Origin of the sequence: Methylobacterium sp. Leaf93, from assembly GCF_001422345.1 — a bacterium.
Classification (GTDB): Bacteria; Pseudomonadota; Alphaproteobacteria; order Rhizobiales; family Beijerinckiaceae; genus Methylobacterium; species Methylobacterium bullatum.
This window is the reverse complement of record NZ_LMMS01000011.1, coordinates 1-49644: the sequence shown is the minus strand read 5'-3', so window position 1 is coordinate 49644 and position 49644 is coordinate 1. Positions and strand designations below refer to the sequence as shown.

The following is a 49644-nucleotide window of genomic DNA, read 5'->3' as shown; positions in this document are numbered from 1 at the left end:
CCACCAACGACCCGCGTGTCCTGCAAAACCTCAGGGCAACCTTCCGCGATGTCAGGCCGGCCTAATCACCAGACGCTCTTTTCACACAGCCTCCACCCATCCCGGATGCTCAAGGCGGTTGCCGTCCGTCAGATTTCCACCACGAGCTTAGGCTTTTGAAGTGTCATGCGTTTTCTGACGTAAAATCAGTGCCCGCTTTTGCTGAACCCGCTGAGCCGGGAAAGGACAGCCAGTGACCGAGGAAGCGCCTTTGACTCAGCGCCTGACGAGGGCGCCCGTCCTGATGGATCCCGAGCGTGCGGCGGCACGGCTCAGAGAGGTCGAGGCCTTCTTCCCCCATCTCGACGAGGCGGGACGAGCGCTGCTACTCGGCCTCGCCGACCATTCTCCCTTTCTCTGGCAGCGTGTGGTGCGGGACCCCGTGCGCGTTGCCGCGATGCTGGAGAGACCGCCCGAACGCGTGGTTGCCGACCTCATCGCCCGGCAGCGCTCCGCCGCACGCGAGGAATCCGGCGAGGTCCGCGACCTCGACGCCGTCGCCGCCGAGCTTCGACGCAACCGCGGTGACCATGCCCTTCTCGTGGCCCTGGCCGATATCGGCGGGCTCTGGCCCCTGGCAACGGTGACCAGGGCGCTCTCCGATTTCGCGGATGCCTCCGTCCATGCGGCAGCCGAAGCTCTTTTGTTGCAGGCAGCCGCGGCCGGGCGGTTTCACCCCCATGACGTCGCGAGCCCGCAGCTCAAATCCGGCCTCGTCATCCTCGGCCTCGGCAAGCTCGGGGCCGGCGAGCTCAACTATTCCAGCGATATCGACCTCGTCGTGTTCTTCGATCCCGATATCGCGCGGTTGAAGGAAGGCTTGGCTCCGACGCCGTTCTTCTCCAAACTCGCGCAGGGGATCGCCAAGCTGCTGCAGGAGCGCACCGCCGAGGGTTACGCTCACCGCGTCGATTATCGCCTGCGCCCCGATCCCGGATCGACGCCGACGGCCATCTCGCTGAATTCGGCTTATCTCTATTATGAGAATCTCGGCCAGAACTGGGAGCGCGCCGCCTACATCAAGGCGCGCGCGATCGCCGGCGACATCGAAGCGGGCGAACTCTTCCTGACGGGCTTGCGGCCCTTCGTCTGGCGCAAGTATTTCGACTTCGCCTCCATCGCCGACGTGCATGCGATGAAGCGCCAGATCCATGCCGTGCGCGGGCACGACACGATCGCGGTGGCCGGGCACGACATCAAGCTCGGGCGCGGCGGCATCCGCGAGATCGAGTTCTTCGTCCAGACCCAGCAACTGGTCTTCGGCGGGAGACGGCCGGACCTGCGCGGCCGCCGCACCATCGCGATGCTGGCGGCGCTCACCGAGGAAGGCTGGATCGACGGCACCGCGCGCGACGAGCTGGGCCGAGCCTACGATTTCCTGCGTACCGTCGAGCACCGCCTGCAGATGGTGAATGACGAGCAGACGCAACGATTGCCGACCGAAGAGGCGGGGCTCGAGAGCTTCGCCCGTTTCGCCGGCTTCGCCGACGCCAAGGCCTTCGAGACGGAACTACTGCACCACGCCCGCCGGGTGCAGGCGCATTACGCGCTGTTGTTCGAGGCAGAACCGGACCTGTCGGCTTCCGTCGGGAACCTCGTCTTCAGCGGGACGGACGACGATCCCGCGACCCTCGCCACCCTCCGGACCCTGGGTTTCGCCGATCCCGAGCGCGTGGCCGAGACGGTGCGCGGCTGGCATTTCGGCCGTCGCCCCGCCGTCCGCACGGCGCGTGCCCGCGAGGTTCTCACCGAACTCGTTCCGGCCCTGATGCAGGCGCTCGGCGGTACGCCAAACCCCGATGTGGCCCTGGATACCCTGGACCGGGCCTTCGCGCGGATGCCGGCGGCGGTGGAACTCCTCACCATCCTGCGCTCGAACGATCGTCTGCGCCTGCTCTTCGCCGACCTGTTGGGAAGCGCTCCGCGCCTGGCCGAGACCGTCGCCTTCAGCCCCCATGTCCTCGACACCGTGATCGACCCGGCCTTCGTCGTGCCGAAGGTGGATGCCGAGGACATCGCCGCGCAATATCACGGGCTGGTCGGCAAGCCGGCGGCCTACGAGGATTTCCTCGACCGAAGCCGGGACGCCGCGCGGCAATTACGCTTCGTCACCGGGGCGCGGCTGCTCACGGGCATCCTCTCACCGCAGGCGGCGGGGCGGGCCTATGCGGGCATCGCCGATGCCGTGGTGGAGGCCAGCCTCGACGCGGTCTCGCGCCAGTTCTTCGCCGAGCATGGGGAGGTGCCCGGCGGGCGCTGCGTCGTCCTCGGCCTCGGGCGGCTCGGGGCCAACCAGATGACGGCGGAATCCGACATCGACCTCGTCGTGCTCTACGATTTCGATGCGGAGAACCGGACGAGTCTCGGGCCGAAGGCGATCGATGCGGTCATGGCCTATAACCGGCTGACGCAACGTCTCGTCGCGGCGCTGACCGCGCTGACCCGGCGCGGCGGTCTCTACGAGGTCGATCTTCGCCTGCGCCCCGGCGGCGGACAGGGGCCCGTGGCGGTGCAGGTGCGAAGTTTCCTCCCCTATCAGCAGGGGGAGGCCGATCTGTGGGAGCATATGGCGCTCACCCGCGCCCGGGTCGTCGCTGGGGACCGAAGCCTCGGCGACGAGGTGATGGGGCAGATCCGGACCATCGTCGGCGTGACGCGCGAGACGGCGGAGGTCTACCGCGCGGTGCGCGACATGCGCCAGGTCGTGGCCGGCGAGAAAGGATTTGCGGGACCGCTCGATCTAAAGCTGGCGCCCGGAGGATTGCTCGATCTCGACTTCATGGCCCAGGCCTTGACCCTTGCCCATGCCGAGCGTCATCCCGGTCTCATCGGCCTCGATGCATCCTCCGTCTTCGCCGAGGCCGGCAATGGGGGGCTTCTGCCGGTGAACGAGGCGCGTCGGCTCGGCGAGGCCTATCGCCTCTTCGACGACGTGCTCCATTGGCAGCGTCTGATGGGCGAGGCGGAATCGAAGGCGGGCGCGTCGGTGGCGCTGACGCGGCTCGCCCTCGCCATGGGCCTGCCCGACGCCGCGACCCTGGCGGCGGAACTCGATGAACGCCGCGCCGAGGTCAGATCGCTGTTCGAGCGGCTGCTCGGCTGAGCCTCGCAGGCCCGCTCTTGCGGGCCTTCTGCACCGGAATCGGACCCATCCGCCGCTTCGTCGGAAATCGCGTCCGATGGCGGTCGAAAGGGGGGTGCTATGGCGGTGATTTCAGAGAAGATTACGCGCCTTGGCCAGGGCCACGAGGTCGTGCTGCGGCCGGGCGCCGATATGCTGGATCACCTCCGCCGCCGCCAGCGCTCCGAGCCGGGCGCTCGATACATAATCGAGTCCGCGGGCGTGGCCGGCGAGGAAGCCTGCCGCGAACAGGTCCCCGGCGCCGGTCGTATCCACCACCTCATGCACCGGTGCGGCCTCGATGGAGCGGATCTCGCCGCCCTTCACCACCATCGCGCCCTCGGCGGAGCGGGTGACGAGGCCGAGAAGATGCATGCCGCGCTGGTTGCGCTCGTCACGCAAAGCTTTGACGGCCGCTTCTTCGTTGTCCGTCTCGTAGAGGCTCTTCAACTCGCCAATATTGGCGAACAGGATATCGATGCTGCCGTCACGGATGAGGCCCAGGAACTCGTCGCGGTAGCGGCCGACGCAGAACGCATCGGACAATGTCAATGCGACGGCGTTGCCGGCATTGTGGGCGATCTTGGCGGCCTTGCGGAAAGCCTCCTTGGCCGCCGCCGGGTCCCAGAGATAACCTTCGAGATAGACGGTGCGGGCACTCGCCACGGTGGCCTCGTCCACATCGGCCGGCGACAGGCCCTGGCAGGCACCGAGATAGGTGTTCATGGTGCGCTCGCCGTCCGGCGTCACCAGGATGAAGCAGCGGGCGGTGGCGGGGCCTTCGGACGCGGCCGGCACCGCGAAGGAGACGCCCGTCGCCTTGAGATCATGGGCGAAAAGACCGCCGAGCTCGTCGTCGCGGACCTTGCCGATGAAGCCGGTCTTCGCGCCGAGGAGAGCCGCGCCCACCGCGGTGTTCGCGCCAGAGCCGCCGGAAACGATGGTGGCCGGTCCCATCACCGAGAACAGGCTCTCCGCCCGGTCCTCGTCGATGAGCTGCATGGCGCCCTTGGGGACGCCCTGCTGTTCGAGAAATTTCTCATCCGTCCGCGCGATCAGGTCGACGATGGCATTGCCGAGGACGAGAAGGTCGAGGGGAGCGGACATCGGACATCCTGTCTGGCGCTGGCGATGCCGCAGGCTGTGGCATCGCACCCGGAGAGGGTCAAGCGAGGGAGGTCGTCACGGGTCCGCGAAGACGCCCCCTATTGCAGCGCCTTCACCTCGCACTGCGCGTAGTCGCTACTCGCCTTCACATAGGCGTTCAGCGCCTTCACATAGGCCTCGGCGAGGGGACGATAGGCCGCGATTTGCAGGTTGTAGGCTTTTACCGTGTCGTTGAACGTGTAGGCCTCCCAGCCAGGGCATCCGCCTTTGGCGTCGAGGCAGGCGGGCTTCGCGGGCGCGGTCGGCTTCGTCGGGCGTGTCGCCGGGTCCGGCGGCACGGCCTTCACGCATTCCGCCATGGCGAAGGACGGCAGAAGGGCTGTCAGGACGAGAGCCGCTCCAAGAAGCCTGACACGCATCGCTGGAATTCCCTCACGTTCGAAACGCCCACTCACCGAGACGGTGCTGAGCTTGTGCGCGAGGGATTCGCCTGTCGCAAGCACTCAGCGCGCCTGGACCGCTTCCCGCCCGGACTGGTGGGAGACAGGCCTGCCCTTGCCGCCCCCACTCATGGCGGGCCGCATGAGGTTGAGCAGCGGCAGAGCGATGCCGCTGATGAGCACCCACCAGGCCGGGCGCAGGCCATCGTAGAATTCGAGGTTGGCTCCGAGCACCGCGCCGGCAGGCACGCCGCTCTTGAACCCATACCACGCCGCCTCCACCAGGGCGGTGACGAGGGAGGCCGCGATGGCGAGGCCGAGCAGGGTGATCGCGTTCATCGGCAGGCGGAAGCGCTGCATTTCCCGCCACCCCATGAGCAGAAGAAACAGGCCCGTCCAGTAGACCGGCGCCGACACGTCGATCTTGGCCTGAAGGAAATAGTGGAACAGGCCGAGCACCGCGATGACGTAGACGGATTTATGCAAGCGCGGCCAAGCCTTACCGAGACGGCGGATCATCCCGTCCGTGGAGGTGATCCCCAAGACGGCAAGGCCCAGCAGAGCCACGAAGCCGATGGTGAGGTAGAACCGCGAGACGATCTCGCTCACGACCTTCGACAGGATGAAATTCTGGTCGACGATGTAGAGGCCGAGATGGACGATGCCATAGGCAAGGACGGTGAGGCCGAGCATGCGCCGGACCAGGATGAGCTTGGGATAGTTCGCGATCCGCCGCAGCGGCGTCACCGCCAGCGACAGCAGCAGGAAGCGCACCGCCCACTCTCCTGTGCTGTGGATGAGGGCCGTGATCGGCTTCGGCCCAAGGGCGTCGAACCCATAGGCGGCGGAGAGCCAGATCCCCGGCGCCAGCGCGAACAGGAATGTCGCGAGTTTCAGGCCCGAGACGCGGCCGGCGCGGTCATGCCAGGGAGCGGAGAAAGCGGGTTTGGCAGGCATCAGGGTCCGTCAGCGAGTAAGTCTTCGCCCTCAGGTAGGCGAGCGAGGGGACGAAATGGGGTGGCCCGGCCACACGTTCGCGCGAGACCGCCTTTTCCATTCGTATGACTACCGCTGAAGGTTACCTATCCGCCGTACCGTCGCGGCGCATCTCCGGGGCCTCCCGTCGCCCCGCCCGGATGTGGTAAAGCCCGCGGCGCCCCAGCCAAAGCCGTGAAACGCGTTCATGCCAGCTTCCGCCTTGCCCGCCCCGATCGATGCCATGAGTGCCGAGGAGGCTCGCGCCGAGCACGCTGCCCTGTCGGAGCAGATCGCGGAGGCCGACCGGCTTTATCATGGAGAGGATGCGCCCGAGATCACGGATGCGGAATACGACGCCCTCCGGCGCCGTTTCGAGACGATCGAGACCCGCTTCCCCGATCTCGCCGGCACCGGACAGGCAAGCGCCTCCGTCGGCGCAAAGGCCTCGGAAAAATTCGCCAAGGTCCGGCACGCGGTGCCGATGTTGTCGCTGGGCAATGCCTTTGCGGACGAGGAAGTCCACGATTTCGTGGGCCGCGTCCGTCGCTTCCTCAACCTGCCCGATGAGCCGCTCGCCTTCACCGCCGAGCCGAAGATCGACGGCTTGTCCCTTTCTCTGCGCTACGTCGAAGGCAGGCTTGTCACGGCGGCCACGCGCGGCGACGGCGAGGTCGGAGAGGATGTGACCGCCAATGCGCGAACCGTCTCCGGTATTCCCGAGACGCTGGAGGGGATGGGCTGGCCGGAGATCTGCGAGGTGCGCGGCGAGGTCTATCTCTCGCACGCGGATTTCGCCGCCATCAACGCTCGCCAGGAAGCGGCAGGAAAGGCGCTTTTCGCCAATCCGCGCAATGCGGCGGCCGGGTCCCTTCGCCAACTCGATTCCCGGATCACCGCCTCGCGGCCGTTGAAATTCTTCGCCTACGCTTGGGGCGAGATGTCGGAGATGCCGGAGACGACGCAGCATGGGATGATCGCCGCCTTCGCCTCATGGGGATTCGCGGTGAACGACCGTACGGTGCTCTGTGCCGACGCGGATGCCATGCTGGCGCATTACCGCGCCATTGAGGAGGATCGCGCCGGTCTCGGCTACGACATCGACGGCATCGTCTACAAGGTCGACGATCTCGCGTTGCAGCGCCGGCTCGGCTTCGTCTCGCGCAGCCCGCGTTGGGCGCTGGCGCATAAGTTCGCGGCGCAGAAGGCCTTCACGATCCTGGAGGCCATCGAGATCAATGTCGGCCGGACCGGGTCGTTGAATCCGCTCGCGCGGTTGAAACCGGTGACGGTTGGCGGCGTCGTTGTCTCGAATGCGACCCTCCATAACGAAGGGTACGTTCAGGGCGTCGGCGGCGACGGTGAGCCGATCCGTGACGGGCGAGACATCCGCGTCGGCGATACAGTTGTCGTCCAGCGCGCCGGCGACGTGATCCCGAAGGTGATGGATGTCGATCTTGCGCGGAGGCCGCCGGAATCGAAGCCCTATGTCTTTCCGGAGACCTGCCCCGCCTGCGGCAGCCGCGCCGTCCGCGAGGTCAATCCACGCACCGGACAGCGCGACGCGGTACGCCGCTGCGCTGGCGGGCTCATCTGCCCAGCGCAGGGACTGGAGCGCTTGAAGCATTTCGTCTCGCGCAACGCCTTCGATCTCGAAGGCTTCGGCCAGACCTATATCGAGGTGCTGTTCGAGGCCGGACTCATCAAGCAACCCGCTGACCTGTTCCGCCTGGAATTCGCGCCGTTGAAGGAGGCCATCGTCGCCCGTCGAGAAGCGCTTTCGGCCGAGCGTCGCGCCGAAGGTGAGCCGCCACCGAAAAAGGCGAAGAAGAAGGGGGACGACGAGGACAAGGCGATCAAGAACCTGCTCGCCTCCATCGACGAGCGCCGCAGCCTGGCCCTCAACCGGTTCCTGTTCGCCCTTGGCATTCGCCATATTGGCGAGTCCACCGCCAAAGCCCTGGCCAAACGCTTTCCGGATATGTCGAGCCTGATGCAGGCCCTTGCCGCCGCTGCCGCCGCTCAAGCTGGACCGGACTGGCTCGAACTCTCGGCGGTACCGAGGGTTGGACCGACGACGCGGGACCGCTTGCTCGAATTCGGTTTCGTGGCCGAGGCGGAGGGCAGCGAGGTCGTGACGGGCCGGCGCCCGACCACGGCGCAGCGTGCGAACCTGATCGCCCATTACGGCGACGAGGCCGCCGTGGAAGCGGCCGTCGCCCGCGCCCGTGACCAGCGTCCCGGGGATCCCTATCGGGTCTTCGCCGACGATGGCGAGATCGGCCCCGTGGCCACCGATTCCCTCATCGCGTTCTTTGCCGAACCGCACAATGCCGATGCGGTCAACGCCCTGCTCGAAGAAGTGAAGACCGAGCCGATGGCGGTGGCCGCCACTGCGACCGCTTTCGCCGGCAAGACCTTGGTCTTCACCGGCACCCTGGAGCGCATGACACGAGGCGAGGCCAAGGCCACTGCGGAGCGTCTCGGCGCCAAAGTCTCGGGCTCCGTTTCGGCCAAGACCGACCTCGTTGTCGCCGGGCCCGGCGCGGGCTCAAAGCTGAAGGATGCCGAGAAGCACGGGGTGAAAGTAATGAGCGAGGAAGATTGGCTCGCCATGGTGGAGACGGCGTGACCACGCTCGCCATCGACTTCGAGACGGCCAACGAGCGGCGCGACAGCGCCTGCGCGGTTGGCCTCGCCTGGATCGAGGGCGGCGCGGTGGTGCGACGTGAATCACGCTTGATCCGCCCGCGCGAGATGCGGTTTTCTCCGGGCAACATCCGGGTCCACGGTATTCTGCCAGCGGATGTCCGCCAGAAACTGGAATTCCCAGACGTGATGGCGGAGTTCCTACCCGACATCTCGTCCGGGCTGGTCCTCGCCCATAACGCCGGCTTCGACATGGGCGTGCTACGCGCCTCTCTTCACACCTATGGCATGGCAGTTCCGGCCTTCACTTCGCTCTGCACCCTTCAGATCGCGCGAAAAGTGTTTCCCGCACCGGAGGGATGCGGCCTCGGCAAGGTCGCCGCCCGGCTCGGCATCCGCTTCGAGCACCACGATGCGGGCGAGGACGCCTATGCCTGCGCGGAGATCGCCCTGGCGGCGGCAAGGGAGCATGGCGCGCCCGATATCACCGCCCTGGCGAGGGCGATCCATCTCCCGATCACGCAACTGCCGGCCGGCTATGTCGAGCGGGAAACGCGATCGTTCGGCGCGCCCGGCCCGCAGATCGCGGCGATGCGGTTTTCCGTGCGGGGAAGTCGTGGCGCACTCTACGCGGTGACACTGGAGGACCGCCCAAGCGGCCCGCGTCTGCGCTGCACTTGCATGGCTGGACGCTACGGCGTCGCCTGCCGCCATACCAAAGCGCTACTCGTCGGCGACATCACCGATCTCGTATCTGGCAACCACGCGGACGTGGTCGCTCTCAGCCGGATGTTCGACGAGACTGCAATGCCGCGGCCCCGCGACATGTGACCGTTCAGATGACCTTTAACAGGGCGTCGACGCCGGAAATCTCGGTCTTGGCCGGGGATTCCTCGACGTTCAGGACGCGCACCACGCCATCATCGACCAGCATGGAATAGCGCTTCGAGCGCGGGCCGAGCCCGAACCCCGCACCGTCCATGTCGAGGCCAATGGCCTTGGCGAACTCGGCATTGCCGTCGGCGAGGAACTCGATTCCCTCGGCGTTGCTGGCTTTCTGCCAGGCTTCGAGCACGAACACGTCGTTGACCGAAGTGACGGCGACGGCATCGACGCCGCGTGCCTTGATCTCTTCCTGCTTCTCGACGAAGCCGGGCAGATGATTGCGGTGGCAGCTCGGCGTGAATGCGCCGGGCACGCCGATCAGGACGATGCGGCGCCCCTTGAAGATGTCGTCGGTGGTCTTCGCCTCAGGGCCCCCGGCGCCGCTCACGCGAAAGGTCACCTGGGGAAGGTGGTCGCCAACCTGGATCGTCATCCGTCGTCGTCTCCTCAGATCGCCTGGAGCCCATGCCCGGTCTTGAGGACCGGTTCTCGTTACCGCGCGTGGCCCCATGGACCAACGGCGCCATGATGGCCCCCGGTGGGCGAGAAGGGTCTACCCCGAGCCCATGGGTGTGTCGAGGAGGGCCTCGTAGAAGCGGGCGCCGTCCACATTCCTTCTGCGGGTCGCGACCCGATCAAAGCAGAATGGAGAGGTGGCCACCCTCAGCCTCAGCGAGTCCGCGCTGGACAAGCCAGCCCACCCAGGTAGCATGATGCAATGCGACAAGATCCGGATTCCGCCTATCTCGACGGCCAGTTCCTGGTGGCGATGCCCGGCCTTACGGACGAGCGCTTCGCAAGATCGGTGATCTATCTCTGTGCTCATTCGGCGGACGGCGCGATGGGAATCATCCTCAACAAGCCGGCCAACGATCTGAACATGCCGGATCTCCTAATTCAGCTCGATATCGCCAGCGAGGACGATGCGATCCGCTTGCGCGAGAGGGTCGGCCATATTCCCGTGCTTATGGGCGGTCCGGTGGATGCCAAGCGCGGTTTCGTGCTCCACACCGACGATTTTCACATAGACCAATCGACACTCATCATCGACGACGGGATCTGCCTCACCGCCACGGTGGAAATCCTGCGTGCCATCGCAAACGGTGCCGGACCCGCGAGCGCGGTGCTCGCCCTCGGCTATGCCGGATGGCAAGCCGGGCAGCTCGAGAACGAGATCCTCGCAAATGGCTGGCTCAACTGTCCGGCCGATCCGGCCATGATCTTCAATTCTGCGCTCGACACCAAGTACGAGCGTACCTTGCGAAGCAATGGCATCGATCCAGCGATGTTATCCTTCAGCGCAGGCCGGGCCTGACGGACCGGCTTGAGGGGGTCATTCCCCGATTGGCGAGCCGTCGCTGTCTGGGTTCATCCCTTCGACCGCCGGCTTCGGCTTGCGCGGCCGAGGCGTCGTGCTCGCGGTCGGTGTTGCCGTGCTGGCACCGAGACGCGCGGCAAGGGAAAGGGCGCGGGCTTCGGTGAAACGCACGTTGCAGAAACCATGGGCGCCCTCGCGGGCATAGGTCCGGCAGGTCTGCTCCCGGTCTGAGGAGAAAGCCGCCTGTTCGGTGACGATGGTGCGGACGTCCTGCCCGCGGGCGCGCTGGGTCATGACCTTGTAATTGTCCCGAACCGCCTTGTCGGCGACGCCTCGTCCGGAATCGAATTCCGCGGAGCGGGGGATCAGCGTCGCGGCAGCAGGCCCCCACAGGCCGATCGGCGTGGTGGCACAATCGGCGGCCGTGAAACTGCAGACTCGGTTGCTGCCCAGCGGCGTAACCAGCACGCTGCCTTCCAGGATCTCGAACCGGAGCGGGCATTCACCGCCCGCGATCTCGTAGCGCGCCACGCCCTGAGGACGACCCTCTGAGGAAAGGGAGATCGGCGATCCGCCCGAGAGCGGAACCTTGCAGGTCTCGTTCGGCTGCGAAACCTTGGTGCCGGGCAGCGTGATCCGTGCCGTTGCCGCGCCGCCGGCTCTGTCGATCTTGAGGCTGCCGGTCAGGCCGTTCAGCATGAGTTCCTGGCCGAGAATGTTGTCATCGCTCGGCGTCTTTAGAACGACGGGTCGCAGGGGAGCCGGAGCAGCCTTCGGAGTCTCCGGCGCAGGTTCTCCCGAAGCGCCCGGCGGCAGCAGCGTCCCAGGCTGAGGCGATCCGGTCGGAGGCACACCGCGAGGTGGCACCGGAGGCTTGGCCGCCTTGCCGATGCCGAACAACTCCTCGAAAAAATTCTGCGCGTCTGCTTCGTGCGCCGGGAGGGCGACGAGGGGCAGGACGAGAAGGGCGGGGAGCAGGCGTAGGCCTCGGGACGGACGCATCAGGTCTTTCATGCCTCTGGAACTCGCAGCACCGGACCGGTGAACAGTGAACGTGCAGCGGGCTCTCGTTCCCGCATCAGCTTCTTCGAAAGCGGGTATCATATCTGGGGCCGAGGCTTCGTACGGCGAGCCTGCCTTCGATCCGCGTTGACGGTCCGAAAGCTGGTCTTCCATGCTCGAACCTAGCATGTGATCGATGGCGCTGACGTGGCGTCCCTGCAACATTTTTGAGGTCCAAGGCGCCGGATACCTGCCATTCCAGACGCAAAGGTCTTGGTCGGCGAGGGAGATAGGATCGGCGTGGCCGTTCGCGGTGCTTCGCCTTGCGGCTCCGCATCACCCTTCTTATATCCGGCGGGACGCGGGATTAAGACCTGGATGAGCGCGTTTCAGGCGCTTTGGCTGGTTCGAATTCCGCTCTCACAATCTTTCGTTCTTCACCGCCATGGGCCGGGCCGCTTCGGGGCTCGGCGGTCTGCTTGACCAAATGACATGAGAGGGATCCCGCCATGGGTAAAGTAATCGGCATCGATCTGGGCACCACTAATTCCTGCGTGGCCGTCATGGAAGGCACGCAGCCCAAGGTCATCGAAAACGCGGAAGGCGCGCGCACCACGCCGTCCATCGTCGCTTTCCTCGACGACGGCGAGCGTCTCGTCGGCCAGCCGGCCAAGCGCCAGGCGGTCACCAATCCCGAACACACGTTCTTCGCCATCAAGCGTCTCGTGGGTCGCACCTACGACGATCCGATGACGCAAAAGGACAAGGGTCTCGTCCCCTATAAGATCGTTCGCGGCGACAATGGCGATGCCTGGGTCGAGGCCGACGGCAAGAAGTATTCCCCCTCGCAGATTTCAGCCTTCACGCTTCAGAAGATGAAGGAAACCGCCGAGGCGCATCTTGGCCAGCCGGTGACGCAGGCCGTCATCACGGTTCCCGCCTACTTTAACGACGCCCAGCGTCAGGCCACCAAGGACGCCGGCAAGATCGCCGGCCTCGAAGTGCTGCGCATCATCAACGAGCCGACGGCGGCCGCTCTGGCCTATGGCCTCGACAAGAAAAAGACCGGTACGATCGCGGTCTACGATCTCGGCGGCGGCACCTTCGACGTGTCGATCCTGGAAATCGGTGACGGCGTATTCGAGGTGAAGTCCACCAACGGCGACACTTTCCTCGGTGGTGAGGACTTCGACAACCGCGTCGTCGAGTACCTGACCTCCGAGTTCAAGAAAGAGCAGGGCATCGACCTGACGAAGGACAAGCTCGCCCTTCAGCGCCTCAAGGAGGCCGCCGAGAAGGCGAAGATCGAGCTGTCCTCGGCGACACAGACCGAGATCAACCTGCCCTATATCACGGCCGATGCGACGGGGCCGAAGCACTTGGCGCTAAAGCTTTCTCGCGCCAAGTTCGAGAGCCTCGTGGACGACCTCGTCCAGCGCACCATCGAGCCCTGCCGCAAGGCGCTCAAGGATGCCGGCGTCTCGGCCTCCGAGATCGACGAGGTGGTTCTGGTCGGCGGCATGATCCGCATGCCGAAGATCCAGGAGGTGGTGAAGTCCTTCTTCGGCAAGGAGCCCCACAAGGGCGTCAATCCGGATGAGGTCGTGGCCATCGGCGCGGCGGTCCAGGCCGGTGTGCTCCAGGGCGACGTCAAGGACGTACTGCTTCTCGACGTGACCCCATTGTCGCTCGGCATCGAGACGCTGGGCGGCGTCTTCACCCGTCTGATCGACCGCAACACCACGATCCCGACGAAGAAGTCGCAGACCTTCTCGACGGCCGAAGACAACCAGAACGCTGTCACCATCCGGGTCTTCCAGGGTGAGCGCGAGATGGCGGCTGACAACAAGATGCTCGGCCAGTTCGATCTGATGGGTATCCCGCCAGCCCCGCGCGGCATGCCGCAGATCGAGGTGACCTTCGACATCGACGCTAACGGCATCGTCAACGTGACGGCTAAGGACAAGGCAACGAACAAGGAGCACCAGATCCGCATTCAGGCTTCGGGTGGTCTGTCGGATGCCGACATCGATCGGATGGTGAAGGACGCCGAGGCCAATGCCGAGGCGGATAAGAAGCGTCGTGAGTTGGTTGAGGTGAAGAACCAGGGCGAAAGCCTGATCCACGCCACCGAGAAGTCGGTCAAGGAGTATGGCGACAAGGTTTCGGCCGACGACAAGGCCGCGATTGAGACCTCCATGACTGCTCTTCGCACTGCACTGGAGGGTGACGACGTCGAGGTCATCAAGTCCCGCACCACGGACCTGATGCAGTCGTCGATGAAGCTGGGCGAGGCGATGTACGCCGCGAGCAGCCAGACGCCCGAAGGCGGGGCCGAGGGTGGCGAGGGCCACGAGGCCAAAAAGGACGACGTCATCGATGCAGACTTCCAGGAAGTCGATGACAAGGACCAGAAGAAGCGGGCATAACGCTCGTCTCAAAGAAGGAGGGGGACCGGAGCGATCCGGTCCCTCGTCATGTCTGGTGGGATGACGGTGCGGCCCTCCGTAGAGGCGGGCGCGCCGGGGGACGTTGAGGGCGGGTATGTCGAAGCGGGACTATTACGAGGTTCTGGGCGTCTCCAAGACTGCGACAGACGGCGAGATGAAGGTCGCCTTCCGCAAGCTCGCCATGGCCTACCACCCGGACCGCAACCCCGGGAACGCCGAGGCCGAACTCAAGTTCAAGGAGGTCAACGAAGCCTACCAGACGCTCACCGATGGGCAGAAGCGTGCGGCCTATGACCGTTTCGGCCATGCCGCGTTCCAGCAGGGCGGCGCCGGCGGCCCGGGATTCGGGAACGAGTTCGGCGACTTCATGTCGGACATCTTCGATAATTTCTTCGGCGATGGCCGTGGTGCGGCCGGCGCTGGCGGTGCGCGCGGTGGACGCGGAGGCTCTACGCGCGAACGTGGTGCGGATCTGCGCTACAATCTCGAGATCTCCCTCGAGGACGCGTTCGCCGGTAAGACCGAGACGATCACGATGGCCACCGCCGTCACATGTGAAGTCTGCTCCGGCAGCGGTGCGAAAGCCGGCTCCAAGCCCAAGCCGTGTCAGACCTGCGGCGGCTACGGTCGCGTGCGGGCGGCGCAAGGGTTTTTCGCCATCGAGCGCACGTGCCCGGCCTGTCACGGACGTGGTGAGATCATCGACAACCCGTGCGGTAACTGCTCAGGCGCAGGCCGTGTCACTCGGGAGCGCACGCTTTCCATCAACGTCCCGGCCGGCGTCGATGACGGCTTGCGGATCCGTCTGGCCGGCGAGGGCGAGACCGGCCTGCGCGGTGGCCCCGCCGGCGACCTCTACGTCTTTCTCTCAATCAAGCCGCACACGTTCTTTCAGCGGGATGGTGCCGACTTGTTTTGCCGCGTCCCGATCTCGATGGTTATCGCTGCACTATCTGGAGAGATCACCGTGCCCGTAATCGACGGATCGCAGACCGAAGTCCGCATCCCGGCAGGCACGCAGACGGCCAAGCAGTTCCGGATCAAGGGCAAGGGTATGCCGGTTCTTCGGTCCCGCGATGTCGGCGATCTTTATATTCAGGTGTTCGTCGAGACGCCTCAGAACCTGTCGAAGCGCCAGCGTGAACTGCTTCAGGAGTTCACCAGCACGGCATCGGACGAGAACCACCCTGAAAGTGCAGGGTTTTTCTCGAAGGTCCGCGATTTCTTCGATGGGTTGAGCGGTGTTGCACGGTCGTGACGCTCTGCGATGTCACAGGCGGCGGATCGAAACGGCCTGGTTCCCGTTGTGGCTGTGGCGGCGCTGCATCGTCGCCAGTAGCACGACGCGTTGCTCCCGCCCTATGCTGAGCTTCGACCTTGACGGGCACTGGCTTTCGTCGTCTAGCCTTAACTCCCCATGCGTGATCTGAGGACATTGGATCTTGCCTCCGCTCCATCGACCCAGTGCTAAAGCCTATGCCGCCACCGGATCGGTCCGTGAACGGCGGGAGCCGCTGGAAGATGAGGCGCGTTTCCTGCGATCTTGGTTCGAGCGGCCGCTTGTCACCGGCTCGGTAACGCCGTCGGGTAAGATGCTTGCCCGCATGATGGCGTCCTACGTCGACCCCCGCGTGCCCGGCCCCGTCATCGAGCTCGGTCCCGGTACCGGTCCCGTCACCGAGGCCCTGATACGTCGTGGCATCGAGCAGGAGCGGCTCGTCCTGGTCGAGTACAATCCGGATTTCTGCAAGCTACTGCAGAAGCGCTTTCCACGCGCCACCATCCTGCGCGGTGACGCCTACAACATTCGCGAGACCATCGGCGACCTTCTCACCGAGAAGGCTGCGGCTACCGTTTCCAGCCTGCCTCTGTTCACCAAGCCTTTGGAACAGCGTCTCGATCTTCTGAACGCCACACATACGCTCATGCATGCGGGCTCGCCTTTCGTGCAGTTCACCTATGCGGTGGTGCCGCCGATCCCCGAGCGTTGCGATGCGGGTAGCTACACGGCCAGCCGGTCCAGCCGGGTTTGGCTCAACCTGCCGCCAGCGCGAGTCTGGGTCTACCGCCGTCCCTGAGGGACCGCCGCAGAACGTCGCCTGAAGACGTAGCTCATCCGCGGTTCAGCCCATCGCTCCTACCGTTCGATCACTGCGCCGGGATCGCCCCGGCGTCGCAATCGATGGAGACTGACATGGCGTTTCGCGCATTCGCACAGCGGACGAGGGGTTGGCTCGCAGCCGCAGCACTCGCCCTCGGCGTCATCGGCATCGCGCCGGGTATCGTTCAGGCGGCACCGCTTGCTCCGGCCGTTGCCTTGGCCGAGCCAGCGCAGACGGGCATTGTCCCAGTCCAGTATGGCTGGGGCGGTCACCACCACCACCATCGCAGACACCATGGCTGGGGTGGACATCACCGCCATGGCTGGGGCGGTCACCGGGGGTACGGCTGGGGCGGTCATGGCCATCACGGATGGCGTCCGCGTCACCATGGCTGGGGTCACCACCACCATCATCACCATCATGGGCATCGCCACGGCGGCCACTACCGCTTCTAGTGGAAAGGCCTCGGCGGGTTCATCCGCCGGGGCCTCGCTCTTTGCTCTCCCATCGCGGCCGGTCGGATGGCGGATGGTTCGAGGGATCGATCTCACATCGGCTTTCCACGTTCGCAATCGGTCGGCAAAGCCAGTCGATCCCTGGAATGGACGCGCGCGGCGTCGTTTCACAGCGCGTGCCGGCTGCCGAGCTCTTCAGGCTATCCGCTCGATGATGGCCAGTCGCGGTAAAGGGGCGTCGGGTGTGATCCGGTAAGCAGCCCGCAAAGCTCTTTCGGCGGCATCGGCTTGGGTTTCGTTGCGGGCATGGACGATGCCGAGAAGGTCGGCGGCATCTCCGGGACGGGCCAGAGACGAAAGACCTACCGCCGGGTCGATGCCGTCCTGAGGCCTAGTGCGCCCGCCGCCCAGTGCGATGACGGCAAGCCCGATCTCGCGGGTCTCGATTTGCGAGACGACGCCCGTCGTGAGAGATCTCACCGCGCGGACCACCGGTGCGACGGGGCAATACCGGTCGGACTTTTCGATGAAATCGGCAGGGCCACCCAACGCGGAAACCATGCGCCCGAAGATCTCGGCGGCCCGTCCGGAATCGCGGGCGTCTTCGACCTTTCGGGACGCCTCGGCGATGTCCGTGGCGAGACCGCCGAGCAGCAGCATCTCGGCGCAGAGCGCCACGGTGACGGCATGGAACGCTGGTTCGCCGGAGCGACCGGTGAGGTAATCCACGGCATAGGCCACTTCGAGGGCGTTGCCCGCGGTGGAGGCAAGGGGCGCGTCCATATCGGTGATGAGCGCAACGGTCTTCAGGCCGGCACCGTTGGCGACGGCGACGATACTTTCGGCGAGAGCCCGTGCTTCATCGGTTCCCGCCATGAAGGCGCCGGAGCCGGTCTTCACATCCATCACGAGGCCGCCGAGACCGGCCGCGAGCTTCTTCGAGAGGATAGACGCCGTGATCAGGTCGAGGGATTCCACCGTGCCGGTCACATCGCGGATGGCGTAGAGGCGCCGATCCGCCGGGGCGAGATCGGCCGTCTGTCCGATGATGGCGCAACCGATGGAACGGGTGACGCTGCGGAAACGGTCGAGACCAGGCGTGGCGTCGTAGCCGGGAATGCTTGCGAGCTTGTCGAGGGTGCCGCCGGTATGCCCGAGGCCCCGGCCGGAGATCATCGGCACGTAGCCACCGCAGGCGGCGACCATCGGGGCGAGGGCGAGACTCACCGTATCGCCGACGCCCCCGGTCGAATGCTTGTCAAGGACAGGGCCGGGCAAGTCCCAATCGAGCACCGTTCCCGAATGGGTCATCGCCCGGGTCAGGGCCACGCGCTCGGGCAGCGACAGGCCGCGGAAGAACACCGCCATCGCGAAGGCGGCGGCTTGTCCTTCTGTCACCCGCCCGTCAGTGAGACCCGAGATGAAGCCGGTGATCTCGCCATCCGTGAGTACGCGTCCGTCCCGCTTGGCCCGGATCAACTCCTGCGGCAGCATCAGGCGCGCTCCCGGAGGCTTTGGCTCAGCGCATCGTGCAGGCTGCTCGCCCCGATGCGGAAGGTCTTCGGTTCGACCCAGTCCGGTCCCATGATCCTGTCGGCTATGGCAAGATACAGGGCGGCATCGGCCACGGTCCGTAATCCGCCCGAGACCTTGAATCCGACAGGTCTCCCGCTGTCCCGGATGGCAGCGAGCATCGCTTCGGCGGCTTGCGGCGTTGCGGAGACGGCGCTTTTGCCCGTTGAGGTCTTTAGGAAATCCGCTCCCGCAGCGATGGCGAGTTGGCTTGCTTCGGTGATCTGCATGACGTCCGGCATCGCTCCGGATTCGAGGATCACCTTGAGGATCGCGCGACCAGAGACCTCGCGCACGGCGGCGATCATGTCAGTTGGCGTCCGCGCGTCGCCAGCAAGGAACGCCCGATAGGGTAGGACGATGTCGATTTCATGCGCTCCGTCATGCAGCGCCTCGGCGGTATCTTCCGCAGCGCGCTCGATATCCGTGCCGCCTGCGGGAAAGTTGATCACCGTGGCGATGCGGACGGGCGTACCGGCCAGCAACGCGACGCAGCGCCCGATATGCTGGGGCCAGACGCAAACCGCGGCGACGCAGCTCGCTCGGGCCTTTCCGCAGAGCGTCGCAATAGCCTGATCAGAGCAGGAATCGCCGAGATCGGTGAGATCGAGGAGAGGAAGGGCGCGCCGGGCAATGGCGGAGTCCAAATGATGGGGATCGACGATCATACTCCTTTCCTACAGCCGTGCGACGAACGCGTCGATGAGCCGGACGAGGTCGAAAGCAGCGGCGGCCGCCGCGCGCTTGGTCTCGTCGTGATGCGGATCGCCGTCTCCGATTCCGGCGGCGAAGTTCGTTACCACGGAGATCGCCGCGACCTTCAAACCGAAGAACCGGGCGAGGATCGCCTCCGGCACTGTCGACATGCCCACGAGGTCGGCGCCGAGGCGCCCCGCCATGCGGATCTCGGCTGGAGTCTCGAAGCTGGGCCCCGAGAACCATGCATAGACACCCTCGTGCAATGGGATCCCGCAATCCTGCGCCGCTTCGTGGAGGGTCTTGCGGGCTGCCGCATCGTAGGCGCCGACCATGGGGACGAAGCGGCCATCGCCCGTCTCGCCGATCAGAGGATTGAGGCCAGACAGATTGATGTGGTCGCTGAGCGCCACGAGGCTGCCCGGCCCCGCCTGCGCCATCAGCGATCCGGCCGCATTGGTGAGGAGAAGGAGCGGGACGCCGAGCGCCTTTGCGACGCCCAGCGGCACCTTCATGACGGCGGCGTCGCCGGTCTCGTAGGCATGGCTCCGCCCTTCGAAGACCAGAATCCGCCGCCCGGAGAGGCGACCAGTGTGGAGGGTGCCGCCGTGACCCGTGACGCCGGGAGAGGGAAAGCCTGGAATGTCGGAATAGGCGAGGGAGAGGCCGTCTTCGAGCTTGCCGGCGACGAGTCCGAGGCCCGTGCCGGTGACGACGGCGGCTTCGTAGGGACCGACGAAACCGTGGCGCCGGACGGTATCGGTGGCGAGGGAGATGGCTGCGTCAGGCATTGGCGCGCGGGTTCTTGCGGTGCAGATTGTCTGGGCCGAAGGAATCCGGCAGCAGCGCCTGCAGGGTGAAGCTCTGCCGGATGCCCTCCGGTCCGGCGATGTGGATCGGCGTTCCGGGTGCGGCGAACTCCCTGATTCGCTGGCGGCAGGCGCCGCATGGCGTCACCAGATTTGGGCCGTTTCCGATGATGAGAATGGCGGTTATGGCGCGTCCGCCGCCGGCGACCATAGCCGCGATGGCGCCTGCTTCGGCGCAGGTGCCGACGGGGTAGGCGGCGTTCTCGACGTTGCAGCCGGCATGCAGGCGGCCGTGCTCGTCCCTCAGGGCCGCGCCGACGGGAAAGTCGGAATAAGGCGCGTAGGCCAGGGACTTAGCAGCGGCGGCCGCCTCGAACAGAGCCGCGAGGTCCGCGCCGATCGTGTCCGTCATCGCATCGGGTCCGGTGGGAGGTTCCGCGTGCCGTTAGAACAGGAACGCCACCCCCCTGTCGAGCGCCATCGGACCCCCTGTTCGAGCGCCATCGGACGCCCTTTCGATCACCGTCGAACGTCATCGACATGGCGCCGTCACGATCCTAGAACGCTCCTTCGATGGTCTCAGTTGGGAAGCGGGCGAGACATGCTGGGTCGGTTCGAACGCAAAGCCTCCGGCGAGGCGACGGTGGAGTATGGCGACGGCACCATGCGCATCGTGAAGCCAGGCAGTTTCGTGCGCTGCGCGGTGACCGGCGAGCCGATCGCCCTCGACAGTCTTCGCTACTGGAGCGCCGAACTGCAGGAGGCCTACATCACGCCGGAGGCGGTGATGAAGCGCCTGGCCGAGCTGGGGCGGTCGCCGGGCTGAACGCCTCGCCCGCGTGGCGCAGCTGGGCGAGGAGGCTCCCCTCGTCGTCGAACCGAAGGATGACGCCGAGTGCCGTCACCCCGGCGGCGAAATCCGCCGGGAGGCGCACCATGTCCTTTTCCGTCGTCACCAGCATCGCGCCCAGGGCGTCGGCCCATGCCGCGAGCGCGGCGAGGTCCGCTGCACCATAGGGGTGGTGATCCGGAAAGGTCCGGGTCTCAATGACGCTGGCCCCGGCCTGGGCCAGGGTCTCGAAGAATTTCTGCGGTCGACCGATCCCGGCGAAAGCGAGCACGGGCTTTCCCACGACGGCTGTCGGCGCGGTCGGAACCAGCTTGCCCCGATGGACCAGCAGCCCCCGCGACACCGCCTCTGCCGCCAATGCCTCGCCCTGGGCGCCTTCGCCGATGACGACGAGGCCGTGGACATGGCGCCATTGCCGCGCGAGCGGAGCCCGTAAAGGGCCGGCGGGAAAGGCCAGGCCGTTGCCGATGCTGCTGCCGGCATCGACCACCGCGAGGGACAGATCCTTGGCGAGGCTCGGATTCTGAAGCCCGTCATCCATCACCACCACATCGGCACCGAGAGCTCGGCAGAGCCTCGCCCCCTCGGGCCGGTCGCGGGCGAGGATCGTGCGGGCACCACGTGCGAGGAGGAGCGGCTCGTCGCCCACGTCCAGGGAGGTGTGCCGCGTCGGATCCACCGCCACCGGGCCGGCAAGGCGCCCGCCATACCCACGGGTCAGGAAGGCGGGCTCCACGCCGATCCTCCTCAGCATCTCTGCCACAGCGAGGGCGGTGGGGGTCTTGCCCGCCCCGCCCAGGGTGAAGTTGCCGATGCAGATGACGGGGCAGGCCGCCCGCTCGCCCGCGCGGTCCATGCGGGCGGCGACGCGCGAGCCATAGAGATGTCCGAGGGGCGCCAGGAACCGACCCAGGGGATGACCGGGAACATCCCAGAAAGCCGGGGGTCGCATCAGGAGCTGGCCATGGCCGTGAGCTTCATCTGGGCGATGAAGGGGTCGAGAATCGCGAGCGTTCGCTCCACCGCCCCTTCGAACGGCCGCAGGGCGGCGTTGCCGGCATCCGCCATGGCGCGGGATCGAGGCGTGTCGAGGAGGAGATCGCCCACGGCTTCCGCCAGCTCCCGGGCATCCGCCACCATCATCGCCCCACCGGCCGCGTCGAGGGCGCGATAGACCTGGGCGAAGTTCTGGACGTTCGGCCCGTGCAGGATCGCCGCGCCGAGGCGGGTCGGCTCGATCGGGTTCTGGCCCCCGCGCCGTGTCATCGAGCCACCGAGGAACACCAGCGGGGCGAGGCGGTAGAACAGCCCCAGTTCCCCGAGCGTATCGGCGACGTAGAGATCGACGCCGCCATGGGGGCGGCCGCCGCGCGAGCGCAGGGCGCTCCGCAGGCCGACGGCGGTGGCGCATTCCGCGACGTCCACGCCGCGGTGGGGATGGCGCGGCACGACGATGGTGAGGAGGTTCGGCAGTCTCGCCCTCAGGGCCGCGTGGGCCTCGGCCACCGTGACATCCTCGCCCGGATGGGTGCTGGCCGCGACCCAGACCGGCCGGTCGCCGACGACGTCGCGCAGATAGGCGAGCTGCTGCTCGTCCGCCGGGGGCACGGCCGAATCGTATTTGAGGTTTCCGGCGATGCTCACGCGCGGCGCGCCGAGCCGTTCGAAGCGCTCGGCATCGTCCTTGGTCTGCGCGAGGCAGATGGCGATGCGGGAGAGCAGGGCCTCCGCCGTGCGCGGCGAGCGCGCCCAGCCTTTGAACGAGCGTTCCGACATCCGGCCGTTGACGAGGAGGAGGGGGATGCCGCGCTGGTGCAGGGCGATGACCGTGTTCGGCCAGATCTCCGATTCCGCCACCAGCGCCAGGTCCGGCTGCCAATGCTCGATGAAGCGTTCGATCCAGCGCGGCGCGTCGAGGGGCATGTATTGATGCACCGCGCCCGCCGGCAGGCGCCGGCCGATCAGTTCGGCGGCGCTGCGGGTTCCCGTGGTGACGAGGACACTAAAACCCCGGGCGATCATGCCGTCGATCAATCCGACAAGGGAGAGCACCTCGCCGACGCTGGCGCCGTGCATCCAGGCGAGGGAACCGGTGGGGCGGGCTCGCCCGGCAAGGCCACGGCGCTCGGGCAGGCGACCGGGGTCTTCCTTGCCCTTGCGCGAGCGCCAGGCCAGCAGGCCGGCCACTGCCGGCTCACCCACATAGAGCCCGTAGCGATAGGCCTGGAGGGCGATGGTGAGGGGAGGCGTCTTCACGCAAACGGCCCCAGGGCGAGGGAACCGGCCACCGGATCGACGACCCGGTCGAGACGCCCGACGAGGGTGTAGGCGCGGTCGTGTACCCGGTTCATTTCGTTCTCCAGCCGCTGGCGCAAACGCTCCAGTTCCTCCGGTTCGACATCGCGCGGGACGAGGACCGGCTCGCCGAAGACCATGGCGCCCCTGCCGAAGGGCAGCCCGAAACAGGCCTTGTCCCAGCTGTTGAAGCGCAGGTGCCGGCTCGTCACCACCGCGACGGGAATGATCGGCCGACCGGAGAAGCGCGCCAGGGTGAGGATGCCCACGTCGCATCGGCGCGACACCTTGGGCACATCGGCGCTGAAGGCGACGCTCTCACCGTCCTTCAGGGCGCGGATCATGGCGCGCAGGCCTTCCGCCCCGCCCTTCGCCCGGATGTCCCGCACGGCGCGGCCGCGGGCCCCGGAGGCCCGGATGACGCGAACCCCCATCCGGGTGAGAGCGATGGTGTTGATGTTGCCGTCCGCCGAGCGCGAAATGATCGTGGCGATCCGGTCCTGCGGCCGGCGCATGAACGAGATCATCGTATGCTGGCCGTGCCACATCCCGGCGATGAACGGCGACAGCCCGTCGAGCCATGGGTGCGGCCCGGCCGGTTCCACCGTAAAGCGGTTCGTGGCGCGCACGAGGCGCAGGTAGTGATAGGCGGCAAAGCCGAGGCTTTTCTGAACCGGCGGAGACCGGCCGATGCGTTTGAGAAGGCTCATTCACTCGGTTCCACGGGCCGCCGGATCGGCCATCCGTCCAGTCGGTGCCCGAGACGTCCACGCCCGGTTGCGCCGCCGTCGCATCCGCCGAACGTCGCCCGCTCGGGAGCCATAACGGTCCCGCAGGGTCTAACGCCGTTCGAATTGCCCGCGCAACCATGCCGGGACCGCTTCACCCCGTCCGTCCCCGTGGCTCAATCTTCACATGCGTGAGAGCGTCGCGGCGGGAGCGGCGGCGCTTCCGGCAGAGCGCGTCCCTCTTCCCCTTGAGGCTAAAGGCATTCACACATCTCGCGGGCAGCACGGGTCCCCGCTCCTGGAAGGAGAGGGAGCCCTTCGCGCTTCACGCCGAACCTGCTTAAATCGATGGAACGGCTGTCGAGCAGATGTGTGAAGCAAGTTGCTTGTGGGGAGAGGTCAGGAGTGGGGGGCTCCGCCAGCCTCCGCCGGCTGAAGGTCGCCCGACCACCCCCACCTCCAACTCCTCCCCACAAGGGGGAGGAGGGCAGGGCGAGGCATTCCGCGAGATCTGCGGATATCGTCAGGAATGACGGCGCGGGTGTCGAAATCGGTGTGAACGGTCCCGCAGATCAGATGGCGTCAGCCCGGATTCGAAGCCCCGGCCGAAAAGGCTCGAGGCTTGACGCGGTAGCCGGGAGTGACGAAGGCGGGCGCCTGTTTCGAAACGGAGACCGATGTTCCGCCTCGCTCACCTCACCGATCCGCATGTCGGCCCCATCGCCCGTCCGCGCCTGCGCCAGCTTCTGAGCAAGCGGGCCACCGGCTACGTGAACTGGCGGCGCGGGCGCAGCCGGCACCACGACATGGAGATTCTCGCGGCGCTCGTGGCCGATCTGCGGACACAGCCCCACGATCACGTCGCCTGCACGGGGGACCTGTGCAACATCGGCTTGCCGAGCGAGTGGGCGACGGCCAGGGACTTTCTCCAAGCGCTCGGCACCCCGGACACGGTGAGCTTCGTTCCGGGCAATCACGACGCCTATGTGCGTGGCTCGCTCGAAGGTCTGTTGAAGGCCTGCGGCGCCTGGACCTCAGGTGACGACGGCACCGACGGGGTGTTTCCGTATCTCAGGCGGCGCGGTCCGCTCGCGCTCATCGGAGTGTCGTCGGCCATTCCGACGAAGCCCTTCGTCGCGAGCGGCCGGCTCGGCCCCCCTCAAATCGAGACCGTCGAAGCCATTTTGACACGCTTGGGCCGCGAGCCCGAACCGCCGTTTCGTGTGGTGATGATCCATCATCCGCCTCAGCCCGGCGGCGCATCGCCGGGGCGCGAACTGAAGGATGCGGAGACGTTCACGGCGATGATCGGTCGCGCCGGTGCGGACCTAATCCTGCACGGGCACAACCATGTGGGAAGCATCAGCTTCGTCCGCGGGCCAGACGGCACCAGCGTCCCCGTGGTCGGCGCTCCCTCGGCCTCGGCGGTGTCGCATGGCGGCGCGTTGCACCGCCGTGCGAGCTATCATGTCTATGGGGTGACCAGAGCGGACGACCGTTATGTCATCGAGGCCAAGGAACGCGGCCTGACGGAGGCCGGGACGATCGCCGACCTTCGGGTGTTGAAGCTGACGCGGCGATGATCGCTCATCCGCCGGCTGCGCCGTATCAGGCCGTCATTGCCACGAGGGGGCGTTGCGCCTGACGGGTGATGCTGGCTTGATACAGTTCGGCCTGGAGCCGGGTGAGGCCGCTCACGAGGGCCGTCGGCCCGCGATAGACCGTGTAGGTGCCGTCATGGGTCGGTTTGACGTGAATCGTCTGGGACATGGCGTGTCTCCCGGCCTCAACGAATCAGGCGATTCGTTCTTTCGGAGTAGGCAGTGTTAATCGGGCGTTCATGAGCCGCAAGGCCGGCGGCAGCCTATCCCGCCGACATTCGTCATTGCGCCGCACTGTGACGATGCGGCACGCCGGGCGGCCCGCGGCGTGAAACCCGCGTGCGTTCAACGGGTAACCCGCCGGCGCGTGCGGCGCACAACGATCTAGGGGCGTATCTTCGCGATAAGCCTCGGGCGGGCAGGGGCACAGGGCGGCGAGGCTTTTTCGGATGAGGAGCCATGCCGGAGTGCGCAATCGCGGAACGCGTAGCTCCGATGTCGCCGGGGAGGGAACCCCGAGTGTCCATGACGCTCGAGCGGTCGCGGGCGACCCTTAACTTCACTACGAGCCGCTTCGCCAGGCTTTATCCGGCCTTCCGGTTCAGCCGAAGTCCGTCGGCCATGACGTGTGTCGAGAGATGGCCCGCCGCATCGACCATGGCGCCGCCGGGATCGAGGTAGATCACGCACCTGTCGTCGCCGCAGCGGCGGACGAGCTCGTTCACCCGCGCATTCCCCGCGCGTCCGGGCGACGTGGCGTCCTCGCCCCGTGACAGGATGCCATGGTGCAGGATCGTGATGTCCGGCAAGCGGGCCTGGAGGACGCAGATGATTTCCGCGATGCCCAGAGCCGTGTCTTCGGGCCGGCTGCCCTTGTCGGCATTGGTGGTTCCTACCAGGAGCACCACGAGATCGGGCTTAATGGACGGCGGCCATTGTCCGTGATCGAGGCGCCGGAGCACGTCCTGCATGCGATCGCCCCAGACCCCCAGATCGAGCGGCGACCATTCCCCCAAGACAAGCTCCAAGGGCCGGGATCCTACCCTTACGTGATGGAATCCCCCGGGAAGACGAGGTGGTGCGTACTGAGATCCTGTCCGCTGAGCGGCGCGGAGAGCGGAGAGCGGAGTGCTGCGCTAGCGCAATTCGGGCACCGCCAGCTCTTGAGGCCTCGCCTCCTGCGGCATCGGCTGGCGTGCCGGAAGTGCCGAACCGCCAGGCGAGGCGATCACCGATCCTACGGCGCAGAGAAGGCCAAGACCGAAGAGTGTATGGAGCAGGATGCAGTGAATCGCCGCCCTCGAGCCGATCCAGGTGAGGAGGTGAGACCGTGTCGTTCGAACGACTGACTTGCAAGAACCGCTGGCGCTCCCAAGGGGAATCGAACCCCTGTTTTCGCCGTGAGAGGGCGACGTCCTAGACCGCTAGACGATGGGAGCTTTCCGGGCGGTTGGCGATCGTATAGCGACGGTCGGGCGGGGGAGCAAGTGCTGCCGCGCGCTTAAATTTCATCGGCATCGAAAGAGATCGCATCGTGCAAGAACCGCAGGACCGCCGCGTCGTCCTCGACCTGGACGCGCAGGCGGAGCGCATCGACAGGGCGCTCGCCCGCGCGCTGCCGGATGTGTCGCGCTCGCGGCTGCAGGACCTGATCCGCACCGGCCAGGTGAGCAAGGACGGGATCGTCGTCCTCGACCTGTCGCTGAAGGTCGGTGCGGGCGCCGTCCTCGACGTGACCATTCCCGCGCCGGTGGACGCGACGCCGGTGGCGGAGAGCCTCGATCTCGTGATTGTTCACGAGGACGACGACCTGATCGTCATCGACAAGCCGGCGGGGCTGGTGGTCCACCCGGCACCGGGCCACGATGCCGGAACCCTGGTGAACGGCCTCATCGCCCATTGCGGGGAGAGCCTGTCGGGCATCGGCGGCGTGCGGAGACCGGGGATCGTGCATCGGCTCGACAAGGACACGAGCGGTCTCCTCGTCGTCGCCAAGAACGATCTCGCCCACAAGGGCCTCACGGCGCAGTTCGCCGACCATGGCCGCAACGGACCGCTGGAGCGCGCCTATCTCGCCCTCACCTGGGGAGCGCCGGAGCCCCGGCTGGGCACCATCGACGTCGAACTCGGACGCAGCCAGCGCAACCGCGAGAAGATCGCCATCATGCGCCCGGGCGAGGGGCGCACGGCGATCACGCATTACGTCGTGGAGGAGATCCTGGATGCGGGGACCGAAGTCGCCCTTGTCCGGTGCCGGCTCGAGACCGGGCGGACCCACCAGATCCGCGTCCATCTGAGCCATCGCGGTCATCCGCTTCTCGGCGATGCGGTCTATGGCAATGCCTTCAAGACCAAGGCCGCGCGGCTCGGGGCGTCGGCGCGCGTCGCGCTGGAAGCCTTGGGCCGGCAGGCTCTCCATGCTGCCATTCTCGGGTTCGAACATCCTCGCACCGGCGAGGTCCTGCGCTTCGAGAGCCCGATCCCGCCGGATATGGCCGCCCTCATCGCCGAGCTGAGGGCGAACGACCGATCCTGAAAAGGCCGATTGCGTCCGGCCGGGGGAACCCTCGACCGCCGGTCCTGTTGCAGAGGTGTCGCTGTCAAGGGTCGCCGGCAAACAGGTGTGCCGGCGCACCCCGGGCCGCGGCCTTTCGTGTCACCTTCGGGCGATCGGCTCGCTGGCGCGTTGATGGCGACGGTCGAGTCACGGACCGCTACCGCATCGTTTCCTTTCCGAGTAGGCTCGGAGAGTGGGACGGTCGGCTCGAAGAGCGGCGGTTCGTTTCTGGTCTGCCCGTTCGGGGGACCTTGCAAGGAGAGATGACTATGGCAGGCGCACTACCCGTGCTCGCCACCGAGGGTGGCCTTTCGCGCTACCTCGATGAAATCCGCAAGTTTCCGATGCTCGAGCCGAACGAGGAGTTCACGCTGGCCAAGAACTGGCGTGAACAGGGCGACCGCGATGCGGCGCACCGCCTCGTCACCTCGCATCTTCGGCTCGTGGCCAAGATCGCCATGGGCTACCGTGGCTATGGCCTGCCGATCGGCGAGGTCGTGTCCGAGGGCAATGTTGGCCTGATGCAGGCCGTCAAGCGCTTCGAGCCGGACAAAGGCTTTCGCCTTGCCACCTATGCCATGTGGTGGATCAAGGCGGCGATCCAGGAATACATCCTGCGCTCGTGGTCGCTGGTGAAGATGGGCACCACCGCCAACCAGAAGAAGCTGTTCTTCAATCTCCGGAAGGCCAAAGGCAAGATTTCCGCCCTGGACGAGGGTGACCTCAAGCCGGATCAGGTGGCTCAGATCGCGGTCAAGCTCGGCGTTCCCGAGCAGGACGTGATCGACATGAACCGCCGCCTCTCGGGCGACACCTCCCTCAACGCTCCGTTGCGTGAGGAAGGGGAGGGCGAGTGGCAGGATTGGCTGGTGGACAACAGTCCGAGCCAGGAGACCGTGCTCGCCCGCGAAGAGGAGGGCCAGAACCGTCTGACCGCCTTGCGCGACGCATTGTCGGTCCTCAATCCGCGCGAGCGCCGCATCTTCGAGGCGCGCCGTCTCGCCGATGATCCGATCACCCTCGAAGATCTGTCGGGTGAATTCGGGGTGTCACGCGAGCGCGTCCGCCAGATCGAGGTCCGGGCGTTCGAGAAGATCCAGGAAGCGGTCAAGCGAAACCTCGCCACCCGCGAGGCGCCACGGGCCGCCGCCCACGCCTGATTTAGGGCCTCGGTGAGCCTGACTCAGCGAGGCCTGCCTGCGCGACTGCGCGGCGGTGGTCGTCCGCCGGACCTCACGGATACGGACCTGTGTTTCAGGGTCGTGAAACGTTGACGAGACGCTGAAACGGGGGCCGATGACGAAAAAGCCGGTTTCGCTGCTGCGGGACCGGCTTTCTTTGTGTCGCCCCTATCGACGCCATTGCTCGAAGGCGGAGCGGATGACCTGATTGCCCGATGAACCCTTCTCGAAGGTCAGCACGCCGCGAGGCCCGGCGGCGAACTTCATCGGCAGGTCGAACCAGTTGCGGTGCTCCAGAAGGTCGGTGTTGCGGTCCACGTCGGCCTGCAGCGACGACAGGCCGATCAGGAACAGGTTCTCCTTCACGCGCACCGGCAGGCCCGAGACCGGCGACCCCCGGCCGCTCTCTTCTTCCTTTGCACTCAGCAGGCCGACATCCTGGACGGAATGCGTATCCCCGGCCGGACTCGTCGTGGTGAAGGCCAGTTCGATGGTGTGGGAGGCGGGGAAGGTGGCGTCGAGGTTGCGCCGGATGGTCATGACCAGAGACAAGCCGGCCTCGGCGAAGGTCACTCGCCCCCGGATGACGGTTTCCAGCGGCTGGCCCTGCTCACCGTTCATCGCCTCCAGGCGCCATACGACCATGCCCTGGAAGGTGATCGGCTGGGCGTTTCCGCCCGCCGTGTTTTCCTCGAAGAGAACGGCGCGCTGCGCGACGGCCACATCGGGTTGTGTCGGTGGTTTGGTCGGATCGACCGGCGTCGTGGCTGGCGGCCGGGCGAGCGTCTGGCGGGCGGAGGGGTCGCGTCGTTCGGAGGAGGCGGGAGCATCCCCGCCGATCCGGTCGGCATACTTCGCGGCCCCGGAATCGGATGTCTCTTCCTGAGCCTCGGTAGTGCCGGGCTGCAGGTCCGAGGGCTTGTCGCGCAGCATGAAGGCCGCCACCGCGATGAGCCCGACGACGATGAGCAGGACGCTTCCCACGAAGACGTTGCGGATCAGGCGAGGGCGGCCCTTGCGCGGGGCGACGACGTCGATGCGCGGGCGGTTGCGCCCATTGCCGCCATCCGCCGCTGCGGGCATCGTTGCGCCTTCGGCGACCGGCGGCTCGGGCGTCGGCTCGCTGGCCGGTTCCGGCTCGGTCCCTTCGCTCGCGGTCTCATCGTTCGATGCCTTCCGCGCGGCTTCCCGGGCGGCTTTCCTCTCGGCAACCCTGTCCGCGGATTTCGCCTTGCGGGGCTTGATCGGCAGGACCGTCGCGGGCTCCTGGGAGACCGGAGCCGGTCCATCCGCCACCGGCGGCAGCGGCTCGGGCGCCGACGCATCGGGCTGCGCGGCCGGCTGGCGATCCGGCCGGGAAGGGCGGATCCCGAGATTCGGCTCAGGGGCCGGCGGCAGGCCGGGCTCGGTGATGCGGCCTCGCTCGGTATCCGCGGACCGATCGGGCGCCGCCGCTTCCGGCAGCACGTCGCGCTCTTCCGGTACGGCGAAGACCGGTGGCGCGACATCGTTGGCGACGGTGGCGGGCGGCGCACCATGCTCGCTCTCGACCCTGCTGATCGCGGTTTCGAGGGCCTTGCTCTCGAGGTCGATATCGGCTTCGGACAGGGGCGGTTCGAGCGAACGGAGCTGCCCGATCAAGGCGCCGCGTGCCCGGTCGTAGACCGCCTTGCGCAAGGCCGGAGAACGATCCGGCATCGCTTGGAGCGCTCGTGCCAGCAAGGGGTAATAGTCGGCCATCGAACCTCGGTCCGCCCTATACGGGCCGGCCGGCAGGCCGCCCTCTTCTCACTGCAGGGATGGAACACCCTTGGGCGAGGCACGTCGGCATCATCCGCGATGTCCGCCCTTCGGACGAGGCTTCATCCACCCGCACGGCGCTTCATCCCCTGTCATTCGTCCACCGGTTGCCCTGGAGGACCGGTGGGCCTCGCCTCGGCCGGACGCTCAATCCTCGAAGGGATTGTGCATCAGGATGGTGTCGTTGCGCTCCGGTGACGTGGAGAGCAGTGCCACCGGCGCTCCGATCAGTTCCTCGATCCGGCGCACGTATTTGATCGCCTGAGCGGGGAGATCGGCCCAGGAGCGCGCTCCGGCGGTGGTGCCGGACCAGCCCTCGATGGTCTCGTAGATCGGCTCCACCTTGGCCTGCGCGGCCTGGTTGGCGGGGAGGTGGTCGAGCACCTGTCCGTCGAGGCGGTAGCCGGTGCAGACCTTGATCTCGTCGAACCCGTCGAGGATGTCGAGCTTGGTTAGGGCGATCCCGTCGATGCCGGAGGTCCGCACGGTCTGGCGCACCAGGACGGCGTCGAACCAGCCGCAGCGGCGCTTGCGCCCGGTATTGACGCCGAACTCGCGGCCCTTGGCGCCGATCGTCTCGCCGATCTCGTCGAAGAGCTCGGTGGGGAACGGCCCCTCGCCGACACGGGTCGTATAGGCCTTGGCGATGCCGAGCACGTAGCCGATCGCCGACGGCCCCATGCCGGAGCCGGTGGCGGCCTGGGCGGCGACGATGTTCGAGGAGGTGACGAACGGGTAGGTGCCGTGATCGACGTCGAGGAGGGCACCCTGCGCGCCCTCGAACAGGATGCGCTTGCCCGCCCGGCGCTCGTCGTCGAGGAGCTTCCACACGGTGGTGGCGTAGGGGAGGATCGTCGGCGCGATCGCCTTTAGTTCGGCGAGGAGCGCGCCGGCATCGACCTCGTCGATCCCGAGGCCCCGGCGCAGGGCGTTGTGGTGGGTGAGGACCCGCTCGATCTTCGATTCCAGCGTGCTCTCGTCGGCCAGATCCACCACGCGGATGGCGCGGCGGCCGACCTTGTCCTCGTAGGCGGGGCCGATGCCGCGCTTCGTCGTGCCGATCTTCAGGCCGGCATTCGAGGTCTCGCGAAAGTGGTCGAGCTCGCGGTGCAGCGGCAGGATCAGCGTGGCGTTGTCGGCGATGCGCAGGGTCTTGGGCGAGATTTCCACGCCCTGGGCCTGAAGCCGGGCGATCTCGTCCACGAGGTGCCACGGATCGACGACGACGCCGTTGCCGATCACCGACAGCTTTCCGCCCCGCACGACGCCAGACGGGAGCAGGGCGAGCTTGTAGGTCACGCCGTCGATGACCAGCGTGTGCCCGGCATTGTGGCCGCCCTGGAAGCGGACCACCACGTCGGCCTGCTCCGAGAGCCAGTCGACGATCTTACCCTTGCCTTCGTCGCCCCATTGGGCGCCCACGACGACGACGTTCGCCATTCACTTCAACCTGTCCGGTGCCCGCGTGGAAACGCCCCGCCGCGAAGGCGGGCCGACACGCATCTCCGGCGTCTTTCCGCGATCCCTCGCAGGAAATCAAGCAAACCGCGCCCGAAGGCTTGGGGCGCGCCCAATTCCTAGCGCGCTTCCGTCCCCGGTTCGCGGCCCGGCAACTGGCCCGGCTTGATCACCGGCATGCCGCTGTTCTCGGACTCGGGAGGCTTGACCACCAGGCCCGGGGCGGAATTACCGGGCGGCGTGATTACGCCGTCGTTCTTCTCGAGCTTGTCGCTCAAGGTCGAGCCGCCGGTTCCTTCCTCGGACGGACGAACCTTCTCCGGCACCGTCTCCGTGGAGGGCGGAATGTTCGGGGAGGTGTCGCGCCCTTTCAGCGGTGCATCGGGCGACTGGGCATAGGCGCCCGACGCGGTCAGGGCGAAAGCGAGCAGTGCGGCGTGACGAAACGGTGTCGGCATCAATGTCCCCCAGAAAGTCGGGAGACAAACCGCTCCGGCGGCGATGCAGTTCCTATGGCGGCCCCGGATGACGGATGAGACCGGCTCGCCCTTATGCCCCGGCCATCTCCAGATAAAGGGCGCGCAGACGCTTCGTCAGCGCGCCCGGCTTGCCGCCGCCCAGTTCGTGCCCGTCGATGTCGATGACGGGCATCACGAAGGCGGACGCGCTGGTGTAGAAGGCCTCCTGCGCCGCCAACGCCTCCTCCACGGAGAACAACCGCTCCTCGATCGTCAGGCCTGCTTCCTCGGCAAGGCGCATGACGGCGAGGCGCGTGATGCCGGGCAGCAGGGCGGTGGAGAGCGGGCGGGTGACCACCTTTCCGCCGGCGATGATGAAGGCGGTCGAGGAGGAGCCCTCGGTGACGAAACCGTCCTCCACCATCCAGGCCTCCGCGACGCCGGCCCTGGCCGCTTCCTGCTTGGCCAGAACTTGGGCGAGGAGCGCCACCGACTTGATGTCGCGGCGCTTCCAGCGGATGTCGGGGACGGTGATGACCTTGGCGCCCCGCTCCGCCAGCGGGTTCCTGGCCACGGTCTTGGCCTGCGTGAACATCACCACGGTGGGTTCGGTCTCGGCCGGCGGGAAAGCGAAATCCCGCTCGAAGGCGCCCCGCGTCACCTGCATGTAGACGAGGCCCTCGTCGACGCCGTTGCGACGGACCAGTTCGGTCTCGAGCCGGATCCACTCTTCGGTCGGGTAGGGATTGCGGATGCCGATCTCGCCCAGCGACCGGTCGAGCCGGGCCAGATGCGCCTCGTTGTCCACGAGACGGCCGCCGAGGACGGCGGACACCTCGTAGATGCCGTCCGCGAACAGGAAGCCCCGGTCCATGATCGACACGGTGGCGGCCTCGAAGGGCACGAACTCGCCGTTGACGTAGACGATGCGCGACATCGAACTTCCTCTTCTCCGGATAGAAACGGCGGCCTCGCCGCTACGCGATCCGCGAAGCATGAAGCGTGCTCCGCGGATCGCCGAGTCGGGGACGGTCCTGGCTCAGGCCGTACCGAAGACGCGCGAAAAAATCGTGTCCACGTGCTTGAAATGGTAGCCGAGGTCGAAGCACTCCTCGATCTGCTCCGGGCTCAGCGACGCGGTGACGTCCGCATCCGCCTTCAGCAGGGTGAGGAAGTCGCCTTCGCCGCGCCAGACCGGCATGGCGTTGCGCTGGACCAGGCGATAGGCGTCCTCGCGGGACACGCCCGCCTGTGTCAGGGCCAGAAGCACCCGCTGCGAGTGGACGAGGCCGCCGAGCTTGTCGAGGTTGCGCTGCATCTGCTCGGGGTAGATCAGCAGCTTGTCGATCACGCCGGTGAGACGCGCCAGGGCGAAGTCGAGGGTCACCGTCGCGTCGGGGCCGATCATGCGCTCCACCGAGGAATGCGAGATGTCGCGTTCGTGCCAGAGCGCCACGTTCTCCATGGCGGGCAGCGCGAAGGAGCGCACCATGCGGGCGAGGCCGGTGAGGTTCTCGGTGAGGACGGGGTTGCGCTTGTGTGGCATGGCTGACGAGCCCTTCTGGCCCTCGGAGAAGAACTCCTCCGCTTCCAGGACTTCCGTGCGCTGCAGGTGGCGCACCTCGATGGAGAGACGCTCCACCGAACTCGCGACGACGCCGAGGGTCGCGAAGAACATGGCGTGGCGGTCGCGGGGGATGACCTGCGTCGAGACCGGCTCGGGCGTGAGGCCCATCGCCTTGGCGACATACTCCTCCACGCGCGGGTCGATATTGGCGAAGGTGCCGACGGCGCCCGAGATCGCGCAGGTGGCGACTTCCTCGCGGGCGGCGACGAGGCGGGCGCGGGCGCGCTCGAACTCGGCATAGGCCTGGGCGAGCTTCAGGCCGAAGGTCACCGGCTCGGCATGGATGCCGTGCGAGCGACCGATGGTCGGGGTCAGCTTGTGCTCGAAGGCCCGGCGCTTGATCGCGGCGAGAAGCGCATCGACATCCTTGATCAGAATATCGGCGGCCCGGACGAGCTGCACGTTGAAACAGGTGTCGAGGACGTCCGACGAGGTCATGCCCTGGTGCACGAACCGCGCATCGGGGCCGACGATCTCGGCGAGATGCGTCAGGAAGGCGATGACGTCGTGCTTGGTGACCGCCTCGATGGCGTCGATGCGGGCGACGTCGAACACCGCGTCGCGGCCCTTCTCCCAGATCGTGGCGGCGGCCTCCTTGGGCACAACGCCGATCTCGGCCAGCGCCGTGGTGGCGTGGGCCTCGATCTCGAACCAGATGCGGAAGCGGCTCTCGGGAGACCAGATCGCCGTCATCTCGGGGCGGCTATAGCGGGCAATCATACGGGCGCCTCGGGTCGGACGGATCGGGACAATGAGGCTGGCGCCTAGCATGAGCGGGGCCTGCGCTCAACGCGCGGCCCCGGAGGCGCTCTGTATGAAGTGATACATTTCTGCATCGCTTCTGCGAAACTAAGGGGTGCTCGACTCTCAGCACTGCTTTGCGTGCGAGGCGTTTTCCGCCGCGCGTTCCGTCGCTTAGTCGGTATCTTAGAACGCTTATTAAATGGCCTGAAAAATTACAGCGTTGTCAAACCGATTATGACAGGTTGCCGATCAACTATGCGTGTCTATTAGACGAATGTGATCTGCAAATAAGCGTAATATTTCTCCGTTTATGCAGAATAATACCAATAGAATTGAGACGCGCCGATGCATCCTTTCGCCCGTATACGTCTGATCACGGTTCTCTCGGCCGTGCCTTTCCTATCGGACATGCGGGTCGTAGAAGCACAGGCCGTTGCCGCCGATCCCGGCAACCACACTGAAGTGACTCTCGACCAGCTCAGTGTCGACGGGGTGGGGGGCCATAGCGTTGGCTACCGCGCCAACCGCAGCCGAAGCGCGACGAAGACGGACACCCAGCTGATCGACACCCCGCAGGCGGTGACGGTCGTGACGCGCGAGCAGGTCCAGGATCAGGGGTTTCAGGGCGTCACCGAAGCGTTGCGCTACGTGCCCGGCGTGTTCCTGCACCAGGGCGCCGCCAACCGGGACGAGGTCGTGATCCGCGGGCAGCAATCCAGCGCCGATTTCTACGTCAACGGCATGCGCGACGACGCGATGTACTACCGCGACCTCTACAACGTCGAACGGATCGAAGTGCTCAAGGGGCCGAACGCGATGATCTTCGGTCGCGGCGGCGGCGGGGGCATCGTCAATCGCGTGCTCAAGGACGCCACCGGAACTCCGGTCCGGGAAGTCATCCTTCAGGGTGGCCAGTATTTCAACAAGCGGGTGGCCGTGGATGTCGGCGACCGGGTCTCGGACAGCGTGTTCTTCCGCCTCAACGGCATGTTCGAGGACAGCGGCACCTATCGTGACTACGTCGACCTGCGGCGCTGGGGCATCAATCCGACGGCGACGATCCTGCTCGGGCCCGAGACCACGCTGAAACTGTCCTACGAGTATTTCCACGACGACCGGACGGCGGATCGCGGCATCCCGTCCCAACTCGGACGGCCCTATCGCTATCGCGACAACATCAGAACGTTCTTCGGCAATCCCGACCTCAGCTACTCACGCGTTGATGCGCATATCGCGACGGCGGTTCTCGATCACCGCTTCGCCTCGGGCGTTGAGATGCGGAGCCAGTTCCGCTACGCCGATTACGCCAAGGCCTATCAGGTGGTGTATCCGAGCATCCGCGCCGGTGGCGCGGTGAACGCCGCCGGGACGGCCGTCGATCTCAGCGCGTTCAACAACGACACGCCGAGGACGAACTTCTTCAACCAGAACGATTTCACCTACAAATTCGCCACGGGGCCGCTGGCCCATACGCTGCTCGCGGGTTTCGAACTCGGCAAGCAGGACGGCATCACCTACCGGGAGGACGGCTTCTTCGCGACGACCGGAACGCAGACGCTGACCGTCAATCCGCTCTCGCCGGTCTCGAGGGTCCCCGTTACCTTCCGGAACCTGGCCTCGGCCTCCAACAGCCGCTACGACCTCGGATTGGCTGCGGTCTACGTCCAGGATCAGATCGAGATCGGTCCGCATGTCCAGGTGATCGGCGGCCTGCGCTACGACCACTTCGATTTCTCCTCGACGGACCGGCGCACCAACGTCACCAATTCCCGCATCGACGATCTGCTGTCGCCGAGGGTCGGGTTGGTGTTCAAGCCGGTGGACACCCTCGCCTTCTACGGCAACTACAGTGTGTCGTACCTGCCATCCGCGGGCGACCAGTTTACCGCCTTGTCCGAAGGGCTCGCCATCGCCGAGCCGGAACGGTTCGAGAACCGCGAGGTCGGCGTGAAATGGGACGTCTCGTCGACGCTCCAGCTGACGGGCGCGCTCTACGACCTCGACCGGTTCAACCAGCGCCTCGCCGATCCGAACCGCCCCGGCTTCTTCCTGCTGAGCGGCCAGACCAACGCGAAGGGCGTCGAGATCGGCGCCAACGGCTACGTCACCGATTGGTGGCAGGTCGCGGGCGGCTATGCCTTCACCGATGCGCGCATCGTCAGCGGGTTCAGTTCCGCGGCCATCGTTCCGGGCAACCATGTCGGGTTGGTGCCGTTCAACGCGGTCACCGTGTGGAACAAGTTCGCGGTCACGCCGTCCTTCTCGTTCGGCGTCGGCGCGATCCACCAGACCCATACGTTCGCGGCGGCCGACAACACGGTCAGGCTCCCCGGCTACACCCGCTTCGACCTCGGCCTCTTCTATCAGGTCACGGATCTGGTGCGGGCGCAGATCAACATCGAGAACGTCTTCGACCGGGGCTACATTGCCACGGCGGACGGGAACAACAACATCAGCCCGGGCGCGCCGAGGATCGTTCGCGCTCAGGTCATCGCCAAATTTTGACGCGTGGTTCGCGCCGACGCCGTACCGGCAAATGATCGGGGCGGCGGACTATTCCACCCGCTGCCAGCCCGGTCCCATCAAGCGTTCCTGAGGCCGGAAGCGGGCCTTGTAGTCCATCTTGCGCGAGCCATCGACCCAATAGCCGAGATAGAGATACGGCAGGCCGAGGGAGGCAGCGCGGCGGATATGATCGAGGATCATGAAGGTCCCGAGCGAACGCTGGGCCTCCGCCGGATCGTAGAACGAGTAGACCATCGACAATCCGTCGGAGAGTACATCCGTCAGGCACAGGGCCACGGTCGGCCCGGTGCCCCTTCCGTTGATCGCCGTATCGGGACCGCGCCGACGATAGGCCACGAGATGGGTGTCCACATGGCTGTCCTCGATCATCATGGCGTAGTCGAGCACGGTCATGTCGACCATGCCGCCATCGCCATGGCGCGCATCGAGATAGCGGCGAAACAGGGCATATTGCTCCGAGGCCGGGCGGTTGGGCTCGGGATTGCCGATGAGATCGGCGTTTCGCTGAAGGATGCGGCGATGACTCGCCGAAAGCAGGAAATCGGCTACCACCACCCGCACCGAGATACAGGCCCGGCAGGTCTCGCAGGCCGGCCGATAGGCGATGGTCTGCGAGCGCCGGAAGCCGCCCTGGGTGAGAATCTCGTTGAGGTCGCGGGCACGCCGCCCCACGAGATGGGTGAACACCTTCCGTTCCTCCTGCCCCGGCAGGTAAGGGCAGGGCGAAGGCGCCGTCAGATAGAATTGCGGTGTGTCGCGGGGATGGCTCGTCACGCTTGCAGCTGACCTCGGGGCCGGCGGGAGCGTTCCCCGCACGAGACGAGTGTACCCGCCCCGTGGCGGGGCTCAAGTGGGTGAGCGTCGCAGCGCCCCATTTTCACGAGGGGTGGCTGGCATGGCAGGGCTGCTGCCCCTATCAATGGCGCCATAGGTAGACCGGTCGCGTTTCCGACCCAATTCGGGATGAATGCACCCGTTGTCGCGGGGTGGCCATCGGTGACGGGCGGAAACACGGTGGCAAAGTTCGCGCGCACATGGTGCCCGCCGCCTTCCGGGGGTGGGCCGGAACACGTGAGGCGGCTTCACGGGATCGCCGGTCCCCGCCGCTGCCGAGGGTGACCCGATCTTTCAAGACCGGATAGGGAAATCGTCTCATCAACCCTTTCGCAACATCGATGCCGCGTTCCGACCGTTCGCGTGAAGCCTTGGCCGGTCCCTCGCGTGAGGAAGCCGGACCTGCGGATTACACCCGTCGTGTCGTCGCTGTCCTGATCGCCTCTTTCCTCGCCCGTCTCGTGGTGGTGCGGTTCCTCGACCTCACCTTCATGGAAACCTACGGTGCGGTCGTCGCGAGGCAGCCGTCGCTCTCGTTCTTCGACCAGCCGCCGCTGACATGGTGGACGATCGCGGGCGCCATGCGCCTGTTCGGCTCCGACGATGCCTTGATCGTGCGCCTGCCGTTCCTCGTCATGTCGGTGATCTCGGGCTGGCTGATCTATCGGATCACGACGCGTCTCTTCGATTCCCGTGCGGGATTCTACGCGGTCTGCGCCTATCTGCTGTCGCCGCTTCTCGGACTTTCGGATGGGAGTCTCGCCCAGACGAACGGGCCGATGACCGTCTTCATTCTCGCGGCCCTGCTGACGTTTCTTCACATCGACTTCGCCGCGTCGCGCATCCGCGACAACGGGATCTGGTACACCTGCGCATTCCTGTTCGGATGCGCCCTCGCGTCCAAGTATCTCGCGATCCTCCTGGTCCCCGGACTGCTCGTCGCCGTGGCGAGCCGGGCGGAGGGGAGGCGCTGGCTCCTGCGGCCCGCCACCTATCTCGGCCTCGTTGTCCTGTTGGCACCGCTTCTCCCGGTCATCGTCTGGAACGCCGAGCTTGGCTGGGTCTCCTTCCTGTATCAAGGTGCCCGCGCCGGTGGGGACGGCAGCATCAACCTAACGCGGGCGTTCCGCTGGACCCTGACACAGGTCCTGATCGTCCATCCCCTCGTCTTCGGCCCGGCGCTGTACATGCTGTATCGCGGCCTTCGAAACGGGCCGAGGCAGGAGGGGCCGTGGCTTCTGGCCTGCATGTCCGCGCCGGTCCTCCTGTTCATCTTCGGCGTCATGGTTTGGAGCAGCCACCCGCTGCGCGGCTATCACTGGGCCTCCATGGGCTATCTTCCATTGCTGCCCCTCGTCGGCGCCTGGGCGGGTGGCCTCGCCGCCGATCGGCCGGACGCCGCACGGCGCTGGCTCGCCACCCTGGCCGCGACGACGATCCTGGTGATCGGTCTTCTCATGACCCATGTCTTCACCGGCTGGGCCGAGCGGGTCGCCCCGGCCAAGGCTTTCCGGTCGCAGGACCCGATCCTGCTGGAACTCTACGATTGGGACGATCTTCCCGTCGCGCTGACGGCGCGCGGGTTCGATCCCTCGCGCACCTTCATCGCCGCGACCCGTTGGGAGGATTGCGCCAAGGCCTTCTATGCCGTCGGGGACAGATTCCGCAGTCTGTGCCTCGCGGGCGACAACATCCACTTCACGTATCTCGCCGATGCCGAGAAATTCCGCGGCATGGATGCCGTCATCGTAGACAGGTATGCCAATCTCGATGCGGTCAGATATAATCTCGAAGGGCATTTCGAGACGTTCTCGGAAGATGTGCCCATCCGCCTGAATTTCCACGGGCGTAAGATGCATGATCTCAGGATCGTCCGGGCGACCCATTTCGATGGGACCTGGCCAAAGCCCAGGATCGGCGCGAAAGGCCGCCAGTGACGCTTCCCTCTACCCAGACATCGTCCGCTTCGCAGGCGGATCGGCCCCTCCTCACGATCGTCATCCCCACCTTCAACGAGCGGGACAACATCGCCGTCATCTGCGGCCGGATCGCCACCGCGCTCGCGCCGCACCGTTTCGAGGTGATCGTCGTCGACGACAATTCGCCCGATGGCACATCCGCCGTCGTCGAAGAACTGGCGAGGAGCGATCCGCGGATCAGGATCATCACCCGGACCGGCCGGCGGGGGCTCGCGGGAGCCTGTATCGAGGGGATGCTGGCGGCCCGTTCCGACCTCGTCGCCGTGATGGATGCGGATCTGCAGCACGAACCGGCGACGCTGACGCCGATGCTCGATCTGATGATGTCCACCGATTGCGACGTGGTCATCGCCAGCCGCTACCTCGACGATCCCGACGTGGCGGCCTTCTCGTCGGTCCGCAAGGCCCTGAGCAATGCCGGAAACCGGCTGGTGCGCGCCTTTCTCCGGGTCCAGACCAGCGATCCCATGAGCGGCTTCTTCCTCATGCGCCGGAGCATTCTGGTGAAGGCCGCGCCACGCCTGAGCCGCGACGGCTTCAAGCTCCTGGCGGATATCCTGGCCCAGGGTGGCCGGTCGCTGAAGATCGGGGAAGTCCCCTATGTCTTCGGCCCTCGACTGACCGGACAGAGCAAGCTCGACGAAAGGGTTCTCTTCGATTTCGCGGTCCTTCTCATCGCGAAATCGGCCTTCGGCGTGCTCCCGACCCGGTTCGTCTCCTTCGCCCTCGTCGGCGGCCTCGGCGTCCTCGTCCACCTGTCGCTGCTGGGGCTCATGCTCTTCGCCCTGAACGACAATTTTCTGATGTCCCAGACCATCGCCACGCTCGGCGCGATGACGGCCAACTTCTTCCTGAACAACATCCTGACGTATCGGGACCAGCGGATCGTCGGCGCCGACCTCCTGCGCGGGCTCGCGGTCTTCTGCCTGTCCTGCTCCTGCGGCGCGTTCAACAATATTCTCGTTGCCCACCTCATCTACACCGGGACCGGCATCTGGTGGCTGGCCACGGGAGCGGGCATTCTGGTGGGCGCAGCCTGCAATTACGTGCTGTCGGCCCTCACCGTATGGCGGCGCTTCGAAAAGCAGCCGGACCGGGAGAAGCAGGTCCACCAGAGCGATGCCGCTCTGGCGAAGGGCGGCGGAGACCTCGGCATTCCCCAGCCTCCCTCCCTATCGCGGTAGTGGCGAAGTCCCAGCTGGACTTCGCCCGGTAGGCTCAGACCCGCACCACCGCCAGGCCGACGAGCACGTCGTGGCCCAGGCGCCGGTCCGACCTCATGAGCCCGAACAGGATATCGACGAACCACAGCAGGAACGTCGAGATGGCGACGTAGAACAGCAGGGCGTGGATGGCGGCGGTGAGGAAATCCACCCGCAGGCCGCTGGCCGGAGTCACCACGCGCAAACCCATCATCCGCATGCCCCAGGTGCTCTGGGCGGCGCCGCCCACCGTCACCGCGCTGTAGAGGATGCCGCTGGCGGGAAGGATCGCAAACAGGGTCCAGCCGAGGCCGAAGGTCAGCACTCCGAGCACCGTGATCGCCAGGGTGAGGAGCGCGGTGAAGCCCAGGATGAAGAGGATGTCGAGGAGATAGGCGACGAAGCGCGCCCCGAGGCTCGCCCTGACGAAGGGGACCGGTAGGGCGTTCGGGAACCCGGTCCCGTAGCGCTCGGCATAGCCGGCGGGGTCGTAGCCTGGGGGCGTGTTGAGCATGGCCGATAGCCTTCGAGAGGGGAGACGATTCTCCCTCATGAAGAAGACATGGGAGGACCCATGCCTTCGCTCAAGGTCACACGGGCTTCGCCGGGGTCGAGGTCAGGCGGATTGCTCGATCACGCCGCGCCATCCCAGTCCGCGATACGTCTCGTAGCCCGGGGTCTCGTGGAAGGCGACGAGGCGCCCCGCTGCATCGATGTAGCTTCCCTGGCTCCGTCCGTCCGTGCGGAGGGGATAGCGCTCGGTGAGGAGGCCATTGCCCTTGGAACAGGCGATGACGCGGTTCTCGGCATCGAGCAGCATGACACGGCTATGGGCCCGCTCCGCCGGCGCGAGGCGGACGCCCTCGACGATGGTGCGTGCCTGCGGCTCCCAATCGAAATGGATCGCGAGAAAGCCGATGGGCTTGCCGTTCGCCTCGCCGCCTTCCCGCACCGAGGCGACATAGGTGGCGCTCTGTGCGCCGTTGAGCGCGGCGACCCGTGCCACGTTGGCCACCGCGAACTCATCGCCGGAGGCCAGCGGCTTGGCGCGGGCGAACCACGGCTCCTGGCTCACATCCTGGCCGACGACATTGAACCGGTCGGGCCGGCCATTGGCGATGACCTTGCCGTCGAGGCTGCACAGCCAGAGATCGAGATAGACCGTGTAGGCGGAGAGGATGACTCCGAGCCGGTGGGAGGCGTGGTTTCTGACCGCTTCGGTCGGAGAGACCGCGCATGCGACCACCGCGGCATCGGTCGCCCACCACCTCACGTCGCAGGTCCGCTCGTAGAGATTGCGGTCGATGATCTCCACGGCGTTGAGGGCGAGATCGATGCAGCGCGCGGAACGGCTCTCGCTGGCCAAGTGCTCCACGGCCTGGGTCAGGCTGTCGACGCCGTCGCCGAGAGCGCTGCCGAGGCCCGAGACCAGACCCTCGATTTCGCCCGCGACGCTGCGAACCTCATTGGCGACGACGGAGAAACCGGCGCCGCGCTCGCCCGCATGCGCCGCTTCGATGAGGGCGTTCAGGGCCAGCAGATTCATGCGCCGTGTGATGGACTTGATCGAGCCGACGCTACGATGGGTGAGAGACTTCAGCTGCTGGGTCGATGTCTCGACGAGCATCGAGAGACTGTCGGCCGGGTGATCTATCTCGTTCAGTTTTGTCGACATCGCATCCTCAAAATGGACCGCCCAAGCTCAGCGCTTGGTATTTCGTATATGTATTCAAGACTGAGATTGGCCGGCAGGCGACTGCGAACGTTTCGAGGTCTGCCGGTCAGAGACAATCCTGCCGCCTCCCCAAGCAAACCGAAGCAATAAGAATGCCAGGGCCGCGCGAATGCCTAGCGCGCCGGCGCGGGGTCGTTTGCTTCGGAATCTAATGTTTCGAGATAGTATTTCTTAAGCATGAAAAGCGCCCCGCCCGACACCGCCTTGTGGTCCATGCGGATGCCGATGAGACCCGCGCCGCCGTCGAACAGGCAGTCGATGCGGTGCTGGCGTTGGCCCAAGGCGTAATCGACGCGCACGCTGTCGGGCGCCGATCCACGGCCGACATGGAGCAGACGGGGCGAGAGGTCGGCTGCCACCAGCGCGGGAAGCGTCCGCCGGCAGGTGGTGATCCGCAGCCGGTCGACGGAGCTGTCGCAGGCCGTCAGGAATGCGACGACCGCGATCGGCAGGAGCGCGCCGGCGGGCCGAGCCGCCCGCGGGCGCATCTCAGATGCCGTCGCGCAGGCGTTCGGCCACGCGGGGCGCGTAATAGGTCAGGATGCCGTCGGCGCCGGCGCGCTTGAAGGCGAGGAGGCTCTCCGTCATGGCGCGGGTGCCGTCGAGCCAGCCGTTGAGGGCGGCGGCCTCGATCATCGCGTACTCGCCCGAGACCTGATAGGCGAAGGTCGGAACGCCGAATTCGTCCTTCACCCGGCGGATGATGTCGAGATAGGGCAGGCCCGGTTTGACCATCACGGAATCCGCGCCCTCCTCGAGATCGAGGGCGACTTCCCGGAGGGCTTCGTCCGAATTGCCCGGATCCATCTGGTAGGTGCGCTTGTCGCCCACCAGGGCGACCGAGGTGCCGATGGCGTCGCGGAACGGGCCGTAGAAGGCGCTGGCGTACTTCGCCGCGTAGGCCATGATCTGGACGTCGCGAAAACCGGCCTTGTCGAGGCCGGTGCGGATCGCGCCGACGCGGCCGTCCATCATGTCGGAGGGGGCGATGATGTCCGTGCCCGCCTCGGCCTGGATCAGGCTCTGCTCCACGAGGAGCGCCACCGTCTCGTCGTTGAGGATGGCCCCGTCCTCGATCAGGCCGTCATGGCCGTGGCTGGTATAGGGATCGAGGGCGACGTCGGTCATCACGCCGATTTCCGGCACCGCCTTCTTCACGGCACGCACGGCGCGGCAGACGAGGTTGTTGGAATTGAGGGCTTCCGATCCGGTCGGGTCGCGCAGGGACGCTTCGGTATAGGGAAAGAAGGAGATGGCCGGGATGCCGAGCCGCGCCGCGCGTTCCGCCTCGCGGACGATCTCGTCCACGCTGAGGCGCTCCACGCCGGGCATCGAGGCGATGGGCTCGCGCCGTCCGGTCCCCTCGATGACGAAGAGCGGCCAGATAAGGTCATCCACCGTCAGGGTATTTTCGCGCACGAGGCGGCGCGACCACTCCGCCTTGCGGTTGCGCCGGGGGCGCTGGGTGATGCTCAGCGACGCGGCGGAACTCGCCTTGGCGCTCTCGATGGCGAGGGGACGCGGGGTCGGGGTCGCTTCGGTCATGGTCTCTACGTCTCGAAGGCCCGTCGCGGGCGCGTCGGGGCCGGCCTAACACATCCCCAAAACTCTTCGAAACCCGGGCCGATCGCCGCCCCCCGATTGACGGGTCACGACAGAGTTCGTCTAAGCGACACGGTGAACGCGGCGTTTCCTCGACCCCGCACCGCGCGACGCGCCGAATCCCGCGAGCCCCCGAGGGTGAGGCAGCCGCCGACCGGAGGCCAATCGGAGACGATGGATGACAGGCGCAGACGAACCGGAGATCCTGTTCGAGCGGCGCGGGCACGCTGGCCTGATCACTCTGAACCGGCCTAAAGCCTTGAACGCGCTCACGGTCTCCATGACGACGGCGATGTATCGCGCCCTGTGGGAGTGGGAGCGCGACGACACGATCACCCGCGTGGTCGTCCGCGGCCGGGGCGGGAGGGCGTTCTGCGCCGGCGGTGACATCCGCCAGATCTACGACCTCGCCCGCCGGGGGCTGGACGACGAGGTGAGGCGGTTCTGGCTCGCGGAGTACCACCTCAACGCCTATGTGAAGCGCTATACGAAACCCTACATCGCCCTGATCGAGGGGATCGTCATGGGCGGCGGGGTGGGTTTGTCCCTGCACGGGAGCCACCGGGTGTCCTCGGAGCGCTACACCCTGGCGATGCCGGAAGTGGGAATTGGGTTTTTTCCCGATGTGGGAATGACCCATTCGCTGCCGCGCCTGGCCGGTCGCGCAGGGGTCTATCTGGCCCTGACCGGCGCCCGGATCGGTGCCGGCGATGCCCGCGCTCTGGGGCTCGCCACCCACCATGCGGTGGCGGAGAATTTCGACGCCATCACGGACGAACTGGCCGGAGGTGGCGCCATCGAACGGGCTTTCGACCGCCACGCGACGGCCTTTCCCGAGGTCGGCCCGATCACGGCGCATGGCGCCACGATCGAGGCCTGTTTCTCCGCCGGCAGCGTCGCCGGGATCCTCGCGAGACTCGACGCGGACGGGTCGCCCTTCGCCACCGAGACCGCCGCGCTGATGCGCACGCGCTCTCCCCACTCCCTGTGCATCGCGCACGAGCAGATGAGGCGGGGCATCGGCATGGACTTCGCCGAGGCGATGCAGGCGGAGTATCGCCTCGCCATGCGGGCCATGCATTGGCACGACTTCCACGAAGGGGTCCGCGCCGTGCTGGTGGACAAGGACAACCGCCCGGACTGGCGGCCCGCCGCCCTGGCCGACGTGGACCCGGCCGGGATCGCCGAGGCCTTCACCGACCTGCCGGACGGCGACGCGCCGAGATTCGATGGATCGGCGACATTCGATGGATCGGAAAGGATGCCGTCATGAGGGGACTGACCAAGGTCGGCGCAACGCGGGACGGGCGCGGGCGCGCCAACGACGTGGCCGGTGACCGCATCGAGCGGTCGCCGCGTGCGCCGCAGACGGGGTGGGACGTGGTCCTGGTCTGGTTCATGCGCGTCACGGCCGTGTTGTGGCTGGCGAAAGGCGTCTCGACCTGGGCGACGATCCTCGACATCTTTCCGGGGGCGCGCCCGTTCGAAGCCGAATCGCTCGGCCGCCAGACGGTCATCGTCTACTTCGCCGTGATCGACTTCATGGCGGCGATCGGGATGTGGCTCACCAGCGCCTGGGGCGGTGTGGTCTGGTTGCTGGCCGCCACGAGTGCCGTCACCCTGGCGATCCTCACGCCGCATCTGCTGCCGATGTCGATCCCGGTCCTCGGAAGCCTGGGTGCTATTGTTGTGATCTATTTCGCTTTGTCTTGGGCTGCGGCGCGCGAGGTCAGGTAAACAACACCTTACTGGATTACTTTCATTTTGCATTTACCGACAGAGGTAAATTGCAAATTCATCGTATCGCTTAAACCGTCTTTCACCCGTGACTCGTAGATTGGCTTCATAAGCGGTGCCGAACACAACGGCGCCCGACCCAAGAACCCTGACGAGGCACCCCGATGAAGTCCCAGTCCGCCAAGGTGATCGAGAGCAACACCTCCGCCGAGACCAGCCCGGCGCACGGTTCCTACCTCGAAGCGCTGCACCTCGTGGAGCGTCTTCACCGCCGCCTGCTCGACGTGATCAAGGACGAGTTCGAGCGTCGCGGCCGCGAGGACGTCAACAGCGTCCAGGCGCTGCTGCTCTACAACATCGGCGACAAGGAACTGACGGCCAGCGAGCTGCGGACGAAGGGCTATTATCTCGGCTCCAACGTCTCCTACAACGTCAAGAAGCTCGTGGAGGCCGGCTACCTCCACCACGCCCGTTCGAAGACCGACCGCCGCTCGGTGCGCATCAGCCTCACCGACAAGGGCCGCACGATCCACGACATCATCCAGGGCCTCTACGACAAGCACGCCCGCACCATCCAGCCGATCGGCGGCATCTCCGACGACGATTTCGGCCGCCTCAACGTCGCCCTCGGCCGCCTCGAGCGCTTCTGGACCGACCAGATCCGCTACCGGCTCTAAGCAGGTTTTGCAGAAGCGGCCCCCGGCTCCGCGATAAGAACCTGCGGCACATCAGAGAGCCAAGCACTACGACGCGTTGGCTTGCCAACGCGAGGCTGCTTAGCGCTTCGGAACCCGCTGGAATGGCCGGCGCCGGCGAGGTGAAGCCATCAGAATCGAGCCCAGCACGGAGCGATCCGGCCGAGCTCGACGATATCCCCGTCCAAGAAAAACTACGCGCCAAAGATGAAATGCTCGGACGTCAAAGAAATAGACGCCACGTCATGCAAGATGATCTTGTTTCCTGCGCCAGCGCCAGCAAAATAGATCAGGGTATCCGTACCGCCGTTGAGATCTCTTAATATGAGATCGTTCGCATCGATGCCGTCGATCGATACGGAAATATGGTCTTTGTTCCCGTCAAACTTGTAGATGTTGTCGCGACCGAAGGCCCTCGAGAACGCGAACGTATCGGCGCCAGACCCGGCAAACAGCAGATCCTTGTTTTCGCCGCCACCGATTATCGATCCACCAGACCCTGCATAGATGCGATCGTTGCCTGCCCCGCCGTTGAGGATGTCATGGCCGGTGCCGCCCTTGATCGTATCATAATCAGCACCGCCATTGATCGTCGCATTGCCGGTCCCCGCCGTGATTCGGTCGTTCCCGGAACCGCCATCGATGACATCCGATCCTTTCCCGGCCTTGATGACATCATCCCCCGAAGTCCCGGCGATGTCGACAAAGCTATGGACGGTACTCTGCGAGACGATGGATGCGCCCTCCGTGACGCCCGACATATCGAGAGACGCACGATTCCGGACGTAGACCATCTCGATTTCGCCGAAATTCGCGTCGGTCAATTCAACTCCATGATCGCCCTTTATGTACAGCGAGTCTCGCCCCGTGCCTCCCGATATTTTTTGAGGCGTATAATCAATGACGATCCGGTCGTTCCCTCCCAACGCAAGGATGACATCTGATCCTCCGCCGCTGGTGATGGAATTCTTATCATCGTCGCCGTAGATATCATCCGAGTAGACGCTTCCAATCACATTTTGAATGCGACTGAAATGCTCATTTATGTACTCACCGCTATAGTTATCGTAAGTAAATCCCTGCTTCAATGAAATAGATACGCCCCTTTCATAGCTCATTTCAAAATCAAAGTCATCGTAGTCATCATAGCTGTGGTCAAAGCCCAAGCGATAAGTATCGTAGCGAATGGTGTTGGTTCCCGTCCCGCCATCAATAGAGATACCCATCCCATATCCGAGAAGAAACACGTCGTTGCCGCCCTCACCGTCCATCGATTTGCCGCCGCTCATGACATCGTCGCCGGCGCCGCCGTATAAATAATCGTCCCCATCACCTCCCTCCAAGAGGTCATTGCCGTCCCCGCCGTACAACTCGTCGGCGTACCATCCGCCTCTAAGAGAGACCGCGACCCGGCTATCGGAGAAATCGAACTTCAAACCACCCGACGAAGACTTCAAGCTTGCAGAGCCGTTAGCACGATCAACGATCTCGAACGGCTGAGAGAACGGCTCATAGCCCCATTTGAAGACGAGGTTATCGTCAACGGAAAAGAAGTACCCCTTGGTCGGATCGCTCCATTCCGAGGCAACGTCGGCGATCAGTGATTCGCCATTTGAGTTGTATCCCTCGTAATTACGCGAGCTGTAATAAATCTTTCCCATCTTATTCTTCCTCGAATGATTTAATCATACGGATATATCGGCGATACGTCTAAGGCCCATAAACAGAGCGCTTGTCAATTGTGTCGTTGTTTCCCGCGAAGTCGTCCCACCAAATTGGCGGACAAACTTGCGGAACATTACGGCTGGTTTCTACGAGAAGCATCACCCAAATGGGGGGGATGAGCCGGGCGGGTCTGAGCCCAGATGTTCGGGAGGACGAACCGAAGGGGCGATGTGTACGTGCGTCCGGCTCCGAAGACGAACAGTTCGCTCGGGCCCTCCTCGATCTGCACGATAGTGACATCAAGCAGGATGATCTTGCTGTTCCCCTCTACGCCAGTGAACGTAACGACGATGTCCCGCCCGCCGTTGATACTTTGGAGCTCTATGTCGGTGGCATCGACCCCCGCGATGTCGACCGTGATGCGGTCAGTGTCCACATCGAACCTATAGACGTTGTCCCGACCGAGGCCGGTCTGGAACCGGAAGCTGTCCGCGCCTGCATCCGCGCCTAGGAAAAGTTTGTCGCTGCCCGTGCCACCGTCGATATGCGCACCGCGCGCTCCCAGCCGCCTCCTGCACGTCCGAGCGTTAGGGTCTGAACCGAACCAAGATATTGCTGACGCTGCAGCTTTATGATTCACGTTCGCCGTTTTCAGCATGGAGGCGATGATGGCAGACCTGTTCTGGCTCTCGGATGATCAGTGGACGGTGATCGAGCCGTTCATGCCGGTCAACCAACCCGGCCCCGAGC

The 49644-nt window shown here is 65.8% G+C and carries 44 protein-coding genes, 1 tRNA gene and 1 pseudogene; 19 read left to right on the top strand and 27 right to left on the bottom strand.

The genetic code is table 11. The annotated features are described in order from the left end of the window. Nucleotides 1-283 precede the first annotated feature (283 nt). Nucleotides 284-3142: a bifunctional [glutamine synthetase] adenylyltransferase/[glutamine synthetase]-adenylyl-L-tyrosine phosphorylase gene (locus ASF26_RS08605; protein WP_056252235.1), complete on the top strand. Its 2859-nt coding sequence runs from the start codon at nt 284-286 to the stop codon at nt 3140-3142. A gap of 111 nt (nt 3143-3253) precedes the next feature. On the opposite strand, the gene ASF26_RS08600 is transcribed toward ASF26_RS08605, so the two are convergent. From ASF26_RS08600 to ASF26_RS08590, 3 genes are all read right to left on the bottom strand, one after another. Continuing rightward, nucleotides 3254-4267 (bottom strand): adenosine kinase, encoded by a 1014-nt coding sequence (locus ASF26_RS08600; RefSeq protein WP_056252230.1) that lies wholly within the window; start codon nt 4265-4267, stop codon nt 3254-3256. Between the two features lie 98 nt (nt 4268-4365). Then, nucleotides 4366-4686: a hypothetical protein gene (locus tag ASF26_RS08595; RefSeq protein ID WP_056163004.1), complete on the bottom strand. Its 321-nt coding sequence runs from the start codon at nt 4684-4686 to the stop codon at nt 4366-4368. 84 nt (nt 4687-4770) lie between these two features. Then, nucleotides 4771-5664, bottom strand: coding sequence for a protein-methionine-sulfoxide reductase heme-binding subunit MsrQ (locus tag ASF26_RS08590; RefSeq protein WP_056252227.1), 894 nt, complete (start codon nt 5662-5664; stop codon nt 4771-4773). 226 nt (nt 5665-5890) lie between these two features. Between ASF26_RS08590 and ligA the strand changes: the two genes are divergently transcribed. After that, nucleotides 5891-8314 (top strand): NAD-dependent DNA ligase LigA, encoded by a 2424-nt coding sequence (gene ligA, locus ASF26_RS08585; RefSeq protein ID WP_056252223.1) that lies wholly within the window; start codon nt 5891-5893, stop codon nt 8312-8314. Next, the gene (locus tag ASF26_RS08580) at nt 8311-9162 is read left to right on the top strand and encodes a 3'-5' exonuclease (protein ID WP_056252219.1); all 852 of its coding nucleotides are present in this window, start codon (nt 8311-8313) and stop codon (nt 9160-9162) included. The genes ligA and ASF26_RS08580 overlap by 4 nt, the downstream gene beginning before the upstream one ends. Before the next feature lie 4 nt (nt 9163-9166). Here ASF26_RS08580 and ASF26_RS08575 read toward each other — a convergent pair whose 3' ends face one another. Next, nucleotides 9167-9649: a peroxiredoxin gene (locus ASF26_RS08575; RefSeq protein WP_018042128.1), complete on the bottom strand. Its 483-nt coding sequence runs from the start codon at nt 9647-9649 to the stop codon at nt 9167-9169. A 285-nt stretch (nt 9650-9934) separates the two neighbouring features. Here ASF26_RS08575 and ASF26_RS08570 point away from each other — a divergent pair, with 285 nt between their 5' ends. Continuing rightward, nucleotides 9935-10531: a YqgE/AlgH family protein gene (locus ASF26_RS08570; RefSeq protein ID WP_018042130.1), complete on the top strand. Its 597-nt coding sequence runs from the start codon at nt 9935-9937 to the stop codon at nt 10529-10531. Nucleotides 10532-10549: 18 nt separating this feature from the next. On the opposite strand, the gene ASF26_RS08565 is transcribed toward ASF26_RS08570, so the two are convergent. Further along, the gene (locus ASF26_RS08565) at nt 10550-11536 is read right to left on the bottom strand and encodes a hypothetical protein (protein ID WP_056252215.1); all 987 of its coding nucleotides are present in this window, start codon (nt 11534-11536) and stop codon (nt 10550-10552) included. Between the two features lie 509 nt (nt 11537-12045). Between ASF26_RS08565 and dnaK the strand changes: the two genes are divergently transcribed. From dnaK to ASF26_RS08550, 3 genes are all read left to right on the top strand, one after another. Further along, the gene (gene dnaK, locus ASF26_RS08560) at nt 12046-13965 is read left to right on the top strand and encodes a molecular chaperone DnaK (protein ID WP_056252212.1); all 1920 of its coding nucleotides are present in this window, start codon (nt 12046-12048) and stop codon (nt 13963-13965) included. A gap of 115 nt (nt 13966-14080) precedes the next feature. Then, nucleotides 14081-15244 (top strand): molecular chaperone DnaJ, encoded by a 1164-nt coding sequence (dnaJ, locus tag ASF26_RS08555; protein ID WP_056252209.1) that lies wholly within the window; start codon nt 14081-14083, stop codon nt 15242-15244. 184 nt (nt 15245-15428) lie between these two features. Then, nucleotides 15429-16064: an rRNA adenine N-6-methyltransferase family protein gene (locus tag ASF26_RS08550; RefSeq protein ID WP_056150144.1), complete on the top strand. Its 636-nt coding sequence runs from the start codon at nt 15429-15431 to the stop codon at nt 16062-16064. A 59-nt stretch (nt 16065-16123) separates the two neighbouring features. Here the strand turns inward: ASF26_RS08550 and ASF26_RS22625 are convergent, their stop codons facing one another. The 5 genes from ASF26_RS22625 to ASF26_RS08525 form a co-directional block, all read right to left on the bottom strand. Further along, complete coding sequence (locus ASF26_RS22625) at nt 16124-16510, bottom strand: hypothetical protein (protein ID WP_156462921.1); 387 nt, start codon at nt 16508-16510, stop codon at nt 16124-16126. 228 nt (nt 16511-16738) lie between these two features. Next, the gene (gene deoA, locus ASF26_RS08540; protein ID WP_056252202.1) at nt 16739-18040 is read right to left on the bottom strand and encodes a thymidine phosphorylase; all 1302 of its coding nucleotides are present in this window, start codon (nt 18038-18040) and stop codon (nt 16739-16741) included. Further along, nucleotides 18037-18783: a deoxyribose-phosphate aldolase gene (deoC, locus tag ASF26_RS08535; protein WP_056252199.1), complete on the bottom strand. Its 747-nt coding sequence runs from the start codon at nt 18781-18783 to the stop codon at nt 18037-18039. The genes deoA and deoC overlap by 4 nt, the downstream gene beginning before the upstream one ends. Nucleotides 18784-18792: 9 nt before the next feature. After that, on the bottom strand, nt 18793-19602 hold the full coding sequence (locus ASF26_RS08530; RefSeq protein WP_056252197.1) for a purine-nucleoside phosphorylase: 810 nt from the start codon (nt 19600-19602) through the stop codon (nt 18793-18795). Next, nucleotides 19595-20032, bottom strand: a complete 438-nt coding sequence (locus tag ASF26_RS08525) for a cytidine deaminase (protein ID WP_056252194.1) — start codon at nt 20030-20032, stop codon at nt 19595-19597. The genes ASF26_RS08530 and ASF26_RS08525 overlap by 8 nt, the downstream gene beginning before the upstream one ends. 189 nt (nt 20033-20221) lie before the next feature. Between ASF26_RS08525 and ASF26_RS08520 the strand changes: the two genes are divergently transcribed. Next, complete coding sequence (locus ASF26_RS08520) at nt 20222-20446, top strand: DUF2093 domain-containing protein (RefSeq protein WP_018042140.1); 225 nt, start codon at nt 20222-20224, stop codon at nt 20444-20446. On the opposite strand, the gene lpxK is transcribed toward ASF26_RS08520, so the two are convergent. Genes lpxK through ASF26_RS08505 form a run of 3 tightly spaced genes read right to left on the bottom strand, consistent with a single transcriptional unit; the run spans nt 20391 to nt 23475 of the window. Beyond that, entirely contained in the window at nt 20391-21422 is a 1032-nt protein-coding gene (lpxK, locus tag ASF26_RS08515; RefSeq protein ID WP_056252188.1) for a tetraacyldisaccharide 4'-kinase, read from the bottom strand. The genes ASF26_RS08520 and lpxK overlap by 56 nt on opposite strands. Continuing rightward, on the bottom strand, nt 21422-22726 hold the full coding sequence (locus ASF26_RS08510; protein WP_056252185.1) for a 3-deoxy-D-manno-octulosonic acid transferase: 1305 nt from the start codon (nt 22724-22726) through the stop codon (nt 21422-21424). The genes lpxK and ASF26_RS08510 overlap by 1 nt, the downstream gene beginning before the upstream one ends. Beyond that, a complete protein-coding gene (locus tag ASF26_RS08505) occupies nt 22723-23475 on the bottom strand; it encodes a lysophospholipid acyltransferase family protein (protein WP_056252182.1) in 753 nt (250 codons plus the stop codon). The genes ASF26_RS08510 and ASF26_RS08505 overlap by 4 nt, the downstream gene beginning before the upstream one ends. 695 nt (nt 23476-24170) lie before the next feature. Here ASF26_RS08505 and ASF26_RS08500 point away from each other — a divergent pair. Further along, complete coding sequence (locus tag ASF26_RS08500; RefSeq protein WP_056252180.1) at nt 24171-25076, top strand: metallophosphoesterase; 906 nt, start codon at nt 24171-24173, stop codon at nt 25074-25076. A gap of 25 nt (nt 25077-25101) precedes the next feature. Here ASF26_RS08500 and ASF26_RS23085 read toward each other — a convergent pair whose 3' ends face one another. From ASF26_RS23085 to ASF26_RS08490, 3 genes are all read right to left on the bottom strand, one after another. Continuing rightward, nucleotides 25102-25263, bottom strand: coding sequence for a hypothetical protein (locus ASF26_RS23085; protein WP_018042146.1), 162 nt, complete (start codon nt 25261-25263; stop codon nt 25102-25104). Between the two features lie 415 nt (nt 25264-25678). After that, nucleotides 25679-26122: a GDSL-type esterase/lipase family protein gene (locus tag ASF26_RS08495; protein ID WP_156462920.1), complete on the bottom strand. Its 444-nt coding sequence runs from the start codon at nt 26120-26122 to the stop codon at nt 25679-25681. Nucleotides 26123-26457: 335 nt separating this feature from the next. Continuing rightward, nucleotides 26458-26533, bottom strand: a tRNA-Glu gene (locus tag ASF26_RS08490). A gap of 95 nt (nt 26534-26628) precedes the next feature. On the opposite strand from ASF26_RS08490, the gene ASF26_RS08485 reads away from it, so the two are divergent. Further along, the gene (locus ASF26_RS08485) at nt 26629-27630 is read left to right on the top strand and encodes an RluA family pseudouridine synthase (protein WP_056252173.1); all 1002 of its coding nucleotides are present in this window, start codon (nt 26629-26631) and stop codon (nt 27628-27630) included. A gap of 290 nt (nt 27631-27920) precedes the next feature. After that, nucleotides 27921-28811, top strand: coding sequence for an RNA polymerase sigma factor RpoH (rpoH, locus tag ASF26_RS08480; RefSeq protein ID WP_056252170.1), 891 nt, complete (start codon nt 27921-27923; stop codon nt 28809-28811). Between the two features lie 189 nt (nt 28812-29000). On the opposite strand, the gene ASF26_RS08475 is transcribed toward rpoH, so the two are convergent. The 5 genes from ASF26_RS08475 to purB all read right to left on the bottom strand — a co-directional run bounded on the left by ASF26_RS08475 (nt 29001) and on the right by purB (nt 34895). After that, complete coding sequence (locus ASF26_RS08475; protein WP_056252166.1) at nt 29001-30572, bottom strand: hypothetical protein; 1572 nt, start codon at nt 30570-30572, stop codon at nt 29001-29003. 207 nt (nt 30573-30779) lie between these two features. After that, nucleotides 30780-32072: an adenylosuccinate synthase gene (locus tag ASF26_RS08470; RefSeq protein ID WP_056150105.1), complete on the bottom strand. Its 1293-nt coding sequence runs from the start codon at nt 32070-32072 to the stop codon at nt 30780-30782. Between the two features lie 137 nt (nt 32073-32209). After that, nucleotides 32210-32548 carry a hypothetical protein gene (locus ASF26_RS08465; RefSeq protein WP_056252164.1) on the bottom strand — a complete coding sequence of 113 codons (339 nt, stop codon included), beginning with the start codon at nt 32546-32548 and terminating at the stop codon, nt 32210-32212. A gap of 91 nt (nt 32549-32639) precedes the next feature. Continuing rightward, complete coding sequence (locus ASF26_RS08460) at nt 32640-33485, bottom strand: D-amino-acid transaminase (protein WP_056252160.1); 846 nt, start codon at nt 33483-33485, stop codon at nt 32640-32642. A gap of 102 nt (nt 33486-33587) precedes the next feature. Next, complete coding sequence (gene purB, locus ASF26_RS08455) at nt 33588-34895, bottom strand: adenylosuccinate lyase (RefSeq protein WP_056252157.1); 1308 nt, start codon at nt 34893-34895, stop codon at nt 33588-33590. 432 nt (nt 34896-35327) lie between these two features. Between purB and ASF26_RS08450 the strand changes: the two genes are divergently transcribed. Then, nucleotides 35328-37424, top strand: coding sequence for a TonB-dependent siderophore receptor (locus ASF26_RS08450; RefSeq protein ID WP_244475875.1), 2097 nt, complete (start codon nt 35328-35330; stop codon nt 37422-37424). Between the two features lie 48 nt (nt 37425-37472). On the opposite strand, the gene ASF26_RS08445 is transcribed toward ASF26_RS08450, so the two are convergent. After that, on the bottom strand, nt 37473-38219 hold the full coding sequence (locus ASF26_RS08445; protein ID WP_056252150.1) for an arginyltransferase: 747 nt from the start codon (nt 38217-38219) through the stop codon (nt 37473-37475). A gap of 401 nt (nt 38220-38620) precedes the next feature. Between ASF26_RS08445 and ASF26_RS08440 the strand changes: the two genes are divergently transcribed. Together ASF26_RS08440 and ASF26_RS08435 are read left to right on the top strand one after the other, a co-directional pair. After that, nucleotides 38621-40216, top strand: a complete 1596-nt coding sequence (locus ASF26_RS08440) for a glycosyltransferase family 39 protein (protein ID WP_056252147.1) — start codon at nt 38621-38623, stop codon at nt 40214-40216. Continuing rightward, nucleotides 40213-41442 carry a glycosyltransferase family 2 protein gene (locus ASF26_RS08435; protein ID WP_056252144.1) on the top strand — a complete coding sequence of 410 codons (1230 nt, stop codon included), beginning with the start codon at nt 40213-40215 and terminating at the stop codon, nt 41440-41442. The genes ASF26_RS08440 and ASF26_RS08435 overlap by 4 nt, the downstream gene beginning before the upstream one ends. A gap of 34 nt (nt 41443-41476) precedes the next feature. On the opposite strand, the gene ASF26_RS08430 is transcribed toward ASF26_RS08435, so the two are convergent. The 4 genes from ASF26_RS08430 to hemB form a co-directional block, all read right to left on the bottom strand. Next, a complete protein-coding gene (locus ASF26_RS08430; RefSeq protein WP_048437773.1) occupies nt 41477-41974 on the bottom strand; it encodes an RDD family protein in 498 nt (165 codons plus the stop codon). Nucleotides 41975-42076: 102 nt separating this feature from the next. Next, nucleotides 42077-43135 (bottom strand): methyl-accepting chemotaxis protein, encoded by a 1059-nt coding sequence (locus ASF26_RS08425; RefSeq protein WP_280136347.1) that lies wholly within the window; start codon nt 43133-43135, stop codon nt 42077-42079. Between the two features lie 173 nt (nt 43136-43308). Then, entirely contained in the window at nt 43309-43683 is a 375-nt protein-coding gene (locus ASF26_RS08420) for a hypothetical protein (RefSeq protein WP_056150091.1), read from the bottom strand. Between the two features lies 1 nt (nt 43684). After that, nucleotides 43685-44740, bottom strand: coding sequence for a porphobilinogen synthase (hemB, locus tag ASF26_RS08415; RefSeq protein WP_056252141.1), 1056 nt, complete (start codon nt 44738-44740; stop codon nt 43685-43687). 235 nt (nt 44741-44975) lie between these two features. On the opposite strand from hemB, the gene ASF26_RS08410 reads away from it, so the two are divergent. The 3 genes from ASF26_RS08410 (at nt 44976) to ASF26_RS08400 (ending at nt 47211) form a co-directional block, all read left to right on the top strand. Next, complete coding sequence (locus ASF26_RS08410; protein WP_056252140.1) at nt 44976-46070, top strand: enoyl-CoA hydratase/isomerase family protein; 1095 nt, start codon at nt 44976-44978, stop codon at nt 46068-46070. Next, nucleotides 46067-46534: a DUF6163 family protein gene (locus ASF26_RS08405; RefSeq protein WP_056150082.1), complete on the top strand. Its 468-nt coding sequence runs from the start codon at nt 46067-46069 to the stop codon at nt 46532-46534. Before ASF26_RS08410 ends, ASF26_RS08405 begins: the two co-directional genes overlap by 4 nt. Before the next feature lie 164 nt (nt 46535-46698). After that, on the top strand, nt 46699-47211 hold the full coding sequence (locus ASF26_RS08400; RefSeq protein ID WP_018042165.1) for a winged helix DNA-binding protein: 513 nt from the start codon (nt 46699-46701) through the stop codon (nt 47209-47211). Nucleotides 47212-47423: 212 nt separating this feature from the next. Here ASF26_RS08400 and ASF26_RS08395 read toward each other — a convergent pair whose 3' ends face one another. Further along, nucleotides 47424-48890: a calcium-binding protein gene (locus ASF26_RS08395; RefSeq protein ID WP_056252138.1), complete on the bottom strand. Its 1467-nt coding sequence runs from the start codon at nt 48888-48890 to the stop codon at nt 47424-47426. A 179-nt stretch (nt 48891-49069) separates the two neighbouring features. On the opposite strand from ASF26_RS08395, the gene ASF26_RS22620 reads away from it, so the two are divergent. Then, nucleotides 49070-49405, top strand: coding sequence for a hypothetical protein (locus tag ASF26_RS22620; protein WP_162240220.1), 336 nt, complete (start codon nt 49070-49072; stop codon nt 49403-49405). Nucleotides 49406-49562: 157 nt separating this feature from the next. Next, nucleotides 49563-49644 (top strand): annotated as a pseudogene (locus ASF26_RS22615) (IS5/IS1182 family transposase); the annotation flags it as partial.

Excerpts from the sequence above, each read along its gene's own strand:
- ASF26_RS08605 (WP_056252235.1), top strand. The coding sequence starts at position 284 with ATGGATCCCGAGCGTGCGGCGGCACGGCTCAGAGAGGTCGAGGCCTTC.
- ASF26_RS08600 (WP_056252230.1), bottom strand. The coding sequence starts at position 4,267 with ATGTCCGCTCCCCTCGACCTTCTCGTCCTCGGCAATGCCATCGTCGAC.
- ASF26_RS08595 (WP_056163004.1), bottom strand. The coding sequence starts at position 4,686 with ATGCGTGTCAGGCTTCTTGGAGCGGCTCTCGTCCTGACAGCCCTTCTG.
- ASF26_RS08590 (WP_056252227.1), bottom strand. The coding sequence starts at position 5,664 with ATGCCTGCCAAACCCGCTTTCTCCGCTCCCTGGCATGACCGCGCCGGC.
- ligA (WP_056252223.1), top strand. The coding sequence starts at position 5,891 with ATGCCAGCTTCCGCCTTGCCCGCCCCGATCGATGCCATGAGTGCCGAG.
- ASF26_RS08575 (WP_018042128.1), bottom strand. The coding sequence starts at position 9,649 with ATGACGATCCAGGTTGGCGACCACCTTCCCCAGGTGACCTTTCGCGTG.
- ASF26_RS08570 (WP_018042130.1), top strand. The coding sequence starts at position 9,935 with ATGCGACAAGATCCGGATTCCGCCTATCTCGACGGCCAGTTCCTGGTG.
- ASF26_RS08565 (WP_056252215.1), bottom strand. The coding sequence starts at position 11,536 with ATGCGTCCGTCCCGAGGCCTACGCCTGCTCCCCGCCCTTCTCGTCCTG.
- dnaK (WP_056252212.1), top strand. The coding sequence starts at position 12,046 with ATGGGTAAAGTAATCGGCATCGATCTGGGCACCACTAATTCCTGCGTG.
- dnaJ (WP_056252209.1), top strand. The coding sequence starts at position 14,081 with ATGTCGAAGCGGGACTATTACGAGGTTCTGGGCGTCTCCAAGACTGCG.
- ASF26_RS22625 (WP_156462921.1), bottom strand. The coding sequence starts at position 16,510 with ATGATGGTGATGATGGTGGTGGTGACCCCAGCCATGGTGACGCGGACG.
- deoC (WP_056252199.1), bottom strand. The coding sequence starts at position 18,783 with ATGATCGTCGATCCCCATCATTTGGACTCCGCCATTGCCCGGCGCGCC.
- ASF26_RS08530 (WP_056252197.1), bottom strand. The coding sequence starts at position 19,602 with ATGCCTGACGCAGCCATCTCCCTCGCCACCGATACCGTCCGGCGCCAC.
- ASF26_RS08525 (WP_056252194.1), bottom strand. The coding sequence starts at position 20,032 with ATGACGGACACGATCGGCGCGGACCTCGCGGCTCTGTTCGAGGCGGCC.
- ASF26_RS08520 (WP_018042140.1), top strand. The coding sequence starts at position 20,222 with ATGCTGGGTCGGTTCGAACGCAAAGCCTCCGGCGAGGCGACGGTGGAG.
- lpxK (WP_056252188.1), bottom strand. The coding sequence starts at position 21,422 with ATGCGACCCCCGGCTTTCTGGGATGTTCCCGGTCATCCCCTGGGTCGG.
- ASF26_RS08505 (WP_056252182.1), bottom strand. The coding sequence starts at position 23,475 with ATGAGCCTTCTCAAACGCATCGGCCGGTCTCCGCCGGTTCAGAAAAGC.
- ASF26_RS08500 (WP_056252180.1), top strand. The coding sequence starts at position 24,171 with ATGTTCCGCCTCGCTCACCTCACCGATCCGCATGTCGGCCCCATCGCC.
- ASF26_RS23085 (WP_018042146.1), bottom strand. The coding sequence starts at position 25,263 with ATGTCCCAGACGATTCACGTCAAACCGACCCATGACGGCACCTACACG.
- rpoH (WP_056252170.1), top strand. The coding sequence starts at position 27,921 with ATGGCAGGCGCACTACCCGTGCTCGCCACCGAGGGTGGCCTTTCGCGC.
- ASF26_RS08475 (WP_056252166.1), bottom strand. The coding sequence starts at position 30,572 with ATGGCCGACTATTACCCCTTGCTGGCACGAGCGCTCCAAGCGATGCCG.
- ASF26_RS08470 (WP_056150105.1), bottom strand. The coding sequence starts at position 32,072 with ATGGCGAACGTCGTCGTCGTGGGCGCCCAATGGGGCGACGAAGGCAAG.
- ASF26_RS08465 (WP_056252164.1), bottom strand. The coding sequence starts at position 32,548 with ATGCCGACACCGTTTCGTCACGCCGCACTGCTCGCTTTCGCCCTGACC.
- ASF26_RS08460 (WP_056252160.1), bottom strand. The coding sequence starts at position 33,485 with ATGTCGCGCATCGTCTACGTCAACGGCGAGTTCGTGCCCTTCGAGGCC.
- purB (WP_056252157.1), bottom strand. The coding sequence starts at position 34,895 with ATGATTGCCCGCTATAGCCGCCCCGAGATGACGGCGATCTGGTCTCCC.
- ASF26_RS08450 (WP_244475875.1), top strand. The coding sequence starts at position 35,328 with ATGCGGGTCGTAGAAGCACAGGCCGTTGCCGCCGATCCCGGCAACCAC.
- ASF26_RS08440 (WP_056252147.1), top strand. The coding sequence starts at position 38,621 with ATGCCGCGTTCCGACCGTTCGCGTGAAGCCTTGGCCGGTCCCTCGCGT.
- ASF26_RS08430 (WP_048437773.1), bottom strand. The coding sequence starts at position 41,974 with ATGCTCAACACGCCCCCAGGCTACGACCCCGCCGGCTATGCCGAGCGC.
- ASF26_RS08425 (WP_280136347.1), bottom strand. The coding sequence starts at position 43,135 with ATGTCGACAAAACTGAACGAGATAGATCACCCGGCCGACAGTCTCTCG.
- ASF26_RS08420 (WP_056150091.1), bottom strand. The coding sequence starts at position 43,683 with ATGCGCCCGCGGGCGGCTCGGCCCGCCGGCGCGCTCCTGCCGATCGCG.
- hemB (WP_056252141.1), bottom strand. The coding sequence starts at position 44,740 with ATGACCGAAGCGACCCCGACCCCGCGTCCCCTCGCCATCGAGAGCGCC.
- ASF26_RS08410 (WP_056252140.1), top strand. The coding sequence starts at position 44,976 with ATGACAGGCGCAGACGAACCGGAGATCCTGTTCGAGCGGCGCGGGCAC.
- ASF26_RS08405 (WP_056150082.1), top strand. The coding sequence starts at position 46,067 with ATGAGGGGACTGACCAAGGTCGGCGCAACGCGGGACGGGCGCGGGCGC.
- ASF26_RS08400 (WP_018042165.1), top strand. The coding sequence starts at position 46,699 with ATGAAGTCCCAGTCCGCCAAGGTGATCGAGAGCAACACCTCCGCCGAG.
- ASF26_RS08395 (WP_056252138.1), bottom strand. The coding sequence starts at position 48,890 with ATGGGAAAGATTTATTACAGCTCGCGTAATTACGAGGGATACAACTCA.
- ASF26_RS22620 (WP_162240220.1), top strand. The coding sequence starts at position 49,070 with ATGAGCCGGGCGGGTCTGAGCCCAGATGTTCGGGAGGACGAACCGAAG.